The sequence below is a fragment of the Aureimonas glaciei genome (assembly GCF_014643375.1).
Taxonomy (GTDB): domain Bacteria; phylum Pseudomonadota; class Alphaproteobacteria; order Rhizobiales; family Rhizobiaceae; genus Plantimonas; species Plantimonas glaciei.
This window is the reverse complement of sequence record NZ_BMJJ01000010.1, coordinates 1-52,000: the sequence shown is the minus strand read 5'-3', so window position 1 is coordinate 52,000 and position 52,000 is coordinate 1. Positions and strand designations below refer to the sequence as shown.

Here is a 52,000-nt window from a genome sequence, read left to right as displayed (position 1 = left end):
AAACGGCCGCAAGGGCCGCGTCGACGGCATTGCCGCCCGATTGCAGGACTTCCAGCCCCGCCGCGGTGGACAGGGGATGGGATGTCGCGATCATCGCACGGCCCGCATAGGTCGAGGGGCGGCGGGCGGAGAAGAAGTCAAACATGGACGGCTCGGCTTTCAAGAGACGGGGTGGTGACAGGCGACCGCGCGACCTTGTCCGTGCGGCACGAGAACGGGATCGCTGGCCCGGCAATCGTCCTGGACGAAGGCGCAGCGGCCGGAAAAGCGGCACCCCTTCGGCAAATCGAGGGGGCTCGGGATCTCACCCGGCAAGGGCTCGGTGATCGGCTCGAAGAATTTCGGCGCGGCGCGGCGCAGCGCCAGCGAATAAGGATGGGCCGGCGCGGCCAGAACCGCGTTCGTCGGCCCGGTCTCGACGATGCGACCGAGATACATGATGGCGATCTCCTCGCACAGATAGCTGGCGACGCCGAGATCATGGGTGATGAAGAACAGCGTGATCCCCATGTCCCGCTGTAGCTTGCGCAGGAGATTGAGGAGCTGGGCCTGGGTCGAGACGTCGAGGCCGGACACCGCCTCGTCGGCGACGAGGACGGAGGGGTTGGAGGCGAGCGCCCGGGCGATCGCCACGCGCCGCACCTGCCCGCCCGACAGCGCCGAGGGATAGCGGGCGGCGACATCGGCGGCGAGGCCCACCCGCGCCAAAAGGTCCTGCGTTCGCGCCGCAACCTCCTCTGGCGGACAGATGGCGAAATGGCGCAGCGGCTCGGCCACGAGCTCGCCGACGCTCATGCGCGGATTGAGCGAGCCGCGCGCGTCCTGATAGACCATCGCCACCTCGCGGGCGAAATCCTGTCCCCCGGCCCGCATCCGGGCCACGGGCTGGCCCCGGTAGAGCGCCAGCCCTTGCGTCGGTTCGGTGAGGCCGAGGAGCACCCGCAGCAGCGTCGACTTGCCGGAGCCGCTCTCGCCCACCAGCGCCACGCTCGAGCCCCTGCGAATGCTGAGCCGCACGCCGTCGAGCGCCGCCAATCCGACATGGCCCCGCGCCACCAGGCCGGATCTGACGCCGACCTGGTAGATCTTCTCGACGTCCAGAAGCTCGAAGAGCGGCGGGCCGCTGGGGCTGGCGGCATCCGGCAGGGCGTTCATGTCGGGTTCCAGCATGCGAGGGCGCGTCCGTCGAATTCCGCCAGCGGCGGCCGCTCGGCGGCGCAGCGTGGCAGGGCCCGGGGGCAGCGTGTGGCAAAGCGGCAGCCCGCCGGCATGGCATCGTAGCTCGGCACGCCGCCCTCCGGCGGATCGTCGAGAATTTCCGCGCCGATTTCGAGGACGCAGGATTTCAGGAGGCGCGTATAGGGGTGGCGCGGATCGTCGAGAACCGTCCGGCAGTCGCCGGCCTCCATCACCTGGCCCGCATAGAGCACCATGATGCGATCGCAGCATTGGCTCGCCAGCGCCAGGTCGTGCAGCACGAAGATACAGCTCGCGCCGCGGGCCCGCGTCTGCTCCAGGATCAGGCTGACGATCTGGGCCTGGATCGTCACGTCGAGCGCCGAGGTCGGCTCGTCGGCGAAGAGGAGATCGGGGTCGCAGGCCAAAGCAATGGCGACCATGACACGCTGCTGCATGCCGCCGGACAGTTCATGCGGATAGGCCGACAGACGGACCGCGGCATCGTTGATGCCGACGCTTTCGAGAAGGGTCACGGCCCGCGTCCGCGCCTCGTTTCGCCCGAGCCCCAGCTTGCGCCGGAGCACCGAGATCAGCTGGGCGCCCACGGTATAGCTGGGGTTCAGCGCTGAACCCGCGTCCTGGAACACCATGGCCAGGCGCTGGCCGCGCAGGGCGGCCCAGCCCTTTTCATCGAGCGCGACGAGGTCGGCGACGTCGTCGAAACGCGCCCGTCCTTCGATCGTCGCCTCCTTCGCGCCGATCAGCCCCATCAGGGCGAAGGCGATGGTCGACTTGCCGGCGCCGCTTTCGCCGACGAGGGCGAGCGTCTCGCCTCGGCCAAGGGTCATCGACACGCCATCGAGGATGCGCTTGTCCCCGCGGCAGAGCGTCAGTCCCTGAACATCGAGAAGGGGGGGAACATCAAGAACGGGGGGGACATCGAGCAGGGGTCGGACATCGAGCAGGGGGGCGTTCATCGGGCGCGCTTCAGTTTGGGATCGAATTCCTCGCGCACGCCGTCGCCGACGATGGCGAGCGCGATCAGGAGCAGCGCCAGCGCCATGCCGGGCATGCCCGACATCCAGGCGGCGAAGCTGACGAAGCCGCGGCCCTCGGCGATCATCAGGCCCCAGTCGGGTGTGGGCGGGGTGACGCCGATGCCGAGAAAGGACAGCGAGGAGGAAACGAGGATCGCCTCGGAGACGCGGATCGTCACCTGCACCATCAGCGGAAAGACGACATTGGGCAGGATGTGCCGGCGTACGATGGTCATCTGCGACAGGCCCATCAGCCCGGCCGCCTCGATGAAGAGCTGCGCCTTCACCTGCAGCACGTCCGAGCGCACGGTGCGGGCGAAGGGGCCGATCAGCGAGAAGCCGACGGCCAGAATGACCTTGTCGACGCCCTGCCCAAGAATGGCGATGAGGGCGACGGCGAGGATCAGCGAGGGCAGCGCCAGGATCGAGTCGATCAGCCGGAGCAGCGCCCATTGCAGCCAGCCGGTGGCGAGCCCCGCCGCGACGCCGAGGACGAGGCCGCCGATCGCGCCGAGGACGACCGAGACGAGGCCGATCAGGAGCGCGGTGCGCGCCCCGAAGATGATGCGGCTGAGGATGTCCTTGCCAAAACTGTCGGTGCCGAGGAGATGGGTCGCGCTCGGCGGCATCATCATCGCCTCGATCGACTGCGCCAGGGGATCGTAGGGGGCGAGCCAGGGCGCAAAGAGCGCGCAGGCGACGAAGGCGAGCGTCACCAGCAGCGCCATGGTGAAGAACGGGCGCCTGAGGAAGATCGACCGTCGGCGGACGGACGCGGCGGTGCCGCCGCCCGTCGCGACGGCCCCGCTCGCCGGCATGTCCGTGACGGTCATCAGCGGGCCCTCAGCCGGGGATCGAGGAGCGGATAGGAGAGATCCACCAGGAGGTTCACGGCGATGAAGAGGACGGCCGTCAGCATCACGCCGGCCTGCACCATCATGTATTCGCGGCCGAGCACGGCGCCGGTCAGCATCTGGCCGATGCCGGGCAGCGAGAACACCGTCTCGGTCAGCACCGCGCCCTGCAGAATGCCGCCGAGCTGCAGCCCGAGGACGGTGACCACGGGCATCATGATGTTGCGCACGCCATGCACCCAGACGATCCGCCATTCCGGCTCGCCCCGCGCCCTGGCGGCGGTGATGTAGGGCTGGTCCAGCACTTCCACGAGCGCCGCCCGCGTCACCCGCACGATCATGCCGATGAAGAAGGTCGACAGCGTCAGCGCCGGCAGGACGAGATGGTAGAGGCCGTCCCACAGATCCTCCCAGGGCGCGACAAAACCCATCACCGGAAAGGCGCCGACCTTCACGCCGAGGAACCAGATCAGCAGGATGCCGAGGAAGAAGGAGGGGAAGGCCGTGCCGGTCAAGGCGAAGACCGCCGCCGCCGCGTCCCAGCCCGTGTCCTTCTTCACCGCCGACAGCACGCCGAGCGGCACGCCGACGACGATCGCCAGCGTCAGCGCGGCCGCCGTCAGCGTCAGGGTGACCGGCAGCGCCTGGGTGACGACCAGCTCGAAGATGTCGGCGCGGGCGACATAGGACTGGCCCCATTCGCCGGTCAGGAAGTGGACCAGCCACTCCCCGTATTGGACGACGACCGGCTGATCGAGCCCCATCGCCTGCCGAAGCTGGTCATAGCTCTCCTGGGAGAATTCCGATCCGAGCATCAGCAGCACCGGATCGCCCGGCGCCAGCTTCAAGAGCGAGAAGCTGGCGATCGAGACGATCAGGAGGACGACGCAGGACTGGGCGATCTTGCCGAGCGCCTGTGCGATCATCCGGCCAGGCTCACATCGTGCAGGTTCAGGAGATCGCAGGGCACGTACTGGAAACCCTGCACCTTCTTGGAGAAGACCTTGAAGACCGGCAGATGCGCGAGCATGGCGACCGGCGCCTCCTCCATCAGATGGTCCTCCGCCTCGCGGTAGAGCGCGGCGCGCTTTTCCTGGTCGACGATCGAGCCGGCCTCGATGCAGAGCCGGTCGAACTCGGCATTGTCCCAGCCCCAGTAGTTCCACGCCCCGCCCGACTTGAACTCGGGGAAGAGGGTCTCTTCGGGATCGAGATCGGCCCACCAGCGGAAGTCGAGGATGGCGAAGTCGCCGTCCTTCAGCCGCTTGACCCAGGCCGCCGGCTCCAGGAGGACGAGGTTCACCTTCAGCCCGATCTCGGCCAGCATGGGCGCCAGCGTCTGGGCGACGCGGGTGCCGCCCGGGCCGTCCTCGCTCATGATGTAGTCGATCTCGATCACATCCTGCGTCTTGGCCTTGGCCCTGAATTCCTTCGCCTTCGCCAGGTCGTAGCGCTGACCGCGCCCGCTCTCGGCGATGTCAGGATCGTAGAAGCCGGTCATCGGCGGCGAGATCGGCGAATAGGCCGGCTGGCCGAGACCGAAATAGGCCTGCTTGTTGATCGCCTCGCGATCGATCGCATAGGCGACGGCGCGGCGCAGGTTGATGTCGTCGAAGGGCGCCTTGCGCAGGTTCATGCCGACATAGGTGTAGTTGCCCTCGATGCCGCCATAGACCTCGACGGTCGGCACCGACTTCACCTGGGGCACCAGCTGCAGCGGGCAGTCGCTCATGCCCTCGATCTGGCCGGAGACGAGGGCGGCCACGGCCGTGCTCGGCTCGTTGATCAGCATGAAGGAGGCCTTGGCGAGTTTCGGCATCCCGGCTTCGAAATAGTCGGGATTGGCCTCGAGCTCGATGGAATCGTTCTCCTTCCAGCTGACGAACTTGAACGGCCCGGTGCCGACGGGGTTGCGGCCGTAGTCCATGCCGTATTTCTCGACGGCGGCAGGGCTGACGACGGTGCCGGCGCGCCCGGTCGAGCCGGTCAGCGCGACCGGCAGGAAGGCGTAGGGCTTGGAGAATTTCAGCCGCAGCGTCAGCGGATCGACGATCTCGACCTCTTCCAAGAGCGCCAGCTTCCAGGCATGCGGCGAGGCCGGCGTTCCCGACTTCACCCGCATCAGCGAAAACTTCACGGCCTCGGCGTCGCAGGCCGTGCCGTCGTGGAATTTCACGCCCGCGCGCAGCTTGAACAGGTGGGTCTTGTCGTCCTCCATGTCCCAGGTTTCGGCAAGGTCCGGCACGAACTGCACCGCCGTGCCGTCATAGGTCACCTTGAGCAGGCCGTTGTGGATGTTGTTGATCACCTGCACGGCTGAGAGGAAGAAGGTGAAATGCGGGTCCAGAGTGTCGATGTGGCTGATCGAGGCGACGCGGATGTGCCCGGATTGCGCCGCCTTCGCGGGATCGGGAAGGATGGTGGTTCCGGCTGCGGCGAGCAGGCCGGCGCCCATGCCCTTCAGCAGCGTCCGCCGCCCGATGAGCGCGGAAAGGCGCTCTTCGAGAATGGCTTTGTGGTGGGTGCTCTGCGCGGTGTCGCTCGTCATGTCAGAACCTTTTCCATTTCGACCGGGGTTGAGACGCGCACGGCGCGCGGCAGAGAAGCTTGGGCGCGGCCGCTGGGCCGGGGGGCGAAGATCCAAGGCCAAAAGTCAGCGTCGACCGCTTCCGAGATGGAAGCTAACAGCGATATGTATACAGAATCAAGACTAATTTTTGGGCATGAGGAATCTTTGTGCAGATGTCTAAAACATCGTCGGATAAAGTGCATTCCGCCATCATCGAGCGGATCATGACGGGCGAGCTGAGGCCCGGGGACGTGCTCAACGAAATTCCGCTGGCCGAGGCTTTCGGCCTGTCCCGCACGCCCGTGCGCGAGGCGCTGCACCGGCTGAACGTCCTCGGCCTCACCGAGCGCGGCGCGCGCCGCGCCTTCGTCGTCAAGCGGATGGACATGAGTGCCATGCACGACCTCTTCGAGAGCGTCGCCGAGATGGAGGGCCTCGTCTCGGGCATGGCCGCGGACCGGATGACGGCGTCCGAACGCCAGACCCTGACAGCGATCGTCATGCGCGGAGAAAGCGCCGAAGCCGACTATGGCGAAGCCAATGCCGACTTCCACGCCGCCATCCAGCGCGGCGCCCACAACGCCGTCCTGGCGGCCCTCTTGCACGATCTCAGCCTGCGCACTTTGCCCTGGCGGGTCGGCCAGTTCCGCGCCCGCCGCGCCCGCATCGAGACCTCCCGGTCGGAGCATCGCGCCATCCTGGAGGCGATCCTGGCCCGCCGGGGCGACGACGCAGCCCAGTTGATGCGCGCCCATGTCGCCGCCTCCTTCGCGGGAATTCTCGACATGATGGGTTAGGGCCGACAGGTCCTCGCCGGCTTCCGGCTCGGCGAAAGCCCTCCGCGACGGTTCATTCGCTGGGCGCCACGACCGACTGAGTCGGCACAGTCGGTCGCCCAAAATGGCAAGACGCCGGCCCCTGCCAGCATGACGAAGGCAACCTTCAACGACAGAGCGACCCCCTCGTCCGGCAGGTCGCTCCGGCCCGTCCCGGCAGCGACAAACCACCGCGTCGAAGTTCGCCTTGGCCATGGGCCCATATCGTCCGGTCGAGCGTTACACCCCAAAGCACACTCAAGGAGAGACCCATGGCGACGACGCTGACGGCGCAATTCGAGACGAGACGCGAGGCCGAGATGACGATCGAGCGCCTCGTGCAGGAGCACGGGATCGAGCGGACCGACATCTTTGTCGTCGCGGCGGGTCAGGAAAACACCGCGGGCGAGGAAACCGCCGGCTCCGATGCGAAGACGGCTGAGCCCAGCGAAGAGGCGCGTCACGACGCAGCCCTCAACGGGGCGATCGAAGTCTCGGTCGACCTCGAGGACGACGCCAAGGCCAGCCTCATCCGCGAGGCCTTCGCGGAGTTCAGCGCTCACGACGTCGAGCAAGACTGACCGCGACGCGAAGGCGCCCCGATGCCCCAAACCCGATCGCCCGGCTTGCCTTAATGGGTGGAATTAGTTGGTGATCCCGACTGGATTTGAACCAGTGACCCTCAGATTAGGAATCTGCTGTCTAAAGTCAAAATTCCTTTCCACGAATTTCTAATTTCCGTGCAAATAACCGAAATTTCTTGGAATTTTCGCTGAGGTCGGTTCGCCTCCTCTTCCCGCCGCAGCAACCTCTGTATAGGCATATGCCCGAGATATGCCCGAGTTTTTGCCGCTGAAGGATTTTCCCGTGCCTGAGAGACTGACCGTCGACATGGTCCGGCGCCTCCGATCCGACGGCGTTGAGCGTGAAGTCGCGGACGCCCGGCAGCCCGGGCTCATCCTGCGCGTCGGAAGGAAGTCGGCGACCTTCCGGTATCAATGGTCGGTCGGCTCGTTTGGTAAGCAGCGGAAAAATCGGCTGGTCCTCGGTGACGCCGGCGAGCTTGCTCTCGATGACGCCAGGGATCTGGCAAGGAGAGCCGCGGATCTCGTCACTCAGGGATTGATCCCTGATGAATCGTGGGTGCGGTCCGAGCGGATGCCGATCGGAGACACCGCTGTTGCTGCGCTGGATGTCGCGACGGGGCGCTGGACGTTCGCAGAGGCCAGAACGGCATTTCTCGCGCACGTAAAAGCTAAGCGAAAAGCTGGAACGTTGCGCGACTACACAGACTACTTGGAGCGTCCTGAGCTCTTTAAGTTCGAGCATCGCCCCGTCGATCAGATTACCGAAGAGGACCTGTCGACAGTTTGCGCCGTCATCCACGCGACCGGTCGCGAAGGCACTGCTGAGGGCATGAAGAGGAAGCTCTCGTCGATGTGGACCTTCCTGCAGCGACAGCACAACCGTGAGAAGTCGGGCGTCAGGAAGCGGGTGCAGCTCGACGTTCCCGAGCGGACACCTGGCAAGCGGAGGCCTAGAAGATTTCCTCTGCCGTCCGAAATCAGGTCTGTTCTCCAGAAGGCGCGAGCAGGCGAATGCGGTATCGCGTCGGCTCCCCTCGTTCTCCTCTTCCTGACCGGACAGCGCAGGGAAGCTGTCGCAGCCGTGTCGACCGATGACGTCCGAGACGGTGTCTGGCATATCCCACCGCTCCACCGGAAAACCGCGGATATGCGCGAAGACACACGTGTTCACACACTGCCGTGGCCTGAAGAGCTGGAAATGCCGCCGTGGGGTGAATGGGTTTTCAAAGCCAAGAGGAAGAGGGCTGGGAAGGGTGCGAAGCCACACGTTGCCGGCTCGACGCTGACGCATGCATTAAAAGCTGAGACCTGGTCACCGCATGATGTCAGGCGCACGTTGACGACGGTCCTCAGACATAAGGGCTACAAGCAGGATCGGATCGCGCTCATTCTCGATCACAACGAAGGCGGCAAGTCTGTCATCGATGCTCACTACGACGCTTACGAAGACTTACCCGAAAAAACCGAAATGCTGACAGCCTGGTGGGACGTTCTCGAGGGGCGTGACCTCATCGACGAGGAGCGGGTATTCAAGACGCACCGTATGCCGCCGAAGAAGCCGCGGTTTCGGGCGAAGGAGTAGGCCCTCATTACAGGGTCGCCCTGTATTGTCTATTTTTCGCTCATCAGACCCGGACGGGCACTGGGAAGTCAGCTTCGTCGAAGCCCAGTCTCGCCAGCGCCCAGAACGGTTCGTTGTACCTTCGCCTCTCGGAGGCCCACGTCGTACCCGTATAAGCGATCTCTTTCGGCCACGCAGCACGGTCATAGGCCATCGCCGCATCCTCCTTCGTCAGATATCGCCCAAGGTAGCGTCTCTTGCCGTCGTCGGTGATCGACGCCTGGAACAGTTCGAGGCCTCTGACCATGGCGCGGGTCACGCCAATCTTTCCCGTGGCGTTCTGAACCTTCTTCTCGACGAACGGTCGGGCGACCCTCTGCATGCGGTTGGTCTGAGCATGATCCTCGTGCAGCTCGTTGGCTGCCCGGTCGTATGCCGCTGCGGCCTCTTCAGCCGTGTTGTAAGAGCCCAGGTGCCTGGTCTTGCCGTCCTGCTTGATCATGGCGCGCCACGGCTTCGCCCTCTTTGCGTCGAAGGTGACACCCTTGAAGCCGGTCGTGTTGGTCACCGGCTTGCCGATATTCCATTTGTTCTGCTGATCGGTCGCCAGCCGCATGTTGTCGAGGACATTGCGATCTTTGACGCCATCCTTGTGATCGATGATCTGCTCCGGCCACTTTCCGTAGTGGATCCTCCATGCCAGCCGGTGGACCAAGACGCCCTTCCCTTGAATCGTCGCTGCGAGATAGCCCCTCTCGGTCTTCGTCCCGACCGCCTTGCCTTTGCACTGCCCGTCCAGCCAGGTCACCACGCCGGTGTCCGGGTCGTACGAGAATCTACTCACATCGATATCGTCCTGGTTCTTGATCTTTGGCATCGTCATTCTCCACACCGGCGCTCAGGCCAGCCTATGTTTCAAACTCGACCGGCAGCCTCATCGCCGCCAGCCCGTCCATCCGTTTCCGATATTGAAGTCAGTCGTCCCAGGATTTGTGACTGCCATCGAAATTGCTGTCGTCCTTCGCCCAGCTCACGATGTCGGAGTATTCGGGAAACCACGCGACGGTCATGCACATGCCCTGGTACATGCGACCGACCTCATAGTCGTTGTTATGCGCGACATCGCGGATCCACAGCTGCAGCTCAGGATCCCTTTCCGTGAGAGCTTCCTCGGCATCTTCGCGACTGGAGATGAATTCCCTGTTCGCATCTTCATCGAGGAGTCGATGGAGATTTACGATCAGTGCAGCCAGAGCCTCCTTGCTGACACCGCGGATGTCCTCGAGGCAACGACCCTTCGAGGCTTTGCCATACTTCGCCTGCGGAGCACGATGGAGGTCGGAATAGGTGTGGATGCCGCAGGCGGCCAGCGCATTGACCGCCCTCACCGGAACCGTCTCGTAGGACTGCGTGTCGGTGTCATCCATATCCGTGACGAGCGGATATTCGGATAGCATGTCGTCAATCGGCATGGGTTCCGAAAGTTCTATCCGAAAGATCGATTTTCTGGTCATGCTGTCTCCTGTTGTCTGGTGGCCGGGACGTCACTCGCCGTGCCGGTATTCCTGATTTTTGAGGTAGAGTGTCGTGTTCCGCCGCTCGATGACTCCAGCCGGTGTGCCTTCCGGGGGGTCCATGAAACCCTCGACTACCGCATGGAGGTATGCGAACTCCGCCATGACCTCGACCGGAACCTTGGTTCGGCCGGCGGACATGTTGTTGACCGTGGCGGCGCTGTAGCCACGCTTGCCGAGGAACTCCCGGCATTCTTCGAGAGACATGCCGACGGCTCTCCAGACCCTCGCGAACATCGTCCTGTCCTGCTGCCCCATCGGGACCCCCTATTCGAAATGGTCGCTGTACCGCCCGAGGTAGCGCCAGGCGCCGTTCAGCTCGTCGTTGCGACCGCTAAAGTCGACGGCGAAGACTTCGCCCTGCTCATCCCGATCGCGGACCGCATGGAAGCCCATGCGACCGGCTAGCTGGGCACGTAGCCGCTGCTGGTGCCAGCAGGCGTCCTCCACTTCCTCGTCGGCATCGAGGAGAGACCCGTCGATGATGGACTGAGGGTCGATATCCTTGCCCCATATAGCCTGGACTTCGGCAATGGCGGTTGCATCGGCGACCAGGGCAAAGACGTCGATGTGCGAATGATCCATGTCGAGCACGTAGACGTGGTCTGCATCGCCCTGCGTGTACGAGGCCTCGATCGCATCGATGTCTTCCTCGAAGTCGGCATTGATGAAGAAGACGACCTGGTCGAAGACCCAATGAGAGTCTTCGGGAGTGATCCTGAGGCTGTCGGTGTAGGCGCGGTGGACGAGCATTTGAGTTTCCCTGCGGTGCTGCAGGATCACCATATACAATTAAATTGCGTATGCAAGTGAATTGCAGTTGCCGGCGTCAGTTCCGGGTCTTCGGCCCGAAGGCCAACCCAATCGGCTCCAGGCTCTTGAAGATATCCTTCGTATCGAGACGGTACGTCGCCCCGCCGCCGGCCGCATTCGCAAAGAAGCCGTCGCCGTTCTCAACGAAGAAGCCGATCTCGACGCGCTGGCCTTCGTGATGGAACACGCCCTTGAAGCAGAATCTCTCCTCGGTCAGCTGCTCGACCGGCGTCGTCTTGCCGCCGTGCAGCTCCACTTAGCCATCGATGTCGAGGATCATCGTCAGGACATCGCCGCCCTTCCCGTTTGTCGTCCAATTCGGGGTGATGTGCCTGTATCCGCTCACTTCGGATTCCCCCTCGCCCGCTCGACGAGACCTTTCACGATCTCCCGCCGGCGCCTGGGCCCATCGGGTATCCCCGCATGGTTGCCACTGCCTTCTTCGAGCATCCGTGCGACCTCGGCGATCTTGTCCATCACGGCCTCCGACACCGGCGTCCTGCCGCCCGACATGTGTTTGACGGCAGCAGGCGTGAGGCCGAGGAACTCCACGAGTTCGGCCTCGGAAAAGCCGATTGCGCGCCAGGCCTCCCCAAATTCTGTCGTCGCCTTCCGGGCCATCTCAGGACTTCCTCTTCTTGCGGGCGCAGGCCGCGAGCAGCAGCTGCCGGCATTGATCCGGGCTCACGTGCCGGATGGCGTTGTGCTTGACGATCGCCATGCTCATGCAGGCCAGGGTCGGGGCATCCGCCTCGACGATCAGCGGCTTCAGGATCCGTTTCGACATGCGACGGTAGGTCCGGACGTCGTGCTGGAGGAGCTGCCGGCGGACCATCATGCTCCACGCGAGCTTGGCAGGATCGACGCCCGGGAATTCCTTCGACCGTTTCCGCATGTCGACGAGGCGGGCGTCGGGCATGATCGTGAGATCTGCCATCAACGACTGGAGGATCTCGGCCATCACGCCGCGATCCTGGGCCTGAGCTTCTCGATCTGAGCCCGCATTTTCTTGACCGCCAGCTTCCTGGCCAGCCGGAACGAGATGACCTCGGTGACCTCGCCGCGACCGTTGCGGATGTGCCCGTGGGTCTTGGTCTCGGTCTCAGAGGAGTCGAATCGGCTGGCGCTCAGCAGGCTGCGGATGACGGGCTTCTCGCCTTCGACGTTCAGGCAGGTGCCGTTGTCGAAATGATAGACGTAGACCCCGGGCTGATCGCCGGCGGTCTCCAGCTCCATCAGGTCCCAGCAGAGTTTGGCCCGGAAGCAGTGGGTGTAGGATTTGATCATGATGGCTTCCCTCGATCTGGCTGCGCTAGGGATGGATGATACAGCTGCTAGGTGCGAACGGGGACCATGCGGATGTAGCAGTCAGTCTCGCGCATGACGTAGCCGTCCTCGCCGCGGATGAGCCGCTTGGCGCCTTCGGCATCGTCGTGGCAGCGGACCCAGCGGTGTGTGCCGGCGAGGGCTTCGGGTGTCTCTTCGTTCAGGAGGTGCATGTAGCCGACCATGTTGCCCGCAGCCTTGCAGTTGGTCTCGGCGGGCGTGCGGCCGGCGGCCTGCGGATCGGTGGAGTAGAAGCTCATGTGGGCTGACGTCGATCTGACCTCGCCGAGGCGGTGTGTCGGAACTGTTCCGACGGCCTTGCAGCGCATGCCGAGGAAGGCCTTTCGAAAGCTGATGAACTCCGCCGGCAGGACATCGACGTCGCGCTCGGTCAGGACCTCGATGTAGTTGTCTAAGGCGGCGACGATGCCCGGTGGGTCTCGATGCTCATGTTGAGGATCTCGTTCGCGAGGATGGCCTCGTTCTCGATGCGGAGATCCAGGCAGGCTTGGGTTGGCGTTCTCATGTCGGCTTCCCTCTAACTGGCTGCGCTGAAGTCTGGGATGCCTGTCGGCGGATCCCCGTGACGCCTCCCCCGAAAGAGAGGCGCCTAAGGCATCTGTCGATATCAGGCCTCGTCTTCGTCCTCGTCGACCTCGGCTTCTCTCCAGCCAGACTGACGCTCCACGTTCACGTCGCCGGAGATCGTCTCGCTGTCGCGGCGGAAATCGTTCGGTCGGCAGAAAGTGACCCAGACGGCGCTCTCGTCCTTCGAGTTGACGATTTCCAGTGGCCCTACGCTGCCGGCCATCTGCTCGAGCTTCTCGAACATGCGAGCACCTTCGCCGCGGCATTCGTGACGAGTGTCGAGATAATGGACGCCGTCGTTACCCGCCGCGGCGATGCCGTAGACGTAGTCGCTGCAGCTGTCGTACTCGACCTGCCCGGCGGCGACCTTCTCGGCCAAGGCATCGACGTCCGCGAGCGTCACGGTGTCGGTCTCGCTCAGGATCGTGACGTCGGCGACCAGCTCGGTCGATCCGGATTTCCTAGCCTCGACGAAGAGGTTTCCGTCGACGACGGAAATCATGAAGGCCCAGTTGTATCCGGCGTTGGTGCTGTTGCCGGACTCGTCGAAGTAGAACTCCTCGCCCTCCGACAGACCGCTCCCGCCCCGCTCGGCCTTGGCGAGCTTGGCAGCCTCATCGGCCAGCTTCTCGCGGACCAGGAAGTGGATGTCGCGCTCGAACTCGAACTCCAGCGGCTGGCCGGTATTCCAGTTGTCCGAATGGTCGTAGTTCGTGTTGATCTCATCGCAGAAGCTGCCGTCGTACTCGACCCAGTCGCAGAAGAATCGGCTGTGGACCACGTCGCTGCCGGCGACGGTGAAGCTGACTTCGGCGGTCAGCATGTAGCACCCCTCCTCCTTGGTGAGATCGAGGTTGTCCATTGCGACGATGGTCACGTCGGAGACGTCCAGCACATCCATGGCTTCGGACACCTCGTCGGCCTCGGCGGCGCAGGCGGCGATCTTCATCGGACGCTTGGCCTCTGTCTGCGCCTGGAACTCCCAACCGAGCCTCATCAGGTTCTCCATGATGGCATTGAGGTTCTTCGGGCCGAGCCCGAGGATGTTTTCGATGCACGCATCCTCGTGGAGCTCGTCGTTGCTCAGCGCGATCTGCGGGGCGCGGTAGACGTCGAGGTAGGTGTAGATGCCGCACTCGTTCAGTGCATTGATCGCCCTCTGCGAGACCGGCTCATATTCCTGGGTCTCGGTGTCCGGCATTGCGGCGACGATCGGGAACGAGGCGTAGAAGCGATCCTCGGCGTCTTCGTAGCCGGGGCGGGAGAGATCGATCTGGAAGAGGGATTTGGAGAGCGTGGTCATGGTGGCTGCCCTTTCGGTTGGCTGCGCGGTCATTCGAATGACTGCATCCGCTGCAGCCATATGAGCAATCTAATGACCTATTAGATCATAGTCAAGCCCGAATCACATATCTCCGTTCAAACAAAGTGCGGGTCGCCAGAAATCTTTTGGGGGAACTTCCGGCATTTCGGCGGTTTTACACCCAAAGGAGATCGCCATGTCCGACACCCCCACCGCAACCGACCGCATCGACACAGCCGAGCGCCAGGCCGAAGACGTCCAGCGCCAGCAAGACCAGACGCCCGACGAAGCCGCGCAGGAATCCGTCGAGAAGGAGGACATCGAGGAGGAAGAGCAAGCCGACGTCGATCGGCTGGAGGAGATCGACGCGGCGTTGACGGAGAACGGCGGCCCCTGACCCGCGCTGTATCCCGCCTGTCGCGAAGAAGCTGCAGACCTAGTCGCGAGGATTGCGCTCCGCGATATCGATGTAGGTCTTCAGCACCAGTGACGACAGGTCGGTAGGCGAGTAGCTCTTCGTCCGGTTGGACTTGTCGACATAGCCGTAGCGATCGGGACCGAGCATCTCATACTGGAAATAATTCACCCTGAGGCTGCGCGGTGTCGAGTGGGGCGGCATGAAGCCCGGCAGGGCCGGCATGTGCGAGTAATACTCGAGCCGCACCGGGCAGTCCTCGATCTCGTTCAGGTATTTCGGCTCCCATCCTATGACCAGGACGGTGCCCAGCCCGTAGAAGACTCTCATCGACTGATAGGACGGAACCGGCTTCATCATCAGCCTTATGCCCGCGTCGTCGGCGATCGCATCCGCTCCTTCCGCCAGCGCCTCCACAAATTCGTCGTAGGCTGCAGTCGCCGCCGCGTATCCCTTGTCACTCTTCAGGAATTGACTCTGATCCCTCCGGAGCTTCTCGGCCCGGGTGAACCGTTTGGCCCGGTCGCTCGCTGACTCGATGCTCGGCTCGCCACCAAGGGTCTGGATCTTATGCTCGACGACGCCGGCAGCGACATCGAGGCCGAAGGTCTTCAGTCCGAACCAGAGTTGTGTCGGAGGCAGCCATTCCGGCGCGGTGGGCGGCTCGTCCGTCGGGATGAACAGGGTGAAGCCGTAGCCCTTGTGGAATGCCCGCTTGCGGATCGCTGTCTCCTCAATCCTGGTGAATGGGGTCAGCCCCCATTCCTTCCGATAGAACACAACCACGACCCGCGCCTTGCCGCCATATACCGCGTTAAAGGTCACCTCGCCGTCCGTACCCGCCAGGAACTTCTGCTGCTCCGTGTAGATGAAGGTCTTGAAGCGATCCTGCAAAAGGTCGTTCAGCTGCTGCGCCAGGCCTTGGTCAGACTGGTGGAAGCTGAAAGCAACATCGTACTCGAATTTGTCCGGAGCATTTTCCATATGCCAAGCCTTAGAGCTTCAGGAAACCCAAGTCATAGATCTGCGGGCGCAGCTTGTCGGTCAGAAGGCCGTAGGCGGTACCGAATGCCGTCCAGCTAACCGGGTTACCGGCACCAGCGACCTCTCTCGCCGCAAGGGCGCTACGTACCTGATACCAGCCAACGTCCGGACGGTTCAGCTTGAAGGCGTCCCGTGTCTTCCGGTCGTCCGTCATGTCGAAGAAATGCTTCCAGATCACCCTTCCGGCCTTCAGGACAGCCGTCTCCTTCGACAGGGAATGGGTGGCGAGGTAATTGGACATGAAATCCGACTCGAAGCGCTTGGGAGAACCGACCTCTGTCTCGGTGAACGGGATGAAGTGGTTCACCAGCGACCAGGTCTTCCCATTCCACTGCAGCCCGTCAGCGCCGGCCGTAAGGTTCGAGTTGCTGAACAGCATCCAGATCAGGCTGTCGCTGGCGAACCTATCCGGGATGGGTTGCGACGGGATGAGGAACTGGTCGCGATCATTAAGCCATGTCTTCCGGATGATGCGCCTGGCGGTGAACACCATCGCAGCCTTCCGGAGATTGGTCTTCGTCACGAGGAATCCGCCGGCACTGCAGTAGCCGGACGAGAACAGCGCGGTGTCGCCTGCATGCTGGATGTCAGAGCCGTTGCAGATCATACCGCCGATGGCGCCGTCGGCCCACTTCGTCCCGCGGACGTCGATGGTCCTTGTGGTCGCCGACAGGGCATTCGACAGAGGGACGGCATCCACGCCGTTTGGCTTGGACCTGACGATCCACTTGTTCAGAAGCATGCTGCCAGGGACGTTGTAGAAGGTCTTCTGTCCGATGCGGTTTGCCTTGATGTCGAGGACCTCGGCATCGACATCGACCATCTGCTCGCCCTTGTGAGCCTTCTTGCTGGTGTCCCACACGAGGAACCCGATCGGGAACTCTCCCTTCAGTCCGTCAAAGGCCTTGCTCGGCACTACGAAGCCGCCGAGATACTTCGCCGGCCAGGCTTGCCGAAATTTTTCGAAGTTCGGCGAGTTCACGTACTTCAGCTTGCTGAACATGCCGATGATGGCGCCGGGCATCTCCATCGAGATCCGGGTGACGAACTGGGTGAACAGCTCCCGCGAGGCGTACCCGACATCGCCCATCGTCGCGCCGATCGCCGTGGTGGCGACATCGACGCCGGCATTCATACCCTCGGCATAGGGCGGGTTGATCAGGACGAGCTTCTTTCCGTTTCCCTTGAGCATCTTCAGCAGGTCGGCAGGCAGCTTCCCGGTGAGCGAGTAGTCGATCGATCCATCGGCTGCGATGTCGTCGTTCAGGTAGTCGTATTGGAATCGGTGGGCCTGCACACAGGTGTTCGTGGCTACCATGATGTCGATGTCCGACTGGTTCAGGGTCGACATGAACAGGTTGCGGTGGTTGCTGTGCTTGGTCTCCAGGTTCCCGACGCCGCAGCACATGTCCCAGACGGAATAGCTCTTCTGCCAGTTCTTCCCCAGCACGCTTGCGAGGACGTCATAGGCCTTATCGACGACGCGGAGAGGCGTGTAGAAGGCGCCGGTGAATTCCCGCTCGTCGGTCGGAATGAGGCTATCCCGCCGCTCGAGGAGGTAGTTCCGGTACTCCTCCTTCGGCGGCTTGTGGTACATCGTCCAGAAGCGCGTGTATCCGGTCGTGCTGTCGAGCTCGTAGGTCTTCCCCTTCATGACGAAGACCGGGTCCTTCCCCTTGTGGAGGAGCTGAGCAGGAAGGTCCTTGTGCGTCGAGACGGTGCCGTCGTGCATGATGTCGGCGAAGAACAGCAGGTTGTAGCTGTCCTCGGTCACGCCTCGAATCTCGACGCCGATCATCTCGACCCACTTGTCGAAGACCTGCTTCAAGTTGGCCGGCGTGATCTGCGTCCGGATGATGTCGCCTGACTTGATGGCGTCCTTCACCGTGCTGATGAATTCGGCCTCGTCCGTGGCCATCTTGAAGGCGACGAAGTGCACGCCGATGTAGGCGGACACGGCCTCCAGCGCCTCGACCGTATAGCTGCTGGCCGACGTCCCCCACTTGATCTTCTTTCTCGACAGCAGCGGCAGCACGTCGCTGGTCTTCATGATCGCCGCCTTCTCCGTGTCGATCACGGCGAGCAATCCGGGAATCGGTTCCCCCTTGTCCAAAGCGTCCTGCACGTAGTGGAGGAGCTGCGTGAACATCTGGTAGGCGGAGTATTTTCCGGACTGCTTGGCCTCGAACCAGACCTCCTTCGTCCGGATGTCGATCAGGCCCTTCTTGAACGACTTCAGGCCGAGCGCCTTGATGTAGAGGTCCTTCACGTCCTCCTCGCTCGAGGCCTTCTTCAGGTCGTTGTAAAGCGTCATGCACCACCTCAGTCAGGCCATGGCGCAATCACTGGTCGTCCGCGGCGACAATCATTTCGCCGAAGATCTGCTGGGACGCAATGGTCGCCAATCTCCAGGAGCTGTTATCGTTGTCCACCATCCGCTTCCCTCTCCCGCCGGCGATCGCGAATCTGGTTCTCGCGAGGAACGAGCTGCGCGATCACTACGTGAGCTCCGGACTGACGTTCACGCTGGATGGAAATCTGCTCGGCGACCTGGGCGAGGCAATCGCGGCGGAGATCTTTGGCGTAAAGCTCCAGGGCCGCAGCGTCACCGGCATCGACGGTCACGCACCGGACGGTCGCTCTGTCCAGGTTAAAGTCACCGGAACCGACCGGGGCCCGGCATTCAGAATGGTGGATACCAGGGCGGATCACCTGCTATTCTTCAGCCTGGATGTCGACAATGCAGAGGGCTTGGTGATCTTCAACGGGCCCGAGCACATCGCCTTGGGTCTCCTGCCTCACACATGGGTCGGCCAGAGATCGCTGACGCGGAACCAGATCAGAGCCGCGGACCGCGAGGTGGATGACGCGGATCGGCTTCAGCCTATCATCTCGCTTTGATCAGAACTCAGCTCAATCCTTGTAACGCCTCTGATATCGCGCCCAAACCTTTTCCATGTCGGCGACGGCGAGCTCTTCCTGGATACGCCTGGTCGCATTGTCCGAGAAACCGTAGTGCTCGGACTTGCCGAATTTGAAAATGTGACAGCAGTCGCGGTCCTCATCCAGTCCCAGGTGCCACCGCATCGCGTGGCATTTGTTCGGTTTCAGCTTTACCTTCTTTGCGAGGGTGGTCTTGGACATGTGAAACTTCTTCTGAAGATCAACTTCGCGTACTGCCGCAGCGCCCTCAGGATCGTCCCCGCCGATGAATCGAACGGGCGCGCCCTCCTTCTTGGAAAACTTGACGGTGAAAGTCGTACCCTCACCTTCCGTCGACATGCCGATCGTCCGAAGGCGCGGAAACACGACATCGATATTCGCATTAGCCCTTATGGCTTTCTCCACTCGGTCAACGTCTTTCTCGCTGACCTCGACGTTCTCCGTGACCACGGCTTCCATGGCGAGCAGTGAGCGGATACGTGCCCTAGCTTCGTCGCGCCGTCTCATGCCGGGACCCAGAAGCTGATTGATTGCGGTATATTCAGCATCCACCAGGACGTCGAAATCGCCTGGGGGCCTGGTCGATACGGGCAGCACCCTTGGCGGGATATGGGATGCCAGGTCGTCTTCAAAGACGTGACGCAGATACTCGTCGAAAGCCGTCACAAGTGCCCGGACATTCAGGTAGAGGATGCCCTCCTCAACCGTCACGATCCAGTGCTGTTCGGAGTCACGGAGGCGGTCGACGACCCTCATCACTCCGGCCTGACTGCCGGTAAGACCAAACTTTTCAGAGCAAAGTCTCACGCAGGCCTCGAATGTGAGAGACCTGTTGGCTTTCTTATCGAAGACCATTTCGCGCTTCTGGCTGAGCGCAGCCTTCAGAAGCATTTCGCAGGCATGTTGGAGATTGAGCAGAACAGCTGTCTGACGACCATCCTCATGATAACCGTTGAATGCGGTGATGCCAGCCTTCAAGGAGTGGATGGCCTTCGTCTTCAGAGTTCGGGCATCGCGTACCGGTCGAATCGCCATGACATCTCCTTGGAAGAAGACGAACGATGCATTCAACCTACGGCGGTGTCACCCCTCAGACGGCCATCATCGCCAGCGCATCGAGGTCGGTCTCGTCATATTCAAGATCGGGCTCCGCCACCTCCACTGGCGGCGGATTGACCTGGTCGAGATGACCTTGGATCGCAGCCTCTGTACTCTGGCTCCGCTCCTTCGTGAGCTTCAGCCATTCCCCGCCTCGGATCCTGACGAACCGCCGCGTCTTCAGCAGCAGCATGTCCATCACATGGTGCGGGACCTCCCATGTCAGGTTCACCGACACCCGTTTGTTGAACTCATCGTATTTCGAGAAGCCGACGTTATCGATTTTGAAGGGCTCTGGCATCGGAGAGGGATTGTCGTGCCGGGTCATGATGGCCGGCCTCTCGTCGAAGAACCGAGCGGGACGCGAAGTCTTCGTCGCCGACGTGGCGGTCCCACAACGTCTTCTGACCCTTCGCCGCGGCGAGTGTCTTGGCCAGAATGCGTTGGCCAGATGCAGTGCGTGTGAGGAATCGGATTTCCATCCCGATACCGCGGAGACCGTAATGTACCTTCAGGACCGACAGCTCATAGATCGGCTCTCGGACCGAATGACCGCCCATCCAGCCGACCTCCCTCGCCCCAATGATCAGCATGCCGTCGATGGTATGGCTGCCTGCCGCTGTCCAGCCGCGGTCGACCAGCATCGGATTGACCTCGATCTCATACCTGGCGAATGGGCCCTTGGAGTACCATCCCCTATTATCGCCTTTGACGTCGTACATGACGGTGATCTGAGTGACCGCGTTTTCGTCAGTAGCCGAAACCGTCAGCAGGTCTCGATCCGGTATCGCCCGGTGCTGGCGGTACATCATCTGATAATAGACCTTGCTCCGCACCGTGTTCAGGACCGCCTCGACGATTTGTTGTGACCTGGCCGGCGTCAATGCCTCACCGCCAACGCCTCGTCCGCCGCTTCCAGGACGCCCTGCATGACCGTGTGGACCTCATCGAAATCGAACCGGCCCTCGAGCTGCTTCAGCACGTCGCGGGCCATCTCTGCGATCCGGGACAGCTCAGCCTTCAGCGCGATGACCTCGACCGAGGCGTTGTCATTCCACTTGATGACCGCCGCCCGAGCCCCTGGCGTCTCCTCATCGACACCATCCTCCTCCCCTTCATTCGGCCCCCGCGCCCCGCACCCGTTGCAGACGACCGAGGCGGTGGAGAAGTCGTCTCGCTCGACGAAGGCGCTATCCGTCCGGCAGAATGGGCATGCCGATGAGATGGGAGGCAGCGGCGGCTCGGTACCGTCGTCGTCGACCTCATCATATGGGACGTCGCCGCCGCACGAAGGACAGTCGATCTCAGGCTCGCCGCAGACACAGAGGTCTCCGCCGCAGTGGCAGTCGATGGAGCCGATGTTCTGGCAGGTGTCGCAAAAGAGCTTCATCGTCTCGGCCTCCAACGCCAAATCGGATTGCATCCCGGAGCAGGATCGCCCCGGGGTATGTGTCAGCCGGCCGCCTTGGCCAGTTCGTGTGCCTGCCCGTCGGCGAAGGCGTCGAGGTAGCTCTCCGACACAAGGCGGGCCTCGGCTTCGGTGCTACAGCCGGCGAAGGCCAACTCGGGCATGAAGACTTGATAACCGCGGAATGGCACCTTCCACTCGAAGAAGACACCGTCGCCCCCGACCCTCGGCAGGCGCTCGATTGCCAGGGGCTGGTCGCCGCCGAAAAGCCAGTGGGTGATGGAGGCGCCGATCATGGAGATCCGCTCCTGCTGCTGAACGATCTCGGCCCTGACGCCTGCCACACGCCGCTCGAGCTCGAAGACGATCAGATGAAGACCGTATGGGCAGTAGCCACCTTCCATGGTCTCCCCGATCCTCACCGCGACATGCCTGCAGAACCAGCCGATAGGTCCGCCGGCGACCACCGCTTCCCAGTCTTCCGGATACTCTTTGATCGTTTCGGTGATGATGTCTTTGGCCGCCTCGTTAAGCACCAGCGGATCCTTCGGCCCGGCAGCCTCGTCGGCAGCGTCGGAGGCGATCTTCCTCGACAGTCTAAGGGCCTCGTCCGACCAGTCCTGTCCGTCCGCCTCCTTGTATGTCGGTGACATCCTGGTCCGGATGAAGTCGAGCGGCGGCTCGTCATCCGGGCAGCCGGCATCCTTCGCGATCTGGCCGATCTGCATCATCAGGCTGTCGGCAATCGCGACGGCAGACTCCGGATCCGGACGAAGATGGGCCGGCTTCTTGTTCCACGGCGTGAAGGCGGCCAGGCGGTCGAGGGATGGCCAAGCGCCCTGAAAATTCCAGGCACGGTCGTCGATACAAACGGTCGCCGGCGGACGGGTCTTCGAGAACGTGATGGCGGCCTGGATCACCTGGCCCTTGCAGACGCCGAACTCGGCATAGAGGTTCGACCGGATGAATTCCTGCACCGCGATATCGCCGGATGGCTCGTTCAGCCGGCTCGACACGACGACCACCTGAAAGCGCCCGTCATTGGTCAGGTCGCGCAGGAATTCCATGGCGCCCGGCGTCGGCCCGTCCGAAACCGTTTCCGCGTCGGACCATGGCGTCGTGTACGCGTGCAGAACGCCGTCGAAATCGAGCGCGATGATTTTCTTGTGTGTCATGTGATTTTGGCCTCCAACGCCATTCCACGGGATCGAAGTGTCTCAGACGAACCGGAAAGAGGAAACCCCGCATGCAGTCGATGCTCAGTCTCGCTCTGGCCGCCGCTCTAGCCATCACGGCGGGCATCAGCATCGTCATTCAGCAGGCATTAAATACGAACATGCGTGTTGCTCTGAGCTCCGCCGCTTGGTCGGGCTTCGTGAGCTACGCCGTCGGAACCGCATGCATGTTGGTTCTCGCGCTCGCCCTCCGAGACCCTATCCCCTCCGCCAGCCTAGCGACCCGGATACCATGGTGGGCATGGAGTGGGGGCATGTTCGGGGCAATCTTCATCGGGATCGCCATCTTTCTCGTGCCGCACCTCGGCGCCGCAACCTTCATCGCGCTACTCGTTGCGGGCCAGATGATCGGCTCAGTGACGTTCGATCACTTCGGCTGGCTCGGCCTGACTCAACGGCCAGCTGACCTGTCCCGGCTTGCCGGCATCGCTCTGGTGATCGGCGGCGTAGTCCTGATCAGGCGATGACGACCTGGGGAACGAGCCTCTGACAATGGTCTCCCAAGTCGTCGCCGTCATTGCATCCGGGCTGTCATGATCAGTCAGCACGGCCGGCATTAACCGGCACCAACAGATGCAATAGTGTGACGCCCCCGCCGGAAGCATCCTAACTGTGGGTGCTTCCGGCGGGCTTCCATTTCTAAATTGGGCGCCGGTCACCGCGTGAGCCGTCCACGCTCCAGGCACCTGGCTCGGCGAAGAAGATCAGCAGGAAGACGAAGCAGTAGAGGATCGAGGCATCGCCGCCATTGAGGACAGGGTACAGGCTCCTGGGAGCGTGAAACATCCAATATGCGACCGCCATTTCGCCGGCCAACAGGAATGCAACAGGCCTGGTCAGGAAGTCGAAAACGATGAGCAGCCCGCCGACGAGCTCCATCACACCGCCGATGCCTGATAAGGACAGAAGCTCCGGCATCCCCTTCTCCGGAGGCGCGGGAAACCCGAGGATCTTCTGCGTACCATGCTCCATGAAGATCAGTCCGGTGACGATCCGAAGCGCTCCGAGCGCAAAGGGCGTTTAACGATCGAGCGTATCCAGCGGTCTCATCAATGTCTCCTGTCATGCCCTGGCGGCAGTGCCCGGCTTGCGCAACGTGTACCGCAATTCCTGCCGACATTCACGCTGGCGAGACAGTCAGTCTGATCGCCCGACTTGGCTCAACCGCGATGGCGTCTGCAACCCGTCACCAGGGTCCATCTCTGGATAGGGATGGCTCCATCGTGGCTCATGCCGTATCAATCCCAGATACCGTCAAATCTCGAGTGGTCCCATGCATGCCTTTCCGTGACCCAGAACACCCCCTCTCGAAACCCGAAAACCTCTGGCGCGCTATTAGCGCCGCCGGTGTCGCTCTCTGGTCGTGGAAGGTATCCGACGACACGTTCGCCATGGACGAGCAGGGCTTCAAGATGTGGGGCCTGGATCAAAGCCACCAGGTCCGGTTCGAGGACATGTCGGCTCGGATTCATCCAGCCGACCGGGATCGCGTCCGTGCTGCGTTCACCGCAACACGCGGGATCGTCGGCGCCTACGAAATCGACTTCCGCATCATGATCGGCAGAGAAATCCGATGGATCTCCGCCCGCGGCCTGGGTGACGACTCCGCTCTGCACAAGGGTCAGATGTTCGGGCTCTTCCTCGATGTGACAGGACGCAAGCAAGCTGAGGAAGGTCATGAGCTCCTGGCTGGCGAGATGAGCCACCGCGTCAAGAATCTTCTGGCGATCGCAACTGGCCTGACGCACATCACCGCTCGTTCGGCGAAGACGGCGAAGGAAATGGCCGAGGAACTGACGGGGCGGCTGGCAGCACTTGGACGAGCCCATGACCTCGTCCGCCCCCTCCCCGGCGGCCAGGGTCGCGCAGCTCTCCTGGGCGATCTCCTGACGATCCTGCTTTCGCCCTATGAAGATCTGGGAGCATTCAGCGGGCGGATCCGCGTCGCTGTCCCACGCATTGGTGTCGGCGAAAACTCCGCGACTGCGCTGTCGCTGATCATCCACGAGCTCGCGACGAATTCCGTGAAGTACGGCGCCCTGTCAGTGGACACCGGCGTGCTAGACTTCTCCGGATCAACCGATGAGGAAAAGATCACGCTGGTCTGGACGGAGAGCGGCGGGCCGGCGACCGCTCCGCCGGAAGGTCCGGGCGGCTACGGCAGCAGGCTTGTGAAGAGGAGCATAACTGACCAGCTCGGCGGCACCATCGAATACGATTGGTCCGCCGACGGACTCGTCGTGACGCTGACGATGAATTTGGAGAAACTGTCGGTGTGATTGGTCCAACAAGCGGTCCATCGTGTCATCCAGCCAGCCGTGACACCTAAGACAACGGCAGTACGATGACTTTGCCCTTTCGGATCATGGTGAAACTGCCGGTCGGCTTGAAGAGATTGGTCATGGCGACGGGCCTCCATGTACGGCCGGCGACCTAGGCAGCCTTATGCCTTCCCAACGTCGTCACTGCGGGCGGCTTGGGTAGCTGCCTCGAGCCGTTCCAACTTTTCAATTAAATAGTCTGGCAGGTTAAACTCCGGATGATACCCGACACGTTGCTTCAAAAGCCGATGAAGGTCGGGATTCTGAACCGGATCTACGAGAAGCGGTCTGCGGTCGCGCATGCTTGCATTCCTAGCAGATAGCGATGGGAATCAAGTTCCGTCGCAGCTACTAACCGAGAAAGAGCATTGCGTGTCAAGCATTTGGGCGGAAGCCTATGCAGCGCGTCCTCCGCCCCGTCTCGTGCCCCACCCAATTTTGAACAAAGGCGACAGCGAACTTCCTCCTTGTTGGAAGTAGCGGCGGTCACGGTTTCGTTTGTTGCCCTCGAGTTTTTGTTAAGGTTAGAACCCGGCCTCTTACCACTGTCTGATAATTGTTCGTGGTGTCCACGATGTCCGGATTAGCATCCCTCGCATGGAATGCGTAGAAAGTGTCGATGTCAGAATTTATAGCCAGAAACTCGCTGGATTTCATTGTTGGGGATGTTTCCAGACTCCTTCGTCATGGCCTTGAGGAGCTGATTGGTGAGGCACAGTTACAAATCACCCCTGGGGAATTTAGAATGCTTCACGAGATCACGTTTCGGGGTCCAGAGAGACAATGCGATCTGGCGGCCGTGATGGGGGTGGAGCCGATGACGGTGTCCGCACTTCTGGTGCGCATGGAACAGCGGAAGCTGATTACCAGGATACCCGATCCAGAGGATCGACGTGCTAAACTAATTGCATCGACCGCGACGGGGCGGGATCTTCTGGAAAAAGTGAAGCTGCTTGCTCAGGAGGTTATTGCTCACGCAACGCGTGGGCTGGGGCCAGCAGAAACTCGGAACGCTGAAGCAGCCCTGCATAGAATGCGCATGAACCTAGTAGCTGGATGGTAGGAACTGCAGTCTATACAATTAGTCCAAGCTTAATTGCCCGAGCTACCGAATGCTCAATACTCGTGGCTAGCAGACGCCGCCTTGCCTGATCAAGGCAGTCCTCGACAAATTCTACATCGAGGCCAAGATATTTCGCAGCTTCTTCGGCAGTGAATCCATCTGCTATTAGTTGCAGGCATGCTAGTACATGCTTCGGATACCGTCCGCGCATGAGTGCTTTCAAATCCATAATCTTAAGTTCAAGTCACAAATACGTCAGATACAGTGATATAAGCGACGGCTGGCTAATTAGTCAATGAGCCCTTTGCACAGCATCGAACGGCCGCCGGCACAGCGCCCCGCGCACTCATTCCCGCCTGCCCACCGCCAGCGCGCACGGCACCTTTCCGGCGACATCCGCACCAGCCGGGACAGCGACGAAGCTGGCCTCGAGGCAGGTCCACTCGGGCAGCTTGCCGGTTCTGAATGTGGTCTGCATGGTGGAAGTCTCTCTACTCCTCGATGGTGATCCGCGTCCTGTGACGACGCGGCTATGCTGGTTTACTCGGTGGTCAGCGCCAGCCGCACGCTCGGGCTGCCTGGGTGATTCCGGATTCCCCGACTGCCAGGCCGGGTGGGCGGGGGTCCCCGGGCGTGGAGCAACGCCGGTGGGACAGTTCGCTTCCGCCAACCTTCCACGCTTACGAAATTTTGCGGACCGGCCCCCTCGGGCTCGTACGCGTCAATCTCGGCAAGCGTCCTCTTTCGACTACATCGGACGGCTTAGCCACGACCGGAGTTGGCACCCCGTTCAGCTCCGCACGGCTGAACCAATAGACGCCTAATTCCTTGTAGCGACAGGCAATCCTGCCGTCGGCGCAAAACTCGCAAGGAATTCCCATGTCAGACTTCACGCAACGACCCGTAGGCGATGGGAATTTCGAAGCAGCGCCATCCGCGATCGATGACGCCCATACGATCATGATCAACAAGGTCTCCTGGGGCGCCATCTTCGCCGGCGTCGTCGTCGGCCTGATCACGCAGGTCCTGCTGACGATGCTCGGCGTCGGTGTCGGCATCGCGACACTCGACCCGATGACGTCCGACAACCCATCTGCCTCGTCGTTCTCGATCGGCGCAGGCATCTGGTACATCCTCGCCGGCATCATCGCCGCCTTTGTCGGCGGCTACGTCGCTTCCCGCATGTCCGGCAAGACGGCTGCGACGACCGGCGCGCTCCATGGTCTGACGACGTGGGCGTTCACGACGCTACTCGTCATCTACATGCTGTCCACCGCCGTCGGCGGCATCGTCGGCGGCGCGTTCTCGGGTATCACCTCCGTTATCGGCGGTGCGACCCAGACCGCAGCTACAGCTGCCGCCCCTGCCCTGGCCAACGCCAACCCGCTTGATGCCCTCGAGCAGCAGGTCCGCTCTACCGGCACAGATCCAGAGGCGCTGAACAACGCCGCGGTCTCGTCGATGCGGGCTCTCGTCATGGGTGACGAAGCCGAGAAGGCCGACGCTCGGGAGAAGGCAGCGGCTGCACTTGCCTCGGCAAAAAACATTCCGATCGAGGAAGCTCGGACCCAGGTCGGCCAGTACGAGGCTCAGTACAATCAGACCGTCGAACAGGCGAAGGCAACTGCCCTTTCAGCTGCCGATACTGCCGCTTCGGTTGTTTCGACCGGCGCCATCGTCGCCTTCATCGCCCTCGTCCTCGGCGCTATCGCCGGCTGGTTCGGTGGTCGGTCTGGTGTCGTGCATCCTGTTTATGCCGACCGCGTGATTCCTTCGCGCCGGACTATCTGAGCATGTCGCGGGAGGAGGATCAGACTGGTGTCATTCCTCTCGTCGAGGAGACGGCGCGCATCGAAAAGGAGGAGGTGGTCACTGGCCGCGTCCGGGTGCGAACCGTCACCGAAGAGACTGACCATGTCATCGGCCAGGACCTCGACACCGAGAACGTCGAGATTTCCCGTGTAACTTTGAATCGAGAAGTCGCCGAGGCGCCCGCCATTCGACAGGAAGGCGACGTGACGATCATTTCGCTAGTCGAGGAGATCATCGTCGTCACGAAGAAGCTAGTCGTCACGGAGGAGATACACGTCCGTCGCATCAGATCGACTGAGCATGTGGAAACCTCAATCAACTTGCGAAAACAGACCGCCGTCGTGGAACGTACCGACGCCGAGGACGATTCATCTTCCATAACATCAACTGGAGACCAACTATGAGCCAGAACATCACGGCATACTTCGACACCCGTGCCGAAGCCCAGAATGCGATCGACAAGCTCGCGCAAATCGGCATCACAAGCGCCAACATTCGCGTCGCGGATTCGACCACTACGACTTCCCGCGGGACGACCGCTACCGACGACAAGGGCTTCTTCGAAGCCATCGGCGATTTCCTGATGGGAGACGACGAGGACGATCGTCACACCTACGCCGAAGGCGTTCGCCGCGGCGGTACCGTGCTGAACGTCACAGCGCCGGACGGTCGCTTCGAGGAAATTGCCGACATTCTTGAAGGTGAAGGCGCCGCCGACATTGATGAACGTGCGCAGACCTGGCGCTCGGAAGGCTGGGCGGGCACGTCGGCCACCGGCAGCAGCGCGTATTCCAGCGGCTCAGTAGCCGACACCTCCGTCGCCCGCACGGGTATCGGCTCCACAACCGGCACATCGTATGCAGCGGCTTCGGGCGCTACGGGCTACTCCGAGAGTGATACCCTCGGTACCCACGCTTCCAGGGATAGTGACGGCACCATCGAAGTCGTTCAGGAGAACCTGCGGGTCGGCAAGCGCGATGTCAGCCATGGCCGCGTGAAGGTACGCTCGTACATCGTCGAAGAGAATGTCTCTGAAGACGTGAACCTGCGCAGCGAGAACGTCGAGATCTCACGTCGCGCCGTGGACCGCCCCGTTGGCGCCATGGACGCCTTCGCTGAGCGCACGATCGAGCTCGAGGAGACGGCTGAGGAGGCTGTCGTCGCGAAGGATGCCCGAGTGGTCGAGGAGATCGATCTCAAGCGTGACGTTCGCGACCGCACGGAGACGGTGTCCGATACCGTGCGTCACACGGAAGTCGACATCTCCGACGAGCGGGTCGGCGAGACGCTGACAGATGCCGAGCGGGTTCGCCGCGGCCTCTGAATTCATATTGCCGGGGCCGGTGGAATCCTTCCACCGGCCCTTTTTGATTCAGGGAGAGCAAAATGGGAATTCTTGAAGACGTTCTCGGCAGCGTCCTCGGCGGACAGCAACGTGGCGGCGGGATGCAGGGCGGCGGCATGCAGGGCGGACTACTAGGTGGTCTCGGCGGTATGCTAGGCGGCGGCAGTCAGGGCGGCATGTCCCCGATCATGATGGCGCTGATGGCCCTACTGACGCAGCAGATGTCCGGACGCTCCGGCGGCGGGAGCCTTGGCGGAGGAATGGGAGGCGGTCTGGGTGACCTTCTGGGCGGCCTTACCGGCCAAGGCGGAATGGGCGAGGTCACCGGATCAGGGCAGGTTCGGCAGCCGGAGCGCTCCAACGAGCGAGTCCAGGGCGGCCTTGGCAATCGCGGCGAATTCAGTGGCGGCCATACTGGTTTTGATGGTCTCCTTGAGCGGCTAGAACGCGGCGGCCAGGGCCAAAAGGCTAAGTCCTGGGTCTTCGGATGGGCAGAATGAGCCGATCGCGCCGCATGAGCTGCAGACGGCCCTTGGCGAGGACACTGTCGATCAACTGGTGACGCAGACAGGAATGCCCAGGGGCGATCTGTTGTCGCAGCTGTCGGAGCTACTTCCCGGTGTTATCGACAAGCTGACGCCGAACGGTCGTGTGCCTGATCACAGCGAGCGGCAAGGCTGGTGACATTAACCGTTAGCCGAAGGGCTCATGCCCTTCGGCTAATCGCACCACGTCATTTTGGAACGCCTATCGATTGTCTGCTGCGACTGAAGTTGGCTTGCTCCCCGTCGTGGATCTGGCATCTTCCTCGAAGAACGCAAACCGGAGTGACGACAGTGCTGGACGACCTTATCCGACCGATTGCGCACCACATCTGGATGATCGAAGGCCAGCCTGACGGATGGGCGCTTGATCATTGGCTAGAAGGCCGCCGGGTCGCACTGACAGATGTCGCGCAGCCCTGGCATGATGCAGCGACCCTAGTCGATGAGGCGACCTGGATGCGTCGGGCATTGTGGCTGCCGCAGACCCACATGCATTGACCGTCGCTCACTAAATCCAGGTGAATGCTTTGCCTGCGCCTGCGGAGCCTGGGCGAGACAGAGAAGTTCCGGGAGTGCGCTCGAACCGGGTCGTGGCGGAACAATTATTGACGCACCACCTTATCGAGTCATCAAGGCGCTGACAGAAGTCGCCTGCTGGGTAAGGAGAAACCTCATGCGAATGAAAATTGTCACCCTCACCGTCGGAAGCATTCTTATGTTGTCCGGCGCGGCTCTCGCTCAGACAGCTGTCACGGCGACGACCGACCTGAATGTGCGGGCCGGTCCGGGACCGCAATACCAGGTCGTTGGAGCTATCCCCGCAGATGGTAGCGCAACGATTGAAGGCTGCCTCGAGAACAGCAAATGGTGCCGCGTCTCCTTCGATGGGCAGGCGGGCTGGGCCTACTCCGATTATCTGACGACCGACTTTTCAGGCCAGCGCGTGATCATCACCGAGCGTCGCGCTGACGTCGGAGTACCGGTAGCGACGTATGACAACAGTGCCGACGGAGCGCTTGCCGGGGGTGCTACTGGCGCCACAGTGGGAGCTCTTGTCGGCGGCCCCGTTGGTGCAGCTGTCGGTGGTGTCGCTGGACTGGCAGTCGGGGCGTCAGCAGATATCGCTGATCCCGATATCGAGTATGTCAGATCCAATCCGGTCGACCCAATTTACCTGGAAGGCGAGGTCGTAACTGGCGCGCAGCTTCCTGGCACAGTGGAACTGCGTGAAATCCCGCAGTCGAAATACCGCTATGTGTACGTGAACGGACAGCCTGTTATCGTTCAGCAAGATACTCGCCAGATCGTGCGCGTCATTCGGTAGACTCGCGGTATCGAGATACATCGTAAAAGATGACCAAAAATGCCCGCCCCTTAGGGAGCGGGCATTTTAGTATGGACGTATCGCCTTCCTCGGCTGCCTAGCATTGGGTGTACTCTGTGATCAGGTATGCTTGGCGACCTTCGTCGTCGGCACCTTCGAGTCGGACGCCGGATCCTTCATCACCTCGATCCGCACCCGACCGACCCGGCATGTGACGCACTTCACGTCGAGCGTTTCGGGAACTCCGGTCTCGTCGGAGAAGGCGGTCATGCCTGTGGAGCAGCGGTCGCAGAGGCCGCGGGCGAGATGCATGCTGGATTCCTGGGTGTCGGGGAAAGGGGTGGACGACGGCGGAAGGTAGGAGCTCGCCGCCGTCGTCCGTCTGAGCTGCCGGGCAAGCCGCCTGGCGCTCAAGCTGCAATGGGAACGGTCTCGGCGCTTACGACCAGAGCCATATCGACAGCAGGATGCCGATATACGGCGCGACGGCGGCGATGATGAGAAATGGGATCTGAGCCCTCATCACGCCGTCCCCTTCTCTGTCGCCCGTTTCGCGAGAGCGACGATGTCTACCCCGACTTCGCGAGCGAGCGCCTGGATCGCCAAGACCGCGGCTTCCTCTTTCCGCCAGCCTGACCACCATGTGCCTCCGGTCTTCGCCTCGACGATCCCGCGATACGTTGGCGGCTCCGGCAGTCCGAGCCAATTCGCGAGCAGAAGGTGGACGAGCTCGTGATCAAGACTCATGCGGTCTGTATCGCCGTCGTAGCCGAGGCATTCCGCCCGTGCGACGTCGGTAGCCGAAGCACCGGCGACAGCCATCACTTCAGATCCATCGGCGAGTGTTGTCCGCATCGTTCCATCCGCGAAACGCTCGAAGCGCCCGGCTGGGAGAACGATGTCGAGTTCACCGGTAGGGCTGAGACCGCGGCTCATGACGAGGCCTCCAACTTCTTCACGTCGTCGATTACCGACTGGCGACCGCGGCGGTAGCCCTGCTGGTCGGCGACCGATCTTGCACCGGCGGTGGCATCCATGGCGGCGACGACCGCGCACGGCAGGCACTGAAGCGTCCGCTTGTCGCAGCCGATGTGCATCTCGCCGCAGGTACGGCAGCGGGCCTGATAGCCGCCAGGTGCCCAGCCTCCGATTGGGGTCTTCACGCCTCGGGAGACGAGGGCATCCGCGAACGAAGTGTGGTCTGGCTGGAAGTGCGGGACGTCCTCCGCCTTCGGTGGCTCGGATGCGGGCTCCGGGACAACGACCGTTCCCGAGAACCGGGTGCTGTCGACAGGGAGGATGGCGGGCTGACCTGGTACCCAGAACATCAGCGTGCCCCCAAGCCAGATCGGCGAGTGAACTGTCTTCCGGTCCAGCACGATTTAGCCGTCTCGAGACTCTTCAGGATTTCCCGCTTCGTCGAACTACGACCGCCGCCATGGTAGAACCGCACGTCGCCGTCGGGGAACTTGATGTCCCAGTAGTATTGGTGGCTCGAGACATTGCCGCTCACCGCTCGACTGACGGTTCCGCCTTCTTCGACGGCCAGGTCGGCGATGAACCGATCCATCTCGGCGAACATCAGGACGCGATCGAGGTCTTCTACTTCTGTAGGCGGCGCGGCGCACGCCTTCCCCTCGCCCTGGAAATAGATCTCGACCTGCCGGCGAAGGATCTCCTTCAGCTCCGACCGGGTCACGGTCTGCCTTTCGACCCAGCAGATCTCGATCGAGAGGTTGAATGGGAAGTCGACCCTCCAGTCCTCCTTGTCCTTCACCGCAGAGACCGTCGCTCCGGGCCCAGCGATCTGGGTCAGGTACGCGCCCATCTCCTCGAAGGTCGGGTACCAGTCGGCATCGTCGGCGATCACCGGATCCGCTAGCTCGGGCGTCATGTCCTCGAGGCGCGTCGGACCCTCGAATAGGACTTCGTCCAGGATATCGGTGACGCAAGCCAGCTGATTGTCGGCGCCGCCCTCATACCTCTCATCGCAGCCGACACCCTCAGCGAATGCCTGCTCCAAGAGCTTGGCCAGTTCGGATTTCGTGAGGGTCACCGTCGGCCTGATCGAGGAGCCTGGGATCATCGGCGCGGCTGTCGGGCCCTTCATGTCGAGCGTGACCCAGTCCTCGGTGTCGTTCGCGTCAGCAGGCGTCGTCACGATGGACAGGCTGCCGTCCGGCAAGAGCTGCGTGCGCGTCATATCGATGACCCGGAAGTTTTCGGGGTCGGATGTGTCGATCCTCATCTCAAGGCGAGGCGGCTTGTTCGCATCGTCGTGGTTGCCCTGCGCCTTGTCGGGCATGCTCACCAAGAACTCAGCCGCCGTCCCCTCTACGACCGCCATGGCCACGACGTCCTCGACCGGCGCCCTCTCCGGAACCCCGCACGCCCTCCTCGGCTGCGGCATCCGCGAATGCGCCCATGTCTTCCTGCCAGCAGCATCCGCGACATCGAGCTCGCGGATCCGGTCCACCTGCCCGTCAATGTATGCCTGCACCGCGTTTCGGTCGATCTCGCCGCCGAAATGGAAGCTGGTCATGCCGACAAGCCAGGTTCGGGCTTCCGTCCGGCCATCCAGAACCTCGGACCACTTGTCGAGGCGGTCGGCGGCGAGGGTGCAGACGACGCGCTCGACGAGGGGATCTAGGGCCGTCATCACCGACGCCGGGTCCATCGATTCCGAAATGATCGTCCCGCCGGCCGCACGCTCCCGATAATTGATGTCCTCGACCTTCAGCCCGGGTGCCAGGCGCTCGGCTTCCCGGTGCATCGCCAGCACATAGTCAAGGCGCGGGTTCTCGGCGTAGACGTGCGTCAGGCGGTCGGCGGCCCAATGGAGCAGCTCGGCTGCGCGTTCGTCGGTGTTCGGTATCGTCATGATGGTAGGGCCTCCTACGCCCAGGAATGGTGAGAACAGAATGCGTGCTAGACGCGGCGGCTACTTCAGGACTTCCTTGAGCCCGTAGGTCAGACGACAATATTCATCGCAACGGCTAGCGCAGCTTGAGAGGATCAGGATGCCGGCCAGCATCGCAACGATGGCTGTGGTCTTGGTCATGGCGCTCGGCCTCCATCGCCGAAAATTCCTCATTGCCTGTTATTCGCCATCGACTACTTCTTCTTCGCCTCGGCCTTCCGCATCTGAGCGATCACCTTGTCCAGCTTCTCTTCGGCGCCTTCCAGAAGGCTGACGCTTGACGGAGAAACTGCTCCGATGGCGTTCTGCAGTCGAGCAAGCTCCGTCTGGACGGCGTCAAGGCGCTTGTAGAGTGGGTAGAAGGCATCAGTCACCGGTGCGGCCGGCTTCGGCGTCGCGATGGGTGTGGACGATGGCAACGGCTCAGTCGGGTTCGTCACCAGCGTGAATGCCGCGTCTCCGACCGCACGCTTCACTGGACCGAAATACGCGGTCTGGTTTGGCGCAGGCTTCGGGCCCTTGTAAGCGTCCATCCCGGACCGATAGATCCCGTACTTGAAGTAAACGACCTTGGTCCCCGTCTCGACCAGCGAGTGATTCTGCAGCGTGCTGAACGCCTTTCCAGCAAGCGTCACCATGACCCGTCCGGCGTTCTCCCCAGGATTCCAGCGGAACAGGAAGCCGAACCACAGCAGCCTGCCCTTCACGAAGGGGACGACCTGCTTGTAGTTGAAGCCGCTCTTGTAGTTGGTGACGAAGGCAAGTTCGCCGTTCTCGTAGCGCAGGCTGGCAACCGGATAGCCGCCCTCGTGCCACTGGCAAAGCGTCTGCTTGGGCGAAAATTCGGCGTAGCCCTCCGGGATGAGGACAGGGACGACGTAGCCATAATCCTTGCCATCGCTGACCGTGTCCTCGGTCTTGCTGCGGAATTCCGTGCGCTCGGAGAACTTCGACTTGTCGCCACCGGCAACGCCAGGATTCCACTCGTCGCCGGCGCAGACCGTGAAAGCCTCGAGCTCCAGCCCATATTTCTGGACGCGAGCATAACGATCGGGCGCCGCGGCTTGTAGATAGCCGGTCATGCCTCCCGTGGTGTAATCCTTTGATTTCATTGGACACGGCCTCCTACGCCGAGCTGATCTTGATGCTATCATTGCCGCGTGAACTGCAAAAATCTACGGCGACCGACGTTTTAGCTGAAATCGGTCAGGGCGGAGCCAAGCGAGAGTGTGCTCAGATATTCACACCCGGGCGAAAACGCCTGTGTCCGACCTGAGGATACGTACGTCTCCGGCCTATCGCCTTGCTTTGCTTCGCGCTTCCGGTTTGTTGGACAGAATGGATTCGTCAAGGGTTTCATCGATGTCAGCTGCACAAACCTTCATCCCTTCGGTTCCGGACACCGACGAAGCCGTGCTCGTTGACCTTCCGGTTTTCGGTTCAGAACCTTCCACAGAGCATCCGATCCCCGACAGCCAAGCCGACGTGGGAGCGGAGGACTGGCAAGGCACGCTTGGTCTCGTCGAGCGGGCAGCGGCTTTGATCAAGAGCTACGAGCAGAGACTTCGCGAGCTCGAAGAGGAAACGCGCCAGTACATGCTTCGAACCGAAGGTGAGAAAGAGCGCCTGAACGAACGGAGCCAGGACCTTGAGAACCAGGTCGAGCATCTTGAATCCGTTTTGTCACACACCTCGGACGAATTACACGAGACAAAAACCATCGCTTCGGAGACGAGCAAGAAGCTCCGCGACACGGAGACGCGGCTAGCTGAGGCGAACGCGCAGATCAAGCTCTGCGGATCGTATCGGCGGCAGGTCGAGGAAATGCTGGGGGCTATATAGTGACGAAGTCAGCCGGCGGCTCATACCCAGTCTGGAGACAAGCGGCATGGAAGCGATGACGACAGGGCCGATCGATCAGTGCGAGATCAAGGCGGACGGCACGTGGGTCACGATCGGCATCCGCGATGCCCAGCTTCTTCGGAAGACCCAGATAAGATGCAAGGCATGCGCCGGACGCATCAGGGTGCAAATGAAATTTACGGCCCATCCGTCTCCGTACTTCATGCACTTCGCAAAGCATGACGGCTGCCGGAACACTCCTCACCTCTTTTCCGGCGTCTCATCGAGACATCCTGAAGCGTTGGAGTGACAGGTTGAGCTGACCGGCGAAGCCGCAGACTAGGCCTTTTCGTCTCCATCGCCCCTGGTTCCGATCTGGCTCAAGGAATTTTCGGAACCGCTGCCTCTCAATTGCCTTTCCCAACCATGCAATTCGACGCCCTCACTCGAAGCGGCGTCGGCAACAGAAAGGCATCTCACCATGAAATCCTTCATCCTCGCAGCTGGTATCGCCACCCTCATCGGCGGCAGCGCCCTCGCACAAACGGCAACGCCGGCTGCACCCGATGCGACCACCACGACTCCGACCACCGGCGCGACGACTGCTCCGACGACTGGCGCAGCAACGACCGCTCCGGCTACGGATGCCACCACGATGGCGACGCCTTCGACCGCTGCTACCAGCGGCGCTTTCTACACCCTGCCCGCAGCGCCGGCCGCTGGATCGATGCCCATGAACCACCTCGCGTCGGACCTCGCGGACATGGATGTATACGGCGCGAATAACGAAAAGATCGGCGAGATCGACGATCTGATCGTCAACTCCGACGGCACCGTTGCCGCCGCGGTCGTCGAAGTCGGTGGGTTCCTCGGCATGGGCGAGCGTGATGTCCTTGTGAATTTCTCGTCGCTGCAGATGACCATGGAAGGCGACGAGAAGCGGATTAGCGTGCCTGAGCTAACGAAGGAGACACTGACTGCTGCGCCGGAAATCGATCTCGACGCGACTTTCCCTGATCGCGACTGATCATCGACATCGGTTGATTAAAGACGGCGCTGCCAGTGAAGGCAGCGCCGTCTTCTTGTCGGGCAGTGGCATCTCATGCCACCACAGGCACTGGTCCCACGCCCGAAGGTCCGTGTACCAAGTGCCCTCCGCGCCATCGTCGACCACTCGGCATCCTGCACGAACGCAAGTTCGTCGATGACGCCATCCTCGTTGACGCTCATGTGAAACATCTCGGCGCGGTGGCCGCTGATATCGACCGCGTACGGGTATTCGCAGCTGCTACTCTCGATATCGTGTCCGGCAGCTAGGTTCTCTGCGACCTCGGCCTTGAGCATGGTCAGGAGCGCCTCGTCCCGATCGGCAGGGTCGTCGAAGGAGCGGATAGAGAAGCAGCCACGGGCGAGGTGGAAGACTTCCTTTGCCATGGTCAGCCCGCCTTCATCGTCTCGGGATACGTCCCGGATTTCACGTCGAAGTCGGGTCGGAACCAGCGAATGCCGTATGCGTCGATCCAGTCCGCCTGGTTCATGAAGGTCAGGCAGGCAGCCTCCGCCGCGGCGAGCGTGTCGAGGTGGCCCAGTCGATAGAGCGGCTCCTCGAAGCTAGCGACGCAACGCTGGTACTTCTCCACCTGACGCCGTAGATCGTCATGCTCCTCGACCTCGTCGCCGTGGATGTGCCCGGACCGGATGCGAGCGCCGCGGCTGCCTTTCGGCCAGGTCAGCATGGCGCCCAGAACGGCCTCGGGCCCGTCGTCGTCTTCATCCTCGCCGTCGATGATGTCGTCGCACTCTTGGCGAAACGCCAGAAGCCCAGCGTGGCGCTCGGCTTCTTCCTCGGCAGCTGTCAGTATCGGCTGATTGGTCTCGGTCATCTTGCTGTCCTCCACGACGGCGATGGATAAGGCGTATCAGGCGGCCTTCTTACCGTCCGCTTCGGCGCAGGTCTCGTCGACGAACGCTGTCAGCAGCGCGGCGGTGGACTCGTCGGAGTAGAGGTCGTCGCGGATCGGCACGACGTTCGAGACCGCAGCCGCCGCGATCATCACGGGCGCCTCGGTCTCTTCGTTGAGGTGGTCGCAGCCGAGGCTCGCGACGAAGGTCTGCAGGGGCGACAGTCCGGTGGCCTCGTCGATCAGGATCATACGTCCAACTATGCTCTTCGCGAGGGGCACGGCTTCGAGGTCGTCGAACGTGTGGCCGGTGCGGTCGGCCATCATGAGGATCGTGAGCCCGACCAGATCTGCATGCGGAATCCGGATGACGATGTCGGCGAGGGTCTCGGAGTGGTCAATGGTGATGGTCATGGCGCGCATGCTCCTACAGAGTGCGATTACCAGGATCGTCGGGGATCGGTGTGAAAGAGACCAGCGTTATCTCGCCACCCTAAAGCTCCCGATCCATAGCTTGTAGTAGCCCACCATGGGCAATCGACATTACAACATCCCGTTCGAATTTTCTGTGCCAATCGGAATGACTTGCAACACGTCCCAGTGCTCGACGATCTTTCCCATGTCATCGACGCGGAAGATATCGATGCCGGCATAGTCCTCATCGCCGGGCCAGTGCTGGAAGCAGTGAAGGACGACATAGTCATCCTCCGCAATGACCCGTTTGATTTCGACGCGTTTACCAGGCCACTCACGTGCCATACACTCGAAGTAGCTGATGAAAGCATCCTTGCCCGTCGCGACGAAGGGATTATGCTGGATATAATCCGCACCGACATAGCGATCGACCGCCTCCGCTGGCCGGCCTTCGTTGAACATCATGTGATAGAAGGCGACGACGGCCGCCTTGTTACGTTCAAGATCCTGCATCAGTTTACCCTTTGAACGGCGAGATGAGGGGATCTCGCATGGCAACCCCATGCCGTGCTCCTCATCCCGCATCACGGTCTGGATCAAGCCATTGGCGGAATACGCGCAATCACCTTGATCTCGAAATCGAATCCCGCGAGCCAGTTGACCCCGATACAGGTGATATTTGGGTACGGCGGCTCGCCAAGATACCTGTCGCGAACAGCCAGGAACGTGTCGAACTGCGTTTCCGGATCAGTGTGGAAAGTCGTGATGTCCACTACGTCGTCGAGCTTACAGCCGCCTGCCTCCAGAACGGAAATAAGATTATCGAACGCCAACGTTACCTGTTTTTCGAAGTCCGGTTCGGGTGATGCGTCTTCACGGGAGCCCACTTGGCCCGACACGAACAGTAGATCTCCCGATTGGATAGCCGCAGAGTATTTGTACTTCGTGTAGAGGTCCTGTCTCCTAGCTGGACCGATCGTCTGTCTGGTGGTCATGTGAAGACTCCTTCCGGATTTCGCATTTGACGCCGAGTATGAGCGTCGCAGCAGATGAAGCTAATGCTTCGGCTGCATCTTAGGCGATCCGAAATTGCGCGGGCTAGTGCCTATTGGGGAAGATTAGGATACACAGAAGGGCGGAATCCGGGTGGTGATTGAGGTGTGGCATGGGGGGTGTAAGCCTAAGTGATATCGCGGTGTTCATGGCGGTCGTAGATGCGGAAAGCTTTTCTGCCGGTGCGAGCGCTTGCAGCGTGACACGCTCCGCAGCCGGTAAGGCAGTGGCTCGCTTAGAGGACAGACTGGGAATCCGCTTGCTCAACCGGACGACCGGAAGCTGAGCCTGACCGATGAAGGCCGTTCTTTCTACGTACATGGCCAGCACATCATCGATGCGGTCGATCAGGCAGAGGCAAGTATCGGCGGCAGTGCGGGGGCACCACGCGGTGTCCTCCGATTGACCGCTCCGCATGCCCTTGGTCAAAGAGTCATTATGCCTTTCATCGAAGAGTTTCTTGTCCGGTGGCCGGAAACCCAGGTCGAAGCGAGCTTCACCGACCGGATGGTCGATCTCCTGGACGAAGGTTTTGATCTCGCGATCCGATTCAGCGGCATCCCGCCCGACAGTAGGCTCGTGTCTCGCGTCCTGGCACGCGACCGCTACCTGCTTGTCGCGTCGTCTGATTACGTCTTGCGGAACGGCCAGCCAAATGACCTGAGCGAGTTGGCAAAACATACATGTCTAGCGTTCAGCAGCAGAGGATACCGTCAGCGCTGGCGCTTTTCGGACCCGACGGGGAATTGGAACACGGTGCCCATCCAGTGTCGCCTGCGTATCGATAGTGGCGAGGCGTTGCATAACGGCATAATGCGCGGCCTTGGCATCGCGCTGATGCCATATTTTTTGGTCTCAGAAGAGGTTCAGTCAGGCAGCTTCGTACATATCTTGCCGAGCGTGATGACCGAGGAGATCGAAATCCGGTGCATCTATCCCAGCAAGCGGTTGCTGGAACCACGCGTGCGGAGGTTCATCGACCTTCTTGCGACCGGCCTCAAACTTTGAGGCCATGGTTTTTCAGTCAGTCAGTCCTCGCCGCGGCCCCGCCTCAAATCCGCCAGCCTTGACCTCGTCGCCCCGTCCATCCAGCCCGCCCCGCCTGCCAAAGCCGTGCGCATGGCCCGGAGCTGAGCCAGCCGTACGCGGGAGATGGCGAGGGCGGATTCGTGCAGAGCTATGGACGCCTCCTCGAGAAGGATGGCGTCCACAAGCTGGGCGAGGTCGGGGCGGTCTGTCATCGTGCGGCGAGGATGCCGTAGACCCGCGTGTCGAGGCCATGCTCCGAAGCATGGAGCGCGGTCTCGAGTGCAAGGAACTGGCCCCGGATCTTCCAGCCAGGCTCGCCCTTCAGCTGGCGCTCCAAAGAAGCTCGGCCATCTACCAGCTTGCAAAGGCGGGTCTCGATGGCTTCGATCCGCAGGTGCTCGGGGATCGAGACGTGCATCTCGCCAAAGAGCCGCTGGTAGGTGGAATGGATGCGGCTGTCCCATAGCTGGCTGGGATTGCCGTCCGTAGTTTCGCAAGCAGCCAGTGGACGGGCGGCAGCCTTTTCGCCAATGGCTGCGCTCCTGGCCTTGCCGGACGCCGTCTCCTCGAACTTGATTGCTACCTTGGCAAAGCGCCCATTCACGACCGCCTGCAGCTTCCCGATGACGCCCACGATGGCCTCCCTCGTCGCTGCGGTGATCTCGGCATCGGTGATGTCCGGCGTGCCCTCGTCCGCACCATCCGGGCGCATGTCGATGGAGCACTCGGCGTCCAGCTCGAGGTGGTCGACGGTGCAGCGGGCATTCGCGGTGACGAAGCTGTCCATGACGCTGACGCTGCGGATGTGCTGTTCGGTGATCCTGGTGTGCATGATGCTCGGCCTCCTATGCCGATGACTCTTGAGTGTCTGGTTGGTGGTGTGGTGACGCCTACCTCGCACGGTAGGCGTCACGTTCGGCGTCCTCGACTGCCTTGACCGACTCGAGCATGTGCTCGTAGCTCGCCTTGCGCTGGCCGGCTTCGATCTCCTCGAGGCAGTCCCTGATCGACTCGCGTTCGATCTGGAATCCCTTCTCCGGCAAGGCGAACCTCTCCCGGAGCTGCTGGACCGTTGTCTTCACGGGAATCCACTTGCCGTCGAAGTCGTCGCGATCGGCGCCATGGCACGCGCTAACTTCATACAGCTCGCCGCCGCGGCGGAAGATGACGTAGGCGATGCGACCCTCGTCCTGAGCTGCCGAGCAGTCCGCGAACAGGAACTCCACGCCGATCAGTTCGGACCTGTGGATGTTGAAGTCGTCGACCAGGTCGAACCGCTTCTGTCCGCGCCAGTCGCCGAAGAACACCTGCCTCGGGAAGTCGACCAGGGCCGACGGCACGACGTCGAACAAGGCATCGTCTTCGAGGACGGCCTGGCAGCCGGATCCATCGATCCAGGATTCCACGGCGCTCATGTCGCCTGGGAAAAAATCCTCATCATATCCATGGACGTTCTTGCAGACCGCCTCGGCCAGGCCAGCCAGATCGATGATCCGGATGTGGTCGTGCTCGCCGGAGTTCTCGACGTACCAGCGCTCAGTGAGCACCGCGATCGTGGCGGCGGGGACGCGGATGACAAGATCACCGGTAGCGGCGTCGATGGCGGATGTGGGCTTGCTGTATTTCATGTGTTCGGCCTCCTACGCCGTTCAGTCTTCGCTATCAGGCAGTCAGCAGCCGCAGCCTCGCGTACACGGTCCGCGGCTTCAGTCCGAGATCCGCCGCCACGGAATTCACATGCTCGCCTGCCACTATCCGAGCCCTGATGGCCTCGATGGCAGCGAGGTCATACGTCCTCGGCCTTCCGGGCGGTCGTGTCGTCGGGAGGCCGAGTGCGCAACGCTTTGTCGAGACCTGCGCCTGCGTGCGAGTACCCAGCGCATCCGAGATCTCCGCGTCGTTCTTGCCGAGATCGACGAGCGAGCGGAGAACCGTGACTTCGTCTTCTGTCCAGATGGGGCGGGGCGTCGTCATGGGGTTGCTCAATCATCCTTGGTGCGATGGCGAGATCATCTGACGCGGATTGGCAAGCATCAACCACCTCATCGAGCGATTTGCCTCAAATCAGCGCATGCGACGGTGTCGCCTAAGCTTGCGGTTGAGTCGATGTGTTCGAAAGCATGTGCGGGACGCGTGGGAAACCAGCTGGCCGAGACCAGGATTTATTTATGCAACTTCCAGGATCATCAGGAACGATGACGGCCAGCGCCCCCTTCTTGGTGAGAAACCCAAGGAGGCACGATACAGAGCCGGTGGCATATGAGCGGACAGCGTGGTGGTGTCCGGGTTGCTTTAGCTATGTCCAGGATTCCAGGCGCAAGCCCGATCTCGAACGACCTCGAAGATCTGAAACACGCAGCCGACCCAGCCTACGACGAGATGACGACGCCCGACGATCCCGCTGCCGATGATATCGAAGGTGAGGATGTTCCGGACCACGGTGACGACGTCGAAGAGAAGGCCGCCGACCTGGAGTGAAATGGAAAACCCGCCGGCTGATGGCCGACGGGCTGTAGGTCTGCGCCAGGCTGGGGGATCCTGACACGGTGGTATCTAATGCACGGGTTCGCTCTATATGTCACCCATGGATCGCCGGGGTCACGATGTGATCCGCAGCTTCAGAATGCGCTGGGTGATGGCGTCGAAGATGGCCGGCAGGTCGGCGGCGCTCTTTGCGTCGTAGTAGTGCGCTTTGTCCGTCGCGCAGCTCGACAGGAGCTTGGAGCTCGTCGTCGTGTCGACCTCGAGGCGGATCGTGTAGACCTCCTGGCCGGAATCCTTAGCCGATCCGCAAGCGGCCAGCGTGTCAGCATTCATCACCGTCAGGATTTGCGCCTGCGTCACCGATGAAACGTCGGCGCCCTTCTTCTTCGAGCAGTTGTTGTCGCCATCCGGAACGTCCCCGTTCTTGCAGATCTTCCCATAGCCGCCGTTCTTGTAGGACTTGTCCCAGCGCCAGTCCGAGAGGTAGCCATATGCCGAGTAGGCCGATCCCTTGGCATTCGACAGCTGTGTAATCGTATTGTCGCCGTCGGTCAGAAGCACGATGATCTTCTCTACACCTTCGTCAGGGCTGAGGCCTTCGGTGAACGGTTCCCCCGGCGACAGCACGCGTGAGCCCCATGCCATGCCTTCCGTAATGTTGGTCGAACCCTCGGCTTGCAGCTTGCTGATCTGCGACTTGATCTTCTCGAAATCTGTTGTCAGAGGGGTCAACGCTTGCGAGCTGCATCCGTTATTCGGACCCTGCTTATCGTCGCTGTTGCTGTAGAAGGAGTACGATGAGTTTATGGCGGATCGTTTGTAAGTTACGACGCCCTTGTTCGATATCGTAACGCCCAGCCCCTTCAGCGTGTCGTCATTGTTGAAATTGTTGGGGTACGCCGGTCGGCGCCAGTAGTCCTTGTCAGCGGGCTCGTCGGGAGAAAGCATCGGAACGTACAGGGTGCGCGGGTTGCCCTTCGTCGGCGTCGTGTCGTCCACCGAGAAGTTTTCGCTTCCTTCCTCAATGCGGGCTTCGACGCAGCCATCCCAGCTTTGGCCGAGGTACCCAAAACCGCTCTCGAAGATACTCGTCCGGCTGACACCGGTGGGAATGATGCTGCCCGGCAGATGCACCAGTCCGCCCGTGTCGACCCAGGACGCGTTCTTCTTGTCCCCGCCGACGTTCACGTACGTCGAAAACGGTATCAAGGCGAAGCGCACCCGCTCGCGAAGGAGCGGCGTTGCGCTCAGCTCGTCAACCATAGCAGCAGCCGCTTTCCGCAACTCTGCGATCTTGGTTCCGGCCATTGAGCCAGTCGTGTCGAGGACAAGTCCGATCTCGTAGCGTGTCTGCGGATACTCGACAGTTCCCGACACCGACGCGGTTAGCTCTTTATAGCCCAGCACCGCTGTGAGGGTCGTCGGTACAACTAGCTCGGCGCTGATCGTCGCGCCGACATCCGACAGCTGGACTTCAAGGCCGCGGTACTCGGGGCCGAAATTCGCTAGGATCATTCGCTTTGCGATGTTGTCAGCGGCGGCTCTATCGAAACCGGATTCCTTGACTACCGAGAGCGCAGCAGAGTCTACCGCCTCTTGGAGCCGAACTTTCGCTGAGTAGAGACGCGAGCCGTCGAGGGCGGCACCGGTCGCGAAAACCAGCGGTACGCCAGCCAGCGCCGCGATTATTGCAAAATTCCCGCCCCGGTGATCGATGAACCGCTTAATGGTCGATTGCATCACTGCCTCCCATAACATTTCGCTCACAGAGCTAGAGCAGAAGGCTTGTGGAATTGGTGTCAGCGAGCGTGTGCATTTGAATGAGTTCTGCTGCTCGTAAGGCGGCGGTTTTCGTACCTCGCTGTGTCACACGTTGGTTATCGAAGCCCCTTAGGGGACACGTGATCACGACACACGGACAACCCCATGACCACTCCCCAGCTTCCAGAAGCCGTCGTTGCGATGATCGCCGAAGGCTTCACGACCGCGAAGGCTTACCGCCAATTCGCCGGCCTTCCGATCCAGTATGTATCAGCCCGAAGCGGCATTCCCGTCAGCCGCCTGGTCGGCATCGAGAGCGGCGTCTCGGCATCGGACGAGGAAATTCAGGCGATCGGCAAAGCCCTCCGTCTTCCCCATGGCATCCTGAGCTGATGCCTCGGCGACTGCTCCTGCGCATCCGCCGTCTCCTCCGGCTAGAACCGAGACGCATAATCTGCGGCTTTGAGCGTCGGCGCATCATCACGATGATCGACGCCGGCGTGTCGCATCGCACGCTGGTTCGGCAGCATGGCTACACGAAACGGGAAGTTGATCGTGCGATCCTCGCCCATGTAGGACGCGAGCCCGAAGACGACGCTTGACTGTGACAGTGCACGCTGTGCGTTTGCGAAATTCCTGTCAACGTTTGGACCTGTGCCAATGCCCTCATCGATCGAGACAATTTCGAAAACCGTGTCAGAACTCGCGACACCGGACATGAGGCCGAAGAAGCTATTTAACGCTGTCCGGAAAAGACACCCGGAAGCATCCAAGTCGGAGATCGTGCGCGCCGCGTTCCTTGCCGTAATCTCGACTGCCGATGCGGATCCTGCGAAGGCCGACCGGTTGCAGGAGGCAGCGATCTCCGGGCGTGTCGGTGACGCCGATGCGGAGACGAAGCCGAAGGCCAAGAAGGCTCGAAAGCCGAAGACAAAGGCCGACGACGGCAAGGCCAGCTAGCAGATGACGCCCAGCAAGTCGAGTTGACTTGCCGACTTGGCCTCCTGAGTCATCCGTATGACCAGCGCTTCATTGGCGGAGGACCTTGGGAGCCCAGTTAAGCTGGATCTCCCGTCACGATACTGACGAATTCGAATTTTTCGATCTTTCACAAAGCAGTGTATCGCAGCCGGGCAACGACGTATGTGCGGAGGTCCTCCTTCAGGATGCTGTAGGCCGCCCCGACTTGCCGTGCCTCTCGTTCGCACCCCACCCCATCCAAGTGGCGCAACGAGCGTCGCATTTTTCGCAGAGTGTAGACAACCACCGATAGGGGCGCCATCATGCCAGAGCGTCGGACGAGAGGTTGTGGAATGGCTCAATCGACGGAAAGTACGCGCCTTGACGCGCTGCGGCAGCTCGATCTGCTCGACACCACGCCTCACCGCGGGTTTGACCGCATTACTCGCCTAGCCGCGCAGATTTTTGGTCTGCCCATGGCGCTCATCTCGCTGACCGACGCCGACCGCCAGTGGTTCAAGTCCCGGATCGAAGTAATTGCGGAATCCGTCCCTCGACAGGGGGCACCGTGCGCCGACGTCGTTGAGACCAGCAGCATTATCGTCGTCGAGGATCTACTGGAAAGCAACGCATACAGGAGAGGCGCCTACGCGAGGACCGGCATCCGGTTCTATGCCGGCGCGCCACTGGTGACGCCGCAGGGACACTGCCTCGGCTCGCTTTGCGTTCTCGGTAATGAACCTCGAACGGCATCAGACGACGAACTACAGGCGCTAACTGATCTGGCGGAGATCGTGATGGCGCAGGTCGAGATGCTGCATGCGGTCGGACGTGTCGACGCAATCAGTGGCATGCCGAACCGCAACCAGTTCCTCGACGACCTGACAGACATGGCGCTCGATGAACCGGGCGGGACCAGGATGGCGGTGCTCGTCGAAATCGCGAGCAGTTTAGAAATGGACCAGGCCGCACGGGTCATGGGAACACGCTACTTCGACGAAGTCGTCCAGGCTGCCGCGGCGACAATTCAGGCGATCATCGGTCCGCACCGTCCCCTTTATCATGTCGGCTCGACCCACTTTGCGTTCATGGCGCCGTCCGGCGTCGAGAAGACCAGCTATGCGGCGTTGCTCCGGAGCAGGACTCAGAATCAGCATCGGACACTTCGATCGGGTTTCCTGCTGAGCCCGAGGATAGGTGTATCGGAATTTCAGTTAGGCGACATCGAGCCGCGGGAGGTCCTCCGGACAGCGCACGCCGCAGCCCAAGGCGCCCGCCTCGCCGGCGACACGGTCAGCTTCTACTCACGGAAAGAGGATCAGTCGGACGCCCGCAGGTACTGGATCCTGAACGCGTTCAAGAGCGCCATCGCAGAAGACCAACTGCATCTCGTCTACCAGCCGCGAGTGGATCTCTGGAGCGGCGAGTGTAAGGGCACTGAGGCGTTGGTGCGATGGACACATCCGGAATCCGGAGCAATCTCGCCAGCCGAATTCGTGCCCATCATCGAGTCCACAGGCGACATCCGCTCGCTGACAGAATGGGTCGTCGACGCTAGCCTCGCGCAGATGGCGGCATGGCAACGTCAGGAAGTTTTCGTCCGATTGTCGATCAACATCTCCCCCAGCAATTTGGAGGACACCGAATTCCTACCGATGCTGGAACAGAGACTGCGCGAGCATAGAATCTCGTCAGATCAGATTGAACTTGAGATTACCGAAGGCGCGGTGATGCGCGAGGGAGGCAATGGGCTCGACAAACTCGGCGCCATTTCGTCGATGGGCCTGACGCTGGCAATCGACGATTTCGGTACTGGCTACAGCAGTCTTTCGTATCTGCAGAAGCTGCCGGTCGATGTCGTGAAAATTGATCGGTCATTCCTCCTGAACCTGACGACGGACGAGAAGGCGCTGACCCTCGTGCGGGCGATGATCACGTTGTGTCACGACCTCGGTTATCGGGTGGTCGCCGAGGGGATCGAGGACAAGGCGACAACTGACCTGCTTGTCCGGGCCGGATGCGACGAGGGACAGGGCTACTATTTCGGTAGGCCTATGCTACCCGATGCGTTCCGGGCCTGGCTCCAAGATCGCGAGAAAGCGTTGCTTTGACGGAGGATCAGAAGCGCCGGAGCTTCAGGTGGCTTGGGCTATCCGCTACCGGCTGGCCCCGGGTCATCGTATTCACGATCCTCGGAACAATCTTATGCGTCGGCGTCACCCTTCTGGTCGGGTCGGTGAATATTCCCGACCTCACCCCGCAGCAGCACCGTCACGCCTTAATCGTCGACCTCATGTTACCGGTGGTTTTGGCAGCTCCGTTACTGTTTCTGGCGATGTTCCTGATGCGGGAACTCGCCGTTGCATACGGGAGGCTTATGGTCGTCGCGACGACCGACGTCCTCACCGACGTTCTCAATCGGAGGGCCTTCACCGCCCTCGTCGAGACATCCCTAAAACAAACGTCCGAAGGCTGGCCGAGCGGGGCTCTCCTCGTCATCGATGCCGACAACTTCAAAATGATTAACGATCGACTCGGCCACGAACGCGGCGACGTTGCGCTGAAGATCATTGCGGCCGCCATCAAAACGAATGTACGGGAGCGAGACCTGGTGGGACGCATCGGCGGTGAAGAGTTCGCAGTCCTCCTGCGAGATGTCGGAACAGCTGACGCGAGCGACGCCGCAGAGCGTATCCGGAAAGGGGTCTGCGACGCGATCTTCAAAGCTGACGGGATCTCATGGCCGCTGACGATCAGCGTCGGCGGCGTCATATTCCGGAGCGCCGCGAGTTATGACGTGCTTTTCGTCCGAGCCGACCGCCAGCTGTACATAGCGAAAGCCGAAGGACGAAACAGAGTTTCTCTGGAACGTCTAGATGCTGGACCTTCCGGTGTTTAAGTGCCGTCTTCTGAGTTATGCGGACGCGAACAGGTCCTCCTGCCGGATCCCTAGCCTGCCTTGCTCGCGCAGAGCGGCCTCGGCGTGCGGGTTGATCCACAAGACCTCGGTCCTCGGCTTGGCTTCATGAGTGTATGCCTTCATCTCGACCTGCATCCAGGCGCCGAGGTGCTTAGCGTAGAGTTCGGAGTGATAGCCGGAGACGACGACGTAGCCGTTTACCGTCTTCAGGAATTCGAGCAGCTCGACATGGTCCGGATCGTCCATCTCGTGGCGATAGTCCGACCGGCTGCCGCGCCCGGCATGGACATAGGGCGGGTCGACGTAGTGTAGCGTGTCGGCGCTGTCGTGGTCCGCGATGACCTGCATCGCGGGTCGGTTCTCGACGATCAATCCCCGCATGCGCTCGGACAGCCGGCGCACGGTCTCGGGAACGGAATTCCATCGGGATGGCTCGAACTTGCCGGGGTCGGTGTTGATGCCGAGCCCGCAGAGGCGCGTCCTCGTCGCCGCCGTCGGTGAGTACCCCAGGAACGATCTCGTCAGTATGTGGAGGGCACGCTCCATGTCGTCGGCGCCAGGCTGATATGCGGCGAGAAAATCCACCCGCGAGAACGGGGTCAGCCAGACCAGCTCGGCCAGGCGGTCAGCCGCCGCGGCGTTGCGGAGGATCCGGAACAGCGAGACGATCTCGAGGTCCAGATCGTTGTAGATTTCTGCCCTCGCCCGTGGCTTCCGCAGCAGGACGGATCCGCCACCGCCGAAGCTCTCGGTATACCGGTCGTGTTTCGGGAAGTGCCCAATGATCCAGTCCGCCAGCTTGTACTTACCGCCATGGTACCGAAGCAGGACCGGCGGCTTGGTGTGCACCGCTGGCATGGCGGGTGCAGGCCGCCGGACGATGGTGGTCATGGCTCGCGTCATCGATCGGCTAATAAAGCCGGGGCCAAATCCGCTGCGACCCATGCGGAGGATCATGGACACGTCAGGGGGGGTCGGTGCGAAGAGATTCATCCGGCGGTTCCTTGGCGCCGCTGAGCACGGCCCGATGTCTCGAACATGGGAGACGTAATATCGGACTGCACTCAGCAATCGGAGCTGATGGTTAACGAAATCCGGCGGTCATGCTGCGCCTGTTCACGTAGCGGACCGCGGCCATGCCGTTGAGCTCGATCACCTCGTCCCGGTGGGCAAGCGTCATGAGCTTGCTCCTGACGTTCGTTGCCGAGGTACCCATCCGCCGTGCGATCGTGGTGTGGGACATCCCCTCGCCCGCCAAGCGGAGCAAGAGCGCATCCCTCTCCGCCTGCTCAACATCGATGTTTACAACGGTTCTCGGGCCGACCAGTCCATGTTTTCTGACGTGGTAGTAGATATACGATGTCTGGACGCCGAGCAGCCTGGCGATCGTCGAGCGGCTGCGGCCCCGGGCAAGCATGTCGGCGATCAGCTGGATCCGCTCCTCCGAAATCCTCGGAACACGCTGCATCCCGAGGCGCTTCAGGTGGACGGAAACGGTGTTTGCCACTACGCCCATCTCTGCAGCGATCTTGTCCCGCGTCATGCCGGAGGCCGCCAGTTGCCGCATTCGCTCGGTCTTTTCCGGCGACCAGCGACCATGCGGCGCAGCTCCCATTTTCGAGCGATGCACGAGCGTCGCATGCGGCGTGCGGTCGAGATTTTGGCGATGTCGCCGATGAGCAAGCCGTCGCCGGTCAAGCTGATGAGGCGAGCTTCCTCGTCGGAGATCCAGGGGCGCCCGCTCATGCCGCATACTCCCGTCGACCGCCAAGCCCCATTCTCTCGATCGCTCGGCGGAGCGTGACAAGATCGCTCCCTAGCTTCTTCGAGATCGCATAGTCCGACAGGCCCTCAGCGATTAGGGACTCGATCTCGGGGCAACGCTTCTCCAAGCAGCCCTTCTTGCTGACCTTTTTCTCGACGAGCCCGTGCTGATGGACGGTCCGGTGAACGACGCTGTGATCGACGCCGAGGCGGCTGGCGATCGCGGTCTGCGTCTCGCCTGCTGCGATGCCCTTGGCGAGTTCTTCCAGGAATTCCTTGGAACGCTCGGTGATCTTGACCGGCGCCGCAATGCCTACGCCCACCGCTGCACGGATGGCCTCGGCCTCGGGATCGACTGGCAGCGGAGGGATGCGTTGCGCGTCGACGAGGACCCTGTTGATGGAGATCGGTTTCAGCCTGGTCCTCATGACGATCCTGCTGATCGAGGTGCCTTCGCCGTGGAGCCGGAGGACGGCTTCGCGCTGGGAGCTGCTGATTTTCTCCCGCAAGCACAGGCGGTAGGCCCTGTTCATGACCGATGCGGCCGGCATCTGGAGATGAGCGCCGATCTGTTCGGGTGTCAGGTCAGCGGCGAGGAGCTTGGTGATCAGGGCGTCGATGGCAGGAGTAAAAGCGCTCATGCTGCCTTCCTTCCATAGGCCAGCTGCATGTGATGGCTGCAGTAGCAGTCGCTGCGACGGGCTTTCTCTGCACCGCACGACATCCAGCCCGAGGAATCCATGTCGTCATCCGACCAGGTGGGGAATGCGCACTGCCGGTCGGCGCGCTCGAGATAATGCACCAGGGTCGATGAGGTGGGTGCGACAGAGTCATTATATATAGCGGCGGGACGGAAGGTCGGCGTCGAGTAGACCTTCTCCGCGTCCACCTTGCCGGCCGGCGGCTTCAGCGTGCAGATCGTCTCGAGCACTTCAAGATCGAAGAAGACCAGGCTGAGCTGGCGGTCGGCCAAGTCTCGCGCTCTCTGACGACGGGTCCGGGCATTCGTGAACGAACGCCGCTCCGATCCGGGATTGTTGCTGACGGTCTGGATCACCGGCAAGATCTGCGTATTCATCCCCATAACAAAGGACTCCTTCATGCTCGTCCTGACCCTCCGGTCAAGCGAATAGGACATTCGATCTAAGATAAATGACGCCTAAAAGGGTTTCGGTCAATCCTTTCCGCATAATAAACCAGCGTTCGTTGCGCCTTTCATCGAAATTTCGGACAATTATTGCACAGAAGACAAGAGATGTTCGGAAATTATCCTTGTCTTCATTTACAGTTTACTTGAGGAGATACGACGTGCGCAAGCTACTGAGCAGGGTCATCAAAGCCCTACGATCAATTCTGAGGGCTTTAAGGAGGGGGGCTGTATACGGAGCTAACTGGCTCGACGGCTTTGCCCAGGGGCTATTTAGCGGCGCGGAGGATGTGGAGGAATTCGAGGACAATTTCGTTGAGGAGCGTGTCGTCGATGAGGTCCAGGAGAAGCCTCGGATAGCTGCGCGTGACCTAGGTGTCGCTCAGCGAGTCAAAAACTGCGTCCTGGCCATCGACGCCGGCCGCCCGACGGACCAGGAGTTTGATCTATCGCGCTCGGATCATCGCCTGGCGAATGAATGGGTCATGTCACTCAATGATTCCGGCGTTCGCGCGTTGAGACACATGCCGATGCCGGCCCTCTCCCGGCACCTCGACATCAGCGATTCATTCCGAGGCTCCGGGCTACCGCGGTTTCCGGTGACCGCAAACGAAAAGGCCCCGGTCGCAGTGACCGAGGCGCCTGTCGATTTCAAATGCGCCGAGCGTCACGCCAGTCCGTGAGCCCGGAAGAGACGGGATGCAGCGGCGATCTGGCTGCGGAGTTCGATGAGCTCGTGCTGATCGGCTGCCGTCTTCATCTGGAGATCGGCATTCTGCAAACGGAGCTGTGCCACCCGGCTGCGCTCGATACGGAGTTGCTCGATGAGAAGATCAGCCGCGGCGCCGGGGAGAACGCGACGAGGTGCCTGGCGCTGACGACGGCGAGCTGGGGTGCGGATGGCGGCATTGGCGCAGGCGTAGACGAGCGATTCGACGAGTTGTGTCAACGGCGGAGCAATTCCAGGCCAGTGTGGCGGAGTAAAACCAGGCCACGCGTCCGAGAGGGCACGACACAGGAAAGGGCCCGATCGGGCCCTTTCCTGT

At 61.5% G+C, this 52,000-nt stretch carries 69 protein-coding genes and 1 pseudogene (1 of these 70 cut by a window edge); 25 read left to right on the top strand and 45 right to left on the bottom strand.

Going from position 1 to position 52,000, the window contains the following annotated elements; translation table 11 throughout:
- The 6 genes in view from IEX88_RS19070 to IEX88_RS19045 are tightly spaced (at most 14 nt apart) and all read right to left on the bottom strand, a layout consistent with a single transcriptional unit that may run on beyond the window.
- Positions 1–145 carry the start of a gamma-glutamyltransferase family protein gene (locus tag IEX88_RS19070; RefSeq protein WP_188853769.1) on the bottom strand. It extends 1,436 nt beyond the left edge of the window, so only the first 145 of its 1,581 coding nucleotides appear in the window; the start codon lies at positions 143–145; its stop codon lies off the left edge, out of view.
- Between the two features lie 14 nt (positions 146–159).
- The gene (locus IEX88_RS19065; RefSeq protein ID WP_244640357.1) at positions 160–1,170 is read right to left on the bottom strand and encodes an oligopeptide/dipeptide ABC transporter ATP-binding protein; all 1,011 of its coding nucleotides are present in this window, start codon (positions 1,168–1,170) and stop codon (positions 160–162) included.
- Complete coding sequence (locus tag IEX88_RS19060) at positions 1,152–2,156, bottom strand: ABC transporter ATP-binding protein (protein ID WP_188853767.1); 1,005 nt, start codon at positions 2,154–2,156, stop codon at positions 1,152–1,154. Before IEX88_RS19060 ends, IEX88_RS19065 begins: the two co-directional genes overlap by 19 nt.
- A complete protein-coding gene (locus IEX88_RS19055) occupies positions 2,153–3,049 on the bottom strand; it encodes an ABC transporter permease (protein WP_188853765.1) in 897 nt (298 codons plus the stop codon). Before IEX88_RS19055 ends, IEX88_RS19060 begins: the two co-directional genes overlap by 4 nt.
- Positions 3,049–3,996, bottom strand: coding sequence for an ABC transporter permease (locus tag IEX88_RS19050; RefSeq protein WP_188853763.1), 948 nt, complete (start codon positions 3,994–3,996; stop codon positions 3,049–3,051). The genes IEX88_RS19055 and IEX88_RS19050 overlap by 1 nt, the downstream gene beginning before the upstream one ends.
- A complete protein-coding gene (locus IEX88_RS19045) occupies positions 3,993–5,618 on the bottom strand; it encodes an ABC transporter substrate-binding protein (RefSeq protein ID WP_188853761.1) in 1,626 nt (541 codons plus the stop codon). The genes IEX88_RS19050 and IEX88_RS19045 overlap by 4 nt, the downstream gene beginning before the upstream one ends.
- A 194-nt stretch (positions 5,619–5,812) precedes the next feature.
- Between IEX88_RS19045 and IEX88_RS19040 the strand changes: the two genes are divergently transcribed.
- From IEX88_RS19040 to IEX88_RS19030, 3 genes are all read left to right on the top strand, one after another.
- Positions 5,813–6,436, top strand: coding sequence for a GntR family transcriptional regulator (locus IEX88_RS19040; protein WP_188853759.1), 624 nt, complete (start codon positions 5,813–5,815; stop codon positions 6,434–6,436).
- Positions 6,437–6,726: 290 nt separating this feature from the next.
- A complete protein-coding gene (locus IEX88_RS19035; RefSeq protein WP_188853756.1) occupies positions 6,727–7,035 on the top strand; it encodes a hypothetical protein in 309 nt (102 codons plus the stop codon).
- 253 nt (positions 7,036–7,288) lie between these two features.
- Entirely contained in the window at positions 7,289–8,623 is a 1,335-nt protein-coding gene (locus tag IEX88_RS19030) for a tyrosine-type recombinase/integrase (RefSeq protein ID WP_188853754.1), read from the top strand.
- 43 nt (positions 8,624–8,666) lie between these two features.
- Here the strand turns inward: IEX88_RS19030 and IEX88_RS19025 are convergent, their stop codons facing one another.
- The 10 genes from IEX88_RS19025 to IEX88_RS18980 form a co-directional block, all read right to left on the bottom strand.
- Complete coding sequence (locus tag IEX88_RS19025; RefSeq protein ID WP_188853752.1) at positions 8,667–9,479, bottom strand: HNH endonuclease; 813 nt, start codon at positions 9,477–9,479, stop codon at positions 8,667–8,669.
- A gap of 97 nt (positions 9,480–9,576) precedes the next feature.
- Positions 9,577–10,116: a hypothetical protein gene (locus IEX88_RS19020; protein ID WP_188853750.1), complete on the bottom strand. Its 540-nt coding sequence runs from the start codon at positions 10,114–10,116 to the stop codon at positions 9,577–9,579.
- A gap of 30 nt (positions 10,117–10,146) precedes the next feature.
- A complete protein-coding gene (locus IEX88_RS19015) occupies positions 10,147–10,413 on the bottom strand; it encodes a hypothetical protein (RefSeq protein ID WP_188853748.1) in 267 nt (88 codons plus the stop codon).
- Between the two features lie 30 nt (positions 10,414–10,443).
- Positions 10,444–10,929, bottom strand: coding sequence for an AcrIF11 family anti-CRISPR ADP-ribosyltransferase (locus IEX88_RS19010; RefSeq protein ID WP_188853747.1), 486 nt, complete (start codon positions 10,927–10,929; stop codon positions 10,444–10,446).
- A 76-nt stretch (positions 10,930–11,005) separates the two neighbouring features.
- Positions 11,006–11,245: a hypothetical protein gene (locus tag IEX88_RS19005; RefSeq protein WP_188853745.1), complete on the bottom strand. Its 240-nt coding sequence runs from the start codon at positions 11,243–11,245 to the stop codon at positions 11,006–11,008.
- A gap of 86 nt (positions 11,246–11,331) precedes the next feature.
- Positions 11,332–11,610, bottom strand: coding sequence for a hypothetical protein (locus IEX88_RS19000; RefSeq protein WP_188853743.1), 279 nt, complete (start codon positions 11,608–11,610; stop codon positions 11,332–11,334).
- A 1-nt stretch (position 11,611) separates the two neighbouring features.
- A complete protein-coding gene (locus tag IEX88_RS18995; protein WP_188854146.1) occupies positions 11,612–11,950 on the bottom strand; it encodes a hypothetical protein in 339 nt (112 codons plus the stop codon).
- Positions 11,950–12,276: a hypothetical protein gene (locus IEX88_RS18990; protein ID WP_188853741.1), complete on the bottom strand. Its 327-nt coding sequence runs from the start codon at positions 12,274–12,276 to the stop codon at positions 11,950–11,952. Before IEX88_RS18990 ends, IEX88_RS18995 begins: the two co-directional genes overlap by 1 nt.
- Before the next feature lie 47 nt (positions 12,277–12,323).
- Positions 12,324–12,575, bottom strand: a complete 252-nt coding sequence (locus IEX88_RS18985; RefSeq protein WP_188853739.1) for a hypothetical protein — start codon at positions 12,573–12,575, stop codon at positions 12,324–12,326.
- A 368-nt stretch (positions 12,576–12,943) separates the two neighbouring features.
- Positions 12,944–14,206 carry a hypothetical protein gene (locus IEX88_RS18980; RefSeq protein ID WP_188853737.1) on the bottom strand — a complete coding sequence of 421 codons (1,263 nt, stop codon included), beginning with the start codon at positions 14,204–14,206 and terminating at the stop codon, positions 12,944–12,946.
- Positions 14,207–14,402: 196 nt separating this feature from the next.
- On the opposite strand from IEX88_RS18980, the gene IEX88_RS18975 reads away from it, so the two are divergent.
- Positions 14,403–14,603 (top strand): hypothetical protein, encoded by a 201-nt coding sequence (locus tag IEX88_RS18975; protein WP_188853736.1) that lies wholly within the window; start codon positions 14,403–14,405, stop codon positions 14,601–14,603.
- 39 nt (positions 14,604–14,642) lie between these two features.
- Here IEX88_RS18975 and IEX88_RS18970 read toward each other — a convergent pair whose 3' ends face one another.
- Both IEX88_RS18970 and IEX88_RS18965 read right to left on the bottom strand, forming a co-directional pair.
- Complete coding sequence (locus tag IEX88_RS18970) at positions 14,643–15,605, bottom strand: hypothetical protein (RefSeq protein WP_188853735.1); 963 nt, start codon at positions 15,603–15,605, stop codon at positions 14,643–14,645.
- A gap of 10 nt (positions 15,606–15,615) precedes the next feature.
- The gene (locus tag IEX88_RS18965) at positions 15,616–17,979 is read right to left on the bottom strand and encodes a hypothetical protein (protein WP_188853733.1); all 2,364 of its coding nucleotides are present in this window, start codon (positions 17,977–17,979) and stop codon (positions 15,616–15,618) included.
- A gap of 110 nt (positions 17,980–18,089) precedes the next feature.
- Between IEX88_RS18965 and IEX88_RS18960 the strand changes: the two genes are divergently transcribed.
- Entirely contained in the window at positions 18,090–18,566 is a 477-nt protein-coding gene (locus IEX88_RS18960; protein WP_244640355.1) for a DUF6998 domain-containing protein, read from the top strand.
- Positions 18,567–18,578: 12 nt separating this feature from the next.
- Here the strand turns inward: IEX88_RS18960 and IEX88_RS18955 are convergent, their stop codons facing one another.
- The 5 genes from IEX88_RS18955 to IEX88_RS18935 form a co-directional block, all read right to left on the bottom strand.
- Positions 18,579–19,643 (bottom strand): DUF8611 domain-containing protein, encoded by a 1,065-nt coding sequence (locus IEX88_RS18955; RefSeq protein ID WP_188853730.1) that lies wholly within the window; start codon positions 19,641–19,643, stop codon positions 18,579–18,581.
- A gap of 55 nt (positions 19,644–19,698) precedes the next feature.
- Entirely contained in the window at positions 19,699–20,007 is a 309-nt protein-coding gene (locus IEX88_RS18950; RefSeq protein ID WP_188853728.1) for a hypothetical protein, read from the bottom strand.
- Positions 19,982–20,590: a hypothetical protein gene (locus IEX88_RS18945; RefSeq protein ID WP_188853726.1), complete on the bottom strand. Its 609-nt coding sequence runs from the start codon at positions 20,588–20,590 to the stop codon at positions 19,982–19,984. Before IEX88_RS18945 ends, IEX88_RS18950 begins: the two co-directional genes overlap by 26 nt.
- A complete protein-coding gene (locus IEX88_RS18940) occupies positions 20,587–21,096 on the bottom strand; it encodes a hypothetical protein (RefSeq protein ID WP_188853724.1) in 510 nt (169 codons plus the stop codon). Before IEX88_RS18940 ends, IEX88_RS18945 begins: the two co-directional genes overlap by 4 nt.
- A 62-nt stretch (positions 21,097–21,158) precedes the next feature.
- A complete protein-coding gene (locus IEX88_RS18935; RefSeq protein WP_188853721.1) occupies positions 21,159–22,289 on the bottom strand; it encodes an HAD domain-containing protein in 1,131 nt (376 codons plus the stop codon).
- 80 nt (positions 22,290–22,369) lie between these two features.
- Here IEX88_RS18935 and IEX88_RS18930 point away from each other — a divergent pair, with 80 nt between their 5' ends.
- Positions 22,370–22,816: a DMT family transporter gene (locus IEX88_RS18930; protein ID WP_188854099.1), complete on the top strand. Its 447-nt coding sequence runs from the start codon at positions 22,370–22,372 to the stop codon at positions 22,814–22,816.
- Positions 22,817–22,988: 172 nt separating this feature from the next.
- On the opposite strand, the gene IEX88_RS18925 is transcribed toward IEX88_RS18930, so the two are convergent.
- Complete coding sequence (locus IEX88_RS18925; protein ID WP_244640382.1) at positions 22,989–23,342, bottom strand: DoxX family protein; 354 nt, start codon at positions 23,340–23,342, stop codon at positions 22,989–22,991.
- 284 nt (positions 23,343–23,626) lie between these two features.
- On the opposite strand from IEX88_RS18925, the gene IEX88_RS18920 reads away from it, so the two are divergent.
- Positions 23,627–24,628, top strand: a complete 1,002-nt coding sequence (locus IEX88_RS18920; RefSeq protein WP_188853717.1) for a sensor histidine kinase — start codon at positions 23,627–23,629, stop codon at positions 24,626–24,628.
- A 661-nt stretch (positions 24,629–25,289) separates the two neighbouring features.
- Positions 25,290–25,733, top strand: coding sequence for a MarR family winged helix-turn-helix transcriptional regulator (locus IEX88_RS18915; protein ID WP_188853715.1), 444 nt, complete (start codon positions 25,290–25,292; stop codon positions 25,731–25,733).
- A 346-nt stretch (positions 25,734–26,079) separates the two neighbouring features.
- On the opposite strand, the gene IEX88_RS27085 is transcribed toward IEX88_RS18915, so the two are convergent.
- Positions 26,080–26,211 (bottom strand): hypothetical protein, encoded by a 132-nt coding sequence (locus IEX88_RS27085; protein WP_274604629.1) that lies wholly within the window; start codon positions 26,209–26,211, stop codon positions 26,080–26,082.
- Between the two features lie 401 nt (positions 26,212–26,612).
- On the opposite strand from IEX88_RS27085, the gene IEX88_RS18910 reads away from it, so the two are divergent.
- The 7 genes from IEX88_RS18910 (at position 26,613) to IEX88_RS18880 (ending at position 30,759) form a co-directional block, all read left to right on the top strand.
- Positions 26,613–27,524: a PhnA-like protein gene (locus IEX88_RS18910; protein ID WP_188853713.1), complete on the top strand. Its 912-nt coding sequence runs from the start codon at positions 26,613–26,615 to the stop codon at positions 27,522–27,524.
- Positions 27,525–27,526: 2 nt separating this feature from the next.
- On the top strand, positions 27,527–27,949 hold the full coding sequence (locus IEX88_RS18905; RefSeq protein ID WP_188853711.1) for a YsnF/AvaK domain-containing protein: 423 nt from the start codon (positions 27,527–27,529) through the stop codon (positions 27,947–27,949).
- Entirely contained in the window at positions 27,946–28,869 is a 924-nt protein-coding gene (locus tag IEX88_RS18900; protein ID WP_188853709.1) for a YsnF/AvaK domain-containing protein, read from the top strand. Before IEX88_RS18905 ends, IEX88_RS18900 begins: the two co-directional genes overlap by 4 nt.
- A gap of 62 nt (positions 28,870–28,931) precedes the next feature.
- Entirely contained in the window at positions 28,932–29,390 is a 459-nt protein-coding gene (locus IEX88_RS18895) for a hypothetical protein (protein WP_188853707.1), read from the top strand.
- 4 nt (positions 29,391–29,394) lie between these two features.
- A complete protein-coding gene (locus IEX88_RS27325; RefSeq protein WP_188854097.1) occupies positions 29,395–29,574 on the top strand; it encodes a YidB family protein in 180 nt (59 codons plus the stop codon).
- Positions 29,575–29,726: 152 nt separating this feature from the next.
- Positions 29,727–29,933 (top strand): DUF2934 domain-containing protein, encoded by a 207-nt coding sequence (locus IEX88_RS18885; RefSeq protein WP_188853706.1) that lies wholly within the window; start codon positions 29,727–29,729, stop codon positions 29,931–29,933.
- A 181-nt stretch (positions 29,934–30,114) separates the two neighbouring features.
- Positions 30,115–30,759, top strand: a complete 645-nt coding sequence (locus IEX88_RS18880) for a DUF1236 domain-containing protein (protein ID WP_308423856.1) — start codon at positions 30,115–30,117, stop codon at positions 30,757–30,759.
- 120 nt (positions 30,760–30,879) lie between these two features.
- Here the strand turns inward: IEX88_RS18880 and IEX88_RS18875 are convergent, their stop codons facing one another.
- The 5 genes from IEX88_RS18875 to IEX88_RS18855 form a co-directional block, all read right to left on the bottom strand.
- The gene (locus IEX88_RS18875) at positions 30,880–31,071 is read right to left on the bottom strand and encodes a hypothetical protein (RefSeq protein ID WP_188853702.1); all 192 of its coding nucleotides are present in this window, start codon (positions 31,069–31,071) and stop codon (positions 30,880–30,882) included.
- Positions 31,072–31,281: 210 nt separating this feature from the next.
- Positions 31,282–31,695 (bottom strand): hypothetical protein, encoded by a 414-nt coding sequence (locus tag IEX88_RS18870; protein WP_188853700.1) that lies wholly within the window; start codon positions 31,693–31,695, stop codon positions 31,282–31,284.
- Positions 31,692–32,087, bottom strand: a complete 396-nt coding sequence (locus tag IEX88_RS18865; RefSeq protein ID WP_188853697.1) for a hypothetical protein — start codon at positions 32,085–32,087, stop codon at positions 31,692–31,694. The genes IEX88_RS18870 and IEX88_RS18865 overlap by 4 nt, the downstream gene beginning before the upstream one ends.
- Positions 32,087–33,640: a hypothetical protein gene (locus tag IEX88_RS18860; protein ID WP_188853695.1), complete on the bottom strand. Its 1,554-nt coding sequence runs from the start codon at positions 33,638–33,640 to the stop codon at positions 32,087–32,089. The genes IEX88_RS18865 and IEX88_RS18860 overlap by 1 nt, the downstream gene beginning before the upstream one ends.
- Before the next feature lie 233 nt (positions 33,641–33,873).
- Entirely contained in the window at positions 33,874–34,791 is a 918-nt protein-coding gene (locus IEX88_RS18855; protein WP_188853693.1) for a heparin lyase I family protein, read from the bottom strand.
- Between the two features lie 250 nt (positions 34,792–35,041).
- Here IEX88_RS18855 and IEX88_RS18850 point away from each other — a divergent pair, with 250 nt between their 5' ends.
- The 3 genes from IEX88_RS18850 (at position 35,042) to IEX88_RS18840 (ending at position 36,548) form a co-directional block, all read left to right on the top strand.
- Complete coding sequence (locus IEX88_RS18850) at positions 35,042–35,521, top strand: hypothetical protein (protein WP_188853685.1); 480 nt, start codon at positions 35,042–35,044, stop codon at positions 35,519–35,521.
- Between the two features lie 46 nt (positions 35,522–35,567).
- Complete coding sequence (locus tag IEX88_RS18845; RefSeq protein ID WP_188853683.1) at positions 35,568–35,831, top strand: hypothetical protein; 264 nt, start codon at positions 35,568–35,570, stop codon at positions 35,829–35,831.
- Positions 35,832–36,002: 171 nt separating this feature from the next.
- Positions 36,003–36,548, top strand: a complete 546-nt coding sequence (locus tag IEX88_RS18840) for a PRC-barrel domain-containing protein (RefSeq protein ID WP_188853681.1) — start codon at positions 36,003–36,005, stop codon at positions 36,546–36,548.
- 17 nt (positions 36,549–36,565) lie between these two features.
- Here the strand turns inward: IEX88_RS18840 and IEX88_RS18835 are convergent, their stop codons facing one another.
- The 5 genes from IEX88_RS18835 to IEX88_RS18815 form a co-directional block, all read right to left on the bottom strand.
- On the bottom strand, positions 36,566–36,955 hold the full coding sequence (locus IEX88_RS18835; protein WP_188853679.1) for a hypothetical protein: 390 nt from the start codon (positions 36,953–36,955) through the stop codon (positions 36,566–36,568).
- A 2-nt stretch (positions 36,956–36,957) separates the two neighbouring features.
- Complete coding sequence (locus IEX88_RS18830; protein ID WP_188853677.1) at positions 36,958–37,404, bottom strand: hypothetical protein; 447 nt, start codon at positions 37,402–37,404, stop codon at positions 36,958–36,960.
- 36 nt (positions 37,405–37,440) lie between these two features.
- Entirely contained in the window at positions 37,441–37,845 is a 405-nt protein-coding gene (locus IEX88_RS18825) for a hypothetical protein (protein WP_188853675.1), read from the bottom strand.
- Between the two features lie 120 nt (positions 37,846–37,965).
- Positions 37,966–38,349 carry a nuclear transport factor 2 family protein gene (locus IEX88_RS18820; RefSeq protein WP_188853673.1) on the bottom strand — a complete coding sequence of 128 codons (384 nt, stop codon included), beginning with the start codon at positions 38,347–38,349 and terminating at the stop codon, positions 37,966–37,968.
- A gap of 83 nt (positions 38,350–38,432) precedes the next feature.
- Positions 38,433–38,831 (bottom strand): RidA family protein, encoded by a 399-nt coding sequence (locus IEX88_RS18815; RefSeq protein ID WP_188853672.1) that lies wholly within the window; start codon positions 38,829–38,831, stop codon positions 38,433–38,435.
- A 170-nt stretch (positions 38,832–39,001) separates the two neighbouring features.
- Here IEX88_RS18815 and IEX88_RS18810 point away from each other — a divergent pair.
- Positions 39,002–39,897: pseudogene (locus tag IEX88_RS18810) on the top strand (LysR family transcriptional regulator).
- 229 nt (positions 39,898–40,126) lie between these two features.
- On the opposite strand, the gene IEX88_RS18805 reads toward IEX88_RS18810, so the two are convergent.
- From IEX88_RS18805 to IEX88_RS18795, 3 genes are read right to left on the bottom strand one after another with little or no spacing between them, the layout of a single operon-like run.
- Complete coding sequence (locus IEX88_RS18805) at positions 40,127–40,750, bottom strand: hypothetical protein (RefSeq protein ID WP_188853670.1); 624 nt, start codon at positions 40,748–40,750, stop codon at positions 40,127–40,129.
- 58 nt (positions 40,751–40,808) lie between these two features.
- The gene (locus tag IEX88_RS18800; protein ID WP_188853668.1) at positions 40,809–41,546 is read right to left on the bottom strand and encodes a hypothetical protein; all 738 of its coding nucleotides are present in this window, start codon (positions 41,544–41,546) and stop codon (positions 40,809–40,811) included.
- A 34-nt stretch (positions 41,547–41,580) separates the two neighbouring features.
- Positions 41,581–41,892: a helix-turn-helix domain-containing protein gene (locus IEX88_RS18795; protein WP_188853665.1), complete on the bottom strand. Its 312-nt coding sequence runs from the start codon at positions 41,890–41,892 to the stop codon at positions 41,581–41,583.
- A gap of 285 nt (positions 41,893–42,177) precedes the next feature.
- On the opposite strand from IEX88_RS18795, the gene IEX88_RS18790 reads away from it, so the two are divergent.
- The gene (locus IEX88_RS18790) at positions 42,178–42,396 is read left to right on the top strand and encodes a hypothetical protein (protein WP_188853663.1); all 219 of its coding nucleotides are present in this window, start codon (positions 42,178–42,180) and stop codon (positions 42,394–42,396) included.
- Positions 42,397–42,516: 120 nt separating this feature from the next.
- Here the strand turns inward: IEX88_RS18790 and IEX88_RS18785 are convergent, their stop codons facing one another.
- On the bottom strand, positions 42,517–44,142 hold the full coding sequence (locus IEX88_RS18785) for a pilus assembly protein TadG-related protein (protein WP_188853660.1): 1,626 nt from the start codon (positions 44,140–44,142) through the stop codon (positions 42,517–42,519).
- 186 nt (positions 44,143–44,328) lie between these two features.
- Between IEX88_RS18785 and IEX88_RS18780 the strand changes: the two genes are divergently transcribed.
- From IEX88_RS18780 to IEX88_RS18765, 4 genes are all read left to right on the top strand, one after another.
- Entirely contained in the window at positions 44,329–44,556 is a 228-nt protein-coding gene (locus tag IEX88_RS18780; protein WP_188853658.1) for a helix-turn-helix domain-containing protein, read from the top strand.
- Positions 44,557–44,823: 267 nt separating this feature from the next.
- Positions 44,824–45,123 (top strand): hypothetical protein, encoded by a 300-nt coding sequence (locus IEX88_RS18775; RefSeq protein WP_188853656.1) that lies wholly within the window; start codon positions 44,824–44,826, stop codon positions 45,121–45,123.
- 353 nt (positions 45,124–45,476) lie between these two features.
- Positions 45,477–47,234, top strand: coding sequence for a sensor domain-containing phosphodiesterase (locus IEX88_RS18770; protein ID WP_188853654.1), 1,758 nt, complete (start codon positions 45,477–45,479; stop codon positions 47,232–47,234).
- The gene (locus IEX88_RS18765) at positions 47,231–48,022 is read left to right on the top strand and encodes a GGDEF domain-containing protein (RefSeq protein ID WP_188853652.1); all 792 of its coding nucleotides are present in this window, start codon (positions 47,231–47,233) and stop codon (positions 48,020–48,022) included. The genes IEX88_RS18770 and IEX88_RS18765 overlap by 4 nt, the downstream gene beginning before the upstream one ends.
- A 15-nt stretch (positions 48,023–48,037) precedes the next feature.
- Here IEX88_RS18765 and IEX88_RS18760 read toward each other — a convergent pair whose 3' ends face one another.
- The 5 genes from IEX88_RS18760 to IEX88_RS18740 form a co-directional block, all read right to left on the bottom strand.
- Positions 48,038–48,934 carry a DNA adenine methylase gene (locus IEX88_RS18760; RefSeq protein WP_188853650.1) on the bottom strand — a complete coding sequence of 299 codons (897 nt, stop codon included), beginning with the start codon at positions 48,932–48,934 and terminating at the stop codon, positions 48,038–48,040.
- A gap of 193 nt (positions 48,935–49,127) precedes the next feature.
- Entirely contained in the window at positions 49,128–49,586 is a 459-nt protein-coding gene (locus tag IEX88_RS18755) for a helix-turn-helix domain-containing protein (protein ID WP_188853649.1), read from the bottom strand.
- Positions 49,583–49,789, bottom strand: coding sequence for a hypothetical protein (locus IEX88_RS18750; RefSeq protein WP_188853647.1), 207 nt, complete (start codon positions 49,787–49,789; stop codon positions 49,583–49,585). Before IEX88_RS18750 ends, IEX88_RS18755 begins: the two co-directional genes overlap by 4 nt.
- Positions 49,786–50,448 (bottom strand): helix-turn-helix domain-containing protein, encoded by a 663-nt coding sequence (locus tag IEX88_RS18745; RefSeq protein WP_188853645.1) that lies wholly within the window; start codon positions 50,446–50,448, stop codon positions 49,786–49,788. Before IEX88_RS18745 ends, IEX88_RS18750 begins: the two co-directional genes overlap by 4 nt.
- The gene (locus tag IEX88_RS18740) at positions 50,445–50,885 is read right to left on the bottom strand and encodes a GcrA family cell cycle regulator (protein ID WP_188853643.1); all 441 of its coding nucleotides are present in this window, start codon (positions 50,883–50,885) and stop codon (positions 50,445–50,447) included. The genes IEX88_RS18745 and IEX88_RS18740 overlap by 4 nt, the downstream gene beginning before the upstream one ends.
- Before the next feature lie 230 nt (positions 50,886–51,115).
- On the opposite strand from IEX88_RS18740, the gene IEX88_RS18735 reads away from it, so the two are divergent.
- The gene (locus tag IEX88_RS18735; protein WP_188853640.1) at positions 51,116–51,637 is read left to right on the top strand and encodes a hypothetical protein; all 522 of its coding nucleotides are present in this window, start codon (positions 51,116–51,118) and stop codon (positions 51,635–51,637) included.
- Here IEX88_RS18735 and IEX88_RS18730 read toward each other — a convergent pair.
- Positions 51,622–52,000: hypothetical protein (locus IEX88_RS18730; protein WP_210319298.1), on the bottom strand; the 379-nt coding region annotated here is incomplete at its 5' end. The two genes, IEX88_RS18735 and IEX88_RS18730, sit on opposite strands and share 16 nt — an antisense overlap.

Coding starts and splice junctions, on each gene's coding strand:
- IEX88_RS18950 (WP_188853728.1), bottom strand. CDS start 20,007: ATGCCAGAGCCCTTCAAAATCGATAACGTCGGCTTCTCGAAATACGAT.
- IEX88_RS18845 (WP_188853683.1), top strand. CDS start 35,568: ATGGAAGCGATGACGACAGGGCCGATCGATCAGTGCGAGATCAAGGCG.
- IEX88_RS18985 (WP_188853739.1), bottom strand. CDS start 12,575: ATGAGCTTCTACTCCACCGATCCGCAGGCCGCCGGCCGCACGCCCGCC.
- IEX88_RS18875 (WP_188853702.1), bottom strand. CDS start 31,071: ATGCATCTCGCCCGCGGCCTCTGCGACCGCTGCTCCACAGGCATGACC.
- IEX88_RS19050 (WP_188853763.1), bottom strand. CDS start 3,996: ATGATCGCACAGGCGCTCGGCAAGATCGCCCAGTCCTGCGTCGTCCTC.
- IEX88_RS19000 (WP_188853743.1), bottom strand. CDS start 11,610: ATGGCCCGGAAGGCGACGACAGAATTTGGGGAGGCCTGGCGCGCAATC.
- IEX88_RS18825 (WP_188853675.1), bottom strand. CDS start 37,845: ATGCGCGCCATGACCATCACCATTGACCACTCCGAGACCCTCGCCGAC.
- IEX88_RS18970 (WP_188853735.1), bottom strand. CDS start 15,605: ATGGAAAATGCTCCGGACAAATTCGAGTACGATGTTGCTTTCAGCTTC.
- IEX88_RS19060 (WP_188853767.1), bottom strand. CDS start 2,156: ATGAACGCCCCCCTGCTCGATGTCCGACCCCTGCTCGATGTCCCCCCC.
- IEX88_RS18830 (WP_188853677.1), bottom strand. CDS start 37,404: ATGACCGAGACCAATCAGCCGATACTGACAGCTGCCGAGGAAGAAGCC.
- IEX88_RS18840 (WP_188853681.1), top strand. CDS start 36,003: ATGAAATCCTTCATCCTCGCAGCTGGTATCGCCACCCTCATCGGCGGC.
- IEX88_RS18955 (WP_188853730.1), bottom strand. CDS start 19,643: ATGGCGATTCGACCGGTACGCGATGCCCGAACTCTGAAGACGAAGGCC.
- IEX88_RS18785 (WP_188853660.1), bottom strand. CDS start 44,142: ATGCAATCGACCATTAAGCGGTTCATCGATCACCGGGGCGGGAATTTT.
- IEX88_RS19045 (WP_188853761.1), bottom strand. CDS start 5,618: ATGACGAGCGACACCGCGCAGAGCACCCACCACAAAGCCATTCTCGAA.
- IEX88_RS18915 (WP_188853715.1), top strand. CDS start 25,290: ATGTCAGAATTTATAGCCAGAAACTCGCTGGATTTCATTGTTGGGGAT.
- IEX88_RS18900 (WP_188853709.1), top strand. CDS start 27,946: ATGAGCCAGAACATCACGGCATACTTCGACACCCGTGCCGAAGCCCAG.
- IEX88_RS18965 (WP_188853733.1), bottom strand. CDS start 17,979: ATGACGCTTTACAACGACCTGAAGAAGGCCTCGAGCGAGGAGGACGTG.
- IEX88_RS18855 (WP_188853693.1), bottom strand. CDS start 34,791: ATGAAATCAAAGGATTACACCACGGGAGGCATGACCGGCTATCTACAA.
- IEX88_RS27085 (WP_274604629.1), bottom strand. CDS start 26,211: ATGCAGACCACATTCAGAACCGGCAAGCTGCCCGAGTGGACCTGCCTC.
- IEX88_RS18980 (WP_188853737.1), bottom strand. CDS start 14,206: ATGACCACGCTCTCCAAATCCCTCTTCCAGATCGATCTCTCCCGCCCC.
- IEX88_RS19015 (WP_188853748.1), bottom strand. CDS start 10,413: ATGTTCGCGAGGGTCTGGAGAGCCGTCGGCATGTCTCTCGAAGAATGC.
- IEX88_RS19025 (WP_188853752.1), bottom strand. CDS start 9,479: ATGCCAAAGATCAAGAACCAGGACGATATCGATGTGAGTAGATTCTCG.
- IEX88_RS18800 (WP_188853668.1), bottom strand. CDS start 41,546: ATGAAATACAGCAAGCCCACATCCGCCATCGACGCCGCTACCGGTGAT.
- IEX88_RS18775 (WP_188853656.1), top strand. CDS start 44,824: ATGCCCTCATCGATCGAGACAATTTCGAAAACCGTGTCAGAACTCGCG.
- IEX88_RS18930 (WP_188854099.1), top strand. CDS start 22,370: ATGCTCAGTCTCGCTCTGGCCGCCGCTCTAGCCATCACGGCGGGCATC.
- IEX88_RS19035 (WP_188853756.1), top strand. CDS start 6,727: ATGGCGACGACGCTGACGGCGCAATTCGAGACGAGACGCGAGGCCGAG.
- IEX88_RS18880 (WP_308423856.1), top strand. CDS start 30,115: ATGAAAATTGTCACCCTCACCGTCGGAAGCATTCTTATGTTGTCCGGC.
- IEX88_RS18750 (WP_188853647.1), bottom strand. CDS start 49,789: ATGAGCGGGCGCCCCTGGATCTCCGACGAGGAAGCTCGCCTCATCAGC.
- IEX88_RS18895 (WP_188853707.1), top strand. CDS start 28,932: ATGGGAATTCTTGAAGACGTTCTCGGCAGCGTCCTCGGCGGACAGCAA.
- IEX88_RS19020 (WP_188853750.1), bottom strand. CDS start 10,116: ATGACCAGAAAATCGATCTTTCGGATAGAACTTTCGGAACCCATGCCG.
- IEX88_RS18820 (WP_188853673.1), bottom strand. CDS start 38,349: ATGCAGGATCTTGAACGTAACAAGGCGGCCGTCGTCGCCTTCTATCAC.
- IEX88_RS18990 (WP_188853741.1), bottom strand. CDS start 12,276: ATGATCAAATCCTACACCCACTGCTTCCGGGCCAAACTCTGCTGGGAC.
- IEX88_RS19010 (WP_188853747.1), bottom strand. CDS start 10,929: ATGCTCGTCCACCGCGCCTACACCGACAGCCTCAGGATCACTCCCGAA.
- IEX88_RS18755 (WP_188853649.1), bottom strand. CDS start 49,586: ATGACGCGGGACAAGATCGCTGCAGAGATGGGCGTAGTGGCAAACACC.
- IEX88_RS18850 (WP_188853685.1), top strand. CDS start 35,042: ATGTCAGCTGCACAAACCTTCATCCCTTCGGTTCCGGACACCGACGAA.
- IEX88_RS18860 (WP_188853695.1), bottom strand. CDS start 33,640: ATGACGATACCGAACACCGACGAACGCGCAGCCGAGCTGCTCCATTGG.
- IEX88_RS18935 (WP_188853721.1), bottom strand. CDS start 22,289: ATGACACACAAGAAAATCATCGCGCTCGATTTCGACGGCGTTCTGCAC.
- IEX88_RS18910 (WP_188853713.1), top strand. CDS start 26,613: ATGTCAGACTTCACGCAACGACCCGTAGGCGATGGGAATTTCGAAGCA.
- IEX88_RS18790 (WP_188853663.1), top strand. CDS start 42,178: ATGAGCGGACAGCGTGGTGGTGTCCGGGTTGCTTTAGCTATGTCCAGG.
- IEX88_RS18760 (WP_188853650.1), bottom strand. CDS start 48,934: ATGACCACCATCGTCCGGCGGCCTGCACCCGCCATGCCAGCGGTGCAC.
- IEX88_RS18795 (WP_188853665.1), bottom strand. CDS start 41,892: ATGACGACGCCCCGCCCCATCTGGACAGAAGACGAAGTCACGGTTCTC.
- IEX88_RS18805 (WP_188853670.1), bottom strand. CDS start 40,750: ATGCACACCAGGATCACCGAACAGCACATCCGCAGCGTCAGCGTCATG.
- IEX88_RS18770 (WP_188853654.1), top strand. CDS start 45,477: ATGGCTCAATCGACGGAAAGTACGCGCCTTGACGCGCTGCGGCAGCTC.
- IEX88_RS18835 (WP_188853679.1), bottom strand. CDS start 36,955: ATGGCAAAGGAAGTCTTCCACCTCGCCCGTGGCTGCTTCTCTATCCGC.
- IEX88_RS18975 (WP_188853736.1), top strand. CDS start 14,403: ATGTCCGACACCCCCACCGCAACCGACCGCATCGACACAGCCGAGCGC.
- IEX88_RS19030 (WP_188853754.1), top strand. CDS start 7,289: ATGCCCGAGTTTTTGCCGCTGAAGGATTTTCCCGTGCCTGAGAGACTG.
- IEX88_RS18740 (WP_188853643.1), bottom strand. CDS start 50,885: ATGAATACGCAGATCTTGCCGGTGATCCAGACCGTCAGCAACAATCCC.
- IEX88_RS18870 (WP_188853700.1), bottom strand. CDS start 31,695: ATGAGCCGCGGTCTCAGCCCTACCGGTGAACTCGACATCGTTCTCCCA.
- IEX88_RS18920 (WP_188853717.1), top strand. CDS start 23,627: ATGCCTTTCCGTGACCCAGAACACCCCCTCTCGAAACCCGAAAACCTC.
- IEX88_RS19040 (WP_188853759.1), top strand. CDS start 5,813: ATGTCTAAAACATCGTCGGATAAAGTGCATTCCGCCATCATCGAGCGG.
- IEX88_RS18815 (WP_188853672.1), bottom strand. CDS start 38,831: ATGACCACCAGACAGACGATCGGTCCAGCTAGGAGACAGGACCTCTAC.
- IEX88_RS18905 (WP_188853711.1), top strand. CDS start 27,527: ATGTCGCGGGAGGAGGATCAGACTGGTGTCATTCCTCTCGTCGAGGAG.
- IEX88_RS19065 (WP_244640357.1), bottom strand. CDS start 1,170: ATGCTGGAACCCGACATGAACGCCCTGCCGGATGCCGCCAGCCCCAGC.
- IEX88_RS19055 (WP_188853765.1), bottom strand. CDS start 3,049: ATGACCGTCACGGACATGCCGGCGAGCGGGGCCGTCGCGACGGGCGGC.
- IEX88_RS18940 (WP_188853724.1), bottom strand. CDS start 21,096: ATGAAGCTCTTTTGCGACACCTGCCAGAACATCGGCTCCATCGACTGC.
- IEX88_RS18745 (WP_188853645.1), bottom strand. CDS start 50,448: ATGAGCGCTTTTACTCCTGCCATCGACGCCCTGATCACCAAGCTCCTC.
- IEX88_RS18865 (WP_188853697.1), bottom strand. CDS start 32,087: ATGTTCTGGGTACCAGGTCAGCCCGCCATCCTCCCTGTCGACAGCACC.
- IEX88_RS18995 (WP_188854146.1), bottom strand. CDS start 11,950: ATGGCCGAGATCCTCCAGTCGTTGATGGCAGATCTCACGATCATGCCC.
- IEX88_RS18780 (WP_188853658.1), top strand. CDS start 44,329: ATGACCACTCCCCAGCTTCCAGAAGCCGTCGTTGCGATGATCGCCGAA.